General features: G+C 51.2%; 47 protein-coding genes (2 of these 47 cut by a window edge). 26 read left to right on the top strand and 21 right to left on the bottom strand.

Features of this window, described 5'->3' with window-relative positions; all coding sequences use genetic code 11:
• The 3 genes from ACYVJM_RS23890 to argH form a co-directional block, all read left to right on the top strand.
• Window positions 1-551, top strand: partial view of a hypothetical protein gene (locus tag ACYVJM_RS23890; RefSeq protein ID WP_461150757.1) — the 3' portion only. Its footprint begins 70 nt before the window's first position; the window shows 551 of its 621 coding nt (coding positions 71-621); the start codon falls outside the window, past its left edge; it ends in the stop codon at window positions 549-551.
• A 46-nt stretch (window positions 552-597) separates the two neighbouring features.
• Entirely contained in the window at window positions 598-1,860 is a 1,263-nt protein-coding gene (locus tag ACYVJM_RS23885; RefSeq protein WP_461150756.1) for an MFS transporter, read from the top strand.
• Between the two features lie 156 nt (window positions 1,861-2,016).
• Window positions 2,017-3,354: an argininosuccinate lyase gene (gene argH, locus ACYVJM_RS23880; RefSeq protein ID WP_461150755.1), complete on the top strand. Its 1,338-nt coding sequence runs from the start codon at window positions 2,017-2,019 to the stop codon at window positions 3,352-3,354.
• Between the two features lie 88 nt (window positions 3,355-3,442).
• On the opposite strand, the gene ACYVJM_RS23875 is transcribed toward argH, so the two are convergent.
• Entirely contained in the window at window positions 3,443-4,309 is an 867-nt protein-coding gene (locus tag ACYVJM_RS23875) for an SMP-30/gluconolactonase/LRE family protein (protein ID WP_461150754.1), read from the bottom strand.
• A gap of 197 nt (window positions 4,310-4,506) precedes the next feature.
• On the opposite strand from ACYVJM_RS23875, the gene ACYVJM_RS23870 reads away from it, so the two are divergent.
• Window positions 4,507-4,716 carry a hypothetical protein gene (locus tag ACYVJM_RS23870; protein ID WP_461150753.1) on the top strand — a complete coding sequence of 70 codons (210 nt, stop codon included), beginning with the start codon at window positions 4,507-4,509 and terminating at the stop codon, window positions 4,714-4,716.
• Between the two features lie 73 nt (window positions 4,717-4,789).
• Here ACYVJM_RS23870 and ACYVJM_RS23865 read toward each other — a convergent pair whose 3' ends face one another.
• Window positions 4,790-6,040 (bottom strand): MFS transporter, encoded by a 1,251-nt coding sequence (locus ACYVJM_RS23865; protein WP_461150752.1) that lies wholly within the window; start codon window positions 6,038-6,040, stop codon window positions 4,790-4,792.
• Window positions 6,041-6,099: 59 nt separating this feature from the next.
• Between ACYVJM_RS23865 and ACYVJM_RS23860 the strand changes: the two genes are divergently transcribed.
• On the top strand, window positions 6,100-6,762 hold the full coding sequence (locus tag ACYVJM_RS23860; protein WP_461150751.1) for a phosphoribosylanthranilate isomerase: 663 nt from the start codon (window positions 6,100-6,102) through the stop codon (window positions 6,760-6,762).
• A gap of 103 nt (window positions 6,763-6,865) precedes the next feature.
• On the opposite strand, the gene ACYVJM_RS23855 is transcribed toward ACYVJM_RS23860, so the two are convergent.
• A complete protein-coding gene (locus tag ACYVJM_RS23855) occupies window positions 6,866-7,288 on the bottom strand; it encodes an Hsp20/alpha crystallin family protein (RefSeq protein ID WP_461150750.1) in 423 nt (140 codons plus the stop codon).
• 331 nt (window positions 7,289-7,619) lie between these two features.
• Between ACYVJM_RS23855 and ACYVJM_RS23850 the strand changes: the two genes are divergently transcribed.
• Window positions 7,620-8,858 (top strand): tetratricopeptide repeat protein, encoded by a 1,239-nt coding sequence (locus ACYVJM_RS23850; RefSeq protein WP_461150749.1) that lies wholly within the window; start codon window positions 7,620-7,622, stop codon window positions 8,856-8,858.
• An 85-nt stretch (window positions 8,859-8,943) separates the two neighbouring features.
• Here ACYVJM_RS23850 and ACYVJM_RS23845 read toward each other — a convergent pair whose 3' ends face one another.
• The gene (locus tag ACYVJM_RS23845; RefSeq protein ID WP_461150748.1) at window positions 8,944-9,714 is read right to left on the bottom strand and encodes an AMP nucleosidase; all 771 of its coding nucleotides are present in this window, start codon (window positions 9,712-9,714) and stop codon (window positions 8,944-8,946) included.
• A 155-nt stretch (window positions 9,715-9,869) separates the two neighbouring features.
• Between ACYVJM_RS23845 and ACYVJM_RS23840 the strand changes: the two genes are divergently transcribed.
• Window positions 9,870-10,313: a type I restriction enzyme HsdR N-terminal domain-containing protein gene (locus tag ACYVJM_RS23840; RefSeq protein WP_461150747.1), complete on the top strand. Its 444-nt coding sequence runs from the start codon at window positions 9,870-9,872 to the stop codon at window positions 10,311-10,313.
• A 102-nt stretch (window positions 10,314-10,415) separates the two neighbouring features.
• On the opposite strand, the gene ACYVJM_RS23835 is transcribed toward ACYVJM_RS23840, so the two are convergent.
• The 4 genes from ACYVJM_RS23835 to ACYVJM_RS23820 form a co-directional block, all read right to left on the bottom strand.
• Entirely contained in the window at window positions 10,416-10,985 is a 570-nt protein-coding gene (locus tag ACYVJM_RS23835) for a YceI family protein (protein WP_461150746.1), read from the bottom strand.
• Window positions 10,986-11,043: 58 nt separating this feature from the next.
• Window positions 11,044-11,499, bottom strand: a complete 456-nt coding sequence (locus ACYVJM_RS23830) for a MarR family winged helix-turn-helix transcriptional regulator (protein ID WP_461150745.1) — start codon at window positions 11,497-11,499, stop codon at window positions 11,044-11,046.
• 54 nt (window positions 11,500-11,553) lie between these two features.
• Window positions 11,554-13,605, bottom strand: a complete 2,052-nt coding sequence (locus ACYVJM_RS23825; RefSeq protein WP_461150744.1) for a hypothetical protein — start codon at window positions 13,603-13,605, stop codon at window positions 11,554-11,556.
• A gap of 117 nt (window positions 13,606-13,722) precedes the next feature.
• The gene (locus tag ACYVJM_RS23820) at window positions 13,723-14,244 is read right to left on the bottom strand and encodes a GNAT family N-acetyltransferase (protein WP_461150743.1); all 522 of its coding nucleotides are present in this window, start codon (window positions 14,242-14,244) and stop codon (window positions 13,723-13,725) included.
• Between the two features lie 177 nt (window positions 14,245-14,421).
• On the opposite strand from ACYVJM_RS23820, the gene ACYVJM_RS23815 reads away from it, so the two are divergent.
• Window positions 14,422-15,018 (top strand): Maf family protein, encoded by a 597-nt coding sequence (locus ACYVJM_RS23815; protein ID WP_461150742.1) that lies wholly within the window; start codon window positions 14,422-14,424, stop codon window positions 15,016-15,018.
• A 42-nt stretch (window positions 15,019-15,060) separates the two neighbouring features.
• Window positions 15,061-17,907 (top strand): alpha-amylase family glycosyl hydrolase, encoded by a 2,847-nt coding sequence (locus ACYVJM_RS23810; RefSeq protein WP_461150741.1) that lies wholly within the window; start codon window positions 15,061-15,063, stop codon window positions 17,905-17,907.
• 180 nt (window positions 17,908-18,087) lie between these two features.
• On the opposite strand, the gene ACYVJM_RS23805 is transcribed toward ACYVJM_RS23810, so the two are convergent.
• The 5 genes from ACYVJM_RS23805 to ACYVJM_RS23785 form a co-directional block, all read right to left on the bottom strand.
• Window positions 18,088-19,131, bottom strand: coding sequence for an NAD(P)-dependent alcohol dehydrogenase (locus ACYVJM_RS23805; RefSeq protein ID WP_461150740.1), 1,044 nt, complete (start codon window positions 19,129-19,131; stop codon window positions 18,088-18,090).
• Between the two features lie 29 nt (window positions 19,132-19,160).
• Window positions 19,161-20,267 (bottom strand): SDR family oxidoreductase, encoded by a 1,107-nt coding sequence (locus ACYVJM_RS23800; RefSeq protein WP_461150739.1) that lies wholly within the window; start codon window positions 20,265-20,267, stop codon window positions 19,161-19,163.
• Window positions 20,268-20,439: 172 nt separating this feature from the next.
• Window positions 20,440-22,047, bottom strand: a complete 1,608-nt coding sequence (locus ACYVJM_RS23795) for a Na+/H+ antiporter (protein ID WP_461150738.1) — start codon at window positions 22,045-22,047, stop codon at window positions 20,440-20,442.
• A 188-nt stretch (window positions 22,048-22,235) separates the two neighbouring features.
• Window positions 22,236-25,586: a glycosyl hydrolase gene (locus ACYVJM_RS23790; RefSeq protein WP_461150737.1), complete on the bottom strand. Its 3,351-nt coding sequence runs from the start codon at window positions 25,584-25,586 to the stop codon at window positions 22,236-22,238.
• 83 nt (window positions 25,587-25,669) lie between these two features.
• Window positions 25,670-26,638, bottom strand: coding sequence for an AraC family transcriptional regulator ligand-binding domain-containing protein (locus tag ACYVJM_RS23785; protein ID WP_461150736.1), 969 nt, complete (start codon window positions 26,636-26,638; stop codon window positions 25,670-25,672).
• 132 nt (window positions 26,639-26,770) lie between these two features.
• Between ACYVJM_RS23785 and ACYVJM_RS23780 the strand changes: the two genes are divergently transcribed.
• Window positions 26,771-27,148, top strand: a complete 378-nt coding sequence (locus ACYVJM_RS23780) for a hypothetical protein (RefSeq protein WP_461150735.1) — start codon at window positions 26,771-26,773, stop codon at window positions 27,146-27,148.
• Window positions 27,149-27,202: 54 nt separating this feature from the next.
• On the opposite strand, the gene ACYVJM_RS23775 is transcribed toward ACYVJM_RS23780, so the two are convergent.
• From ACYVJM_RS23775 to ACYVJM_RS23765, 3 genes are read right to left on the bottom strand one after another with little or no spacing between them, the layout of a single operon-like run.
• Window positions 27,203-29,329, bottom strand: coding sequence for a xanthine dehydrogenase family protein molybdopterin-binding subunit (locus ACYVJM_RS23775; protein ID WP_461150734.1), 2,127 nt, complete (start codon window positions 29,327-29,329; stop codon window positions 27,203-27,205).
• 19 nt (window positions 29,330-29,348) lie between these two features.
• Window positions 29,349-30,371, bottom strand: a complete 1,023-nt coding sequence (locus ACYVJM_RS23770; protein ID WP_461150733.1) for an FAD binding domain-containing protein — start codon at window positions 30,369-30,371, stop codon at window positions 29,349-29,351.
• 14 nt (window positions 30,372-30,385) lie between these two features.
• On the bottom strand, window positions 30,386-31,171 hold the full coding sequence (locus tag ACYVJM_RS23765; RefSeq protein WP_461150732.1) for a 2Fe-2S iron-sulfur cluster-binding protein: 786 nt from the start codon (window positions 31,169-31,171) through the stop codon (window positions 30,386-30,388).
• A gap of 228 nt (window positions 31,172-31,399) precedes the next feature.
• Between ACYVJM_RS23765 and ACYVJM_RS23760 the strand changes: the two genes are divergently transcribed.
• Window positions 31,400-31,702: a DUF1330 domain-containing protein gene (locus ACYVJM_RS23760; protein ID WP_461150731.1), complete on the top strand. Its 303-nt coding sequence runs from the start codon at window positions 31,400-31,402 to the stop codon at window positions 31,700-31,702.
• Between the two features lie 420 nt (window positions 31,703-32,122).
• On the opposite strand, the gene ACYVJM_RS23755 is transcribed toward ACYVJM_RS23760, so the two are convergent.
• Complete coding sequence (locus ACYVJM_RS23755; RefSeq protein ID WP_461150730.1) at window positions 32,123-32,905, bottom strand: NUDIX hydrolase; 783 nt, start codon at window positions 32,903-32,905, stop codon at window positions 32,123-32,125.
• A gap of 215 nt (window positions 32,906-33,120) precedes the next feature.
• Here ACYVJM_RS23755 and ACYVJM_RS23750 point away from each other — a divergent pair, with 215 nt between their 5' ends.
• The 6 genes from ACYVJM_RS23750 to ACYVJM_RS23725 all read left to right on the top strand — a co-directional run bounded on the left by ACYVJM_RS23750 (window position 33,121) and on the right by ACYVJM_RS23725 (window position 42,229).
• A complete protein-coding gene (locus ACYVJM_RS23750; RefSeq protein ID WP_461150729.1) occupies window positions 33,121-33,501 on the top strand; it encodes a hypothetical protein in 381 nt (126 codons plus the stop codon).
• A gap of 159 nt (window positions 33,502-33,660) precedes the next feature.
• Complete coding sequence (locus ACYVJM_RS23745; protein WP_461150728.1) at window positions 33,661-33,825, top strand: hypothetical protein; 165 nt, start codon at window positions 33,661-33,663, stop codon at window positions 33,823-33,825.
• A 583-nt stretch (window positions 33,826-34,408) separates the two neighbouring features.
• Window positions 34,409-37,540: a SusC/RagA family TonB-linked outer membrane protein gene (locus ACYVJM_RS23740; RefSeq protein WP_461150727.1), complete on the top strand. Its 3,132-nt coding sequence runs from the start codon at window positions 34,409-34,411 to the stop codon at window positions 37,538-37,540.
• 35 nt (window positions 37,541-37,575) lie between these two features.
• A complete protein-coding gene (locus tag ACYVJM_RS23735; RefSeq protein WP_461150726.1) occupies window positions 37,576-39,117 on the top strand; it encodes a RagB/SusD family nutrient uptake outer membrane protein in 1,542 nt (513 codons plus the stop codon).
• A gap of 128 nt (window positions 39,118-39,245) precedes the next feature.
• Window positions 39,246-40,043, top strand: a complete 798-nt coding sequence (locus ACYVJM_RS23730) for a polysaccharide deacetylase family protein (RefSeq protein ID WP_461150725.1) — start codon at window positions 39,246-39,248, stop codon at window positions 40,041-40,043.
• Window positions 40,044-40,051: 8 nt separating this feature from the next.
• Window positions 40,052-42,229 carry a glycoside hydrolase family 20 zincin-like fold domain-containing protein gene (locus ACYVJM_RS23725; protein WP_461150724.1) on the top strand — a complete coding sequence of 726 codons (2,178 nt, stop codon included), beginning with the start codon at window positions 40,052-40,054 and terminating at the stop codon, window positions 42,227-42,229.
• A gap of 294 nt (window positions 42,230-42,523) precedes the next feature.
• Here ACYVJM_RS23725 and ACYVJM_RS23720 read toward each other — a convergent pair whose 3' ends face one another.
• Window positions 42,524-43,576: a glycoside hydrolase family 43 protein gene (locus tag ACYVJM_RS23720; RefSeq protein ID WP_461150723.1), complete on the bottom strand. Its 1,053-nt coding sequence runs from the start codon at window positions 43,574-43,576 to the stop codon at window positions 42,524-42,526.
• 36 nt (window positions 43,577-43,612) lie between these two features.
• Window positions 43,613-44,632 (bottom strand): LacI family DNA-binding transcriptional regulator, encoded by a 1,020-nt coding sequence (locus ACYVJM_RS23715; RefSeq protein WP_461150722.1) that lies wholly within the window; start codon window positions 44,630-44,632, stop codon window positions 43,613-43,615.
• A gap of 601 nt (window positions 44,633-45,233) precedes the next feature.
• Between ACYVJM_RS23715 and ACYVJM_RS23710 the strand changes: the two genes are divergently transcribed.
• From ACYVJM_RS23710 to ACYVJM_RS23670, 9 genes are all read left to right on the top strand, one after another.
• Window positions 45,234-46,277, top strand: a complete 1,044-nt coding sequence (locus ACYVJM_RS23710; RefSeq protein WP_461150799.1) for an endo-1,4-beta-xylanase — start codon at window positions 45,234-45,236, stop codon at window positions 46,275-46,277.
• A gap of 415 nt (window positions 46,278-46,692) precedes the next feature.
• Window positions 46,693-47,394 carry an NUDIX hydrolase gene (locus tag ACYVJM_RS23705; RefSeq protein ID WP_461150721.1) on the top strand — a complete coding sequence of 234 codons (702 nt, stop codon included), beginning with the start codon at window positions 46,693-46,695 and terminating at the stop codon, window positions 47,392-47,394.
• A gap of 283 nt (window positions 47,395-47,677) precedes the next feature.
• Window positions 47,678-49,009 (top strand): xylose isomerase, encoded by a 1,332-nt coding sequence (gene xylA, locus ACYVJM_RS23700; protein ID WP_461150720.1) that lies wholly within the window; start codon window positions 47,678-47,680, stop codon window positions 49,007-49,009.
• A gap of 95 nt (window positions 49,010-49,104) precedes the next feature.
• Window positions 49,105-49,764, top strand: a complete 660-nt coding sequence (gene fsa / locus ACYVJM_RS23695; RefSeq protein ID WP_461150719.1) for a fructose-6-phosphate aldolase — start codon at window positions 49,105-49,107, stop codon at window positions 49,762-49,764.
• 115 nt (window positions 49,765-49,879) lie between these two features.
• Window positions 49,880-51,448 (top strand): alpha-amylase family glycosyl hydrolase, encoded by a 1,569-nt coding sequence (locus tag ACYVJM_RS23690; RefSeq protein ID WP_461150718.1) that lies wholly within the window; start codon window positions 49,880-49,882, stop codon window positions 51,446-51,448.
• A gap of 243 nt (window positions 51,449-51,691) precedes the next feature.
• Window positions 51,692-53,116, top strand: a complete 1,425-nt coding sequence (locus tag ACYVJM_RS23685; protein ID WP_461150717.1) for an arylsulfatase — start codon at window positions 51,692-51,694, stop codon at window positions 53,114-53,116.
• A 137-nt stretch (window positions 53,117-53,253) separates the two neighbouring features.
• Window positions 53,254-54,192: an aspartate carbamoyltransferase catalytic subunit gene (locus ACYVJM_RS23680; protein WP_461150716.1), complete on the top strand. Its 939-nt coding sequence runs from the start codon at window positions 53,254-53,256 to the stop codon at window positions 54,190-54,192.
• A 279-nt stretch (window positions 54,193-54,471) separates the two neighbouring features.
• Window positions 54,472-55,575, top strand: a complete 1,104-nt coding sequence (locus ACYVJM_RS23675) for a vWA domain-containing protein (protein WP_461150715.1) — start codon at window positions 54,472-54,474, stop codon at window positions 55,573-55,575.
• 107 nt (window positions 55,576-55,682) lie between these two features.
• Window positions 55,683-56,375: a uracil-DNA glycosylase family protein gene (locus ACYVJM_RS23670; RefSeq protein WP_461150714.1), complete on the top strand. Its 693-nt coding sequence runs from the start codon at window positions 55,683-55,685 to the stop codon at window positions 56,373-56,375.
• 82 nt (window positions 56,376-56,457) lie between these two features.
• On the opposite strand, the gene ACYVJM_RS23665 is transcribed toward ACYVJM_RS23670, so the two are convergent.
• Both ACYVJM_RS23665 and ACYVJM_RS23660 read right to left on the bottom strand, forming a co-directional pair.
• A complete protein-coding gene (locus tag ACYVJM_RS23665; protein WP_461150713.1) occupies window positions 56,458-56,919 on the bottom strand; it encodes a lipocalin family protein in 462 nt (153 codons plus the stop codon).
• Between the two features lie 274 nt (window positions 56,920-57,193).
• Window positions 57,194-57,671 carry the 3' portion of a lipocalin family protein gene (locus ACYVJM_RS23660; protein ID WP_461150712.1) on the bottom strand. 32 nt of this gene lie beyond the right edge of the window, so only the last 478 of its 510 coding nucleotides appear in the window; its start codon lies beyond the right edge, outside the window; its stop codon occupies window positions 57,194-57,196.

Here is a 57,671-nt window from a genome sequence, read left to right as displayed (position 1 = left end):
CGGCGCAGGAACTCATTGACTCCATAAACCGGGTACCTACGCCAACTACAGCCGCTCAGGAGCGCGGGGTTTCGTTTGAAGAAGCCGTCGTGAAGGGGACCAACGAAGATCGATTCGACCCGGAGATTATCAAAAAGGTTCGCAAGCTGCTGCCCCGTCCCATTGTCGATACGCAGGTCTATTGCCAGTGGCAAATCGACGATGTGCTGTTTTACGGTTATGTCGACCTGATCGGCAAGTTCAAAGCAGTAGACTTAAAGACAACCGCTTCGTATCAGGCAGGGCGGTTTACGCACAACCACCAGAACCTCTACCTGCACGCCCTCAAACGCAAAGGCATCAAACTGATGGAATACGTCATTGCCGAATTTCAGCCCGACGGCCACTCGGAGGTTTACGTGGAGAGTTATTCACTTACTCATCCCATTGATAAGCAGTTGGAAGAAATCGAGTTGCTGAAGGCATTCCTGGAGGAGCACCGTTCCCTGATAACGGACAAAAAAATCTTTGTAGCACCCGGCGAAGATGCCGATGCGCGTCGCAAAGCGTAACCCCTCATTCAGCAACCTTCATTGGGTTTGGTTGTACCTTCGCGCTATGATTCAGCGCACCGTTCATCTTTATCAGCAGGCCTACCGCGGACTTTCGCCATCGGTCTGGCTCCTGGCGGGTGTCATGCTCATCAACCGATGCGGTACCATGGTGTTGCCGTTTATGACGCTTTACCTAACGCAGCATTTGCACTACTCCGTTGAACGAGCTGGTGTTGTGATGGCCATTTACGGCCTGGGCGCGTTTGTAGGTACTTTCCTTGGCGGACGACTCACCGACCGATTCGGGTTCTATTACATCCAGCTGTTTAGTTTACTGTTCGGCGGTGTCGCCTTGCTGGGCTTGCAGTTCGTCACTAACTTCTACATGCTCTGTGGCAGTGTATTTGTTTTCACGCTGCTTAGCGATGCGTTTCGGCCCGCTAATCAGGCAGCTATCGCCTATTATTCGGAAGTTGGGAACCGCACCCGCGCCTTCTCGCTCAATCGGCTAGCTATCAATCTGGGCTGGGCGGTTGGCGGTGGCCTGGGCGGCTGGATAGCGGGAATCAGCTACAATCTCCTCTTCTGGACTGACGGACTTACGTGTCTGGCCGCCGGGGTTGTCCTGTGGATCAACCTGCCGGTACCAGAACAAATCCCCGCCCCGAAGATCAGTCCGGACGACATGCAGCCGGCGGCTGTTGGCATGACGTCTCCCTATCGCGACGGCTGGTTTGTTGCCTTTGTCGTTTGCTCCTGCCTGTACCTGATCACGTTTATGCAGTTATTTTCCATTGTCCCGCTATTTTTCAAGGAGGTGATGCACATGACCGAAAGCACCATTGGCAGCCTGATGGCGCTGAACGGCCTGATTATCGTGTGCCTGGAAATGGCGCTGGTCTATAGTATTGAGCAGAAGAAGCGAGCCAAAACCAGTCTCATCGTTACCGGTGTTCTCCTCACAACTTTCTCGTATCTGCTACTGGCATCGACCAACAAGCTTGCCCTGCCCGCTATGACCATCGCACTGATTTTTATCGTGGTCGGCACCTTCAGCGAAATGCTGGCTATTCCGTTTATTCAATCCTTCACCGTCGAACGCGCCAGTCCGGCCACGCGCGGGCAGTACCTGGCACTGGCGGGTATGAGCGGGGCGCTGGCACAAACCCTCTCCCCGGCAATCGGATCACAAGTCGTAGCGCATTTCGGCTTCTCTATCCATTGGCTGGTTATTGCCGGAATCAGCCTGCTATCGGCAAGCGGGTTTTGGTGGCTGGGGCGTAGGTTGGCAGCCATCCCCCTGCCCGACGCAGATACCCGTGCCTAACAAATTGTCTCCCCAACTTTCTTTACGACCTTTGCAGAAAGGAAAGAGTGAACGAATAAACAAGCGAAAGAGCGCAGGGATGAGTCGTTCACCCTTCCACTCTGCTGCTTCCACTCTTTCACTCTTTCACTCTTTCACTCTTTTACTCCGTAAGCCTTGAAACTCTGGCAAAAAGAAGGCGTCAGCACCGCCGAACAAATTGAACGCTTTACCGTGGGTCGGGACCGTGAAATGGACCTCTACCTAGCTCCTTTCGATGTACTGGGCAATTTAGCCCACGCCCACATGCTCGAAACCATCGGCCTGCTTTCGGGTGATGAATTGACAATGCTGAACAAGGAGCTAAAAATCATTTATCAGACAATTCAGGCTGGAAAGTTCGAGATTGAAGAAGGCGTTGAAGATGTACACTCGCAGGTTGAACTGATGCTGACCCGCGTACTGGGCGACGTTGGCAAGAAAATCCATTCCGGCCGTTCGCGCAATGACCAGGTGCTGGTCGATTTAAAGCTCTTCACCCGCGACCGGCTCTGGCGCGTTGCCGAAGCCGTCCGAACGGTATTCGACCGGTTGGTAAGCCGCTCGGAGCAGCACAAAGATGACCTGCTGCCGGGCTATACACACTTGCAGATCGCCATGCCCTCCTCGTTTGGTCTATGGTTTGGCGCCTACGCCGAAGCCCTTGCCGATGATATGCTGACACTGCAAACCGCTTACCGGCTGGCGAACCGCAATCCGCTTGGCTCTGGAGCGGGCTATGGCTCGTCCTTTCCGCTGAACCGTACCCTAACGACCGAATTACTGGGCTTTGAGGGTATGCACGTCAATGTAGTGTACGCGCAGATGAGCCGGGGCAAAACCGAACAAACCGCCCTAACAGCACTGGCAGCGGTGGCCGCTACCCTGTCCAGAATGGCAATGGACATTTGCCTGTACAACAGCCAGAACTTTAGCTTTCTGGTTCTTCCTGATGCACTCACAACGGGCAGCAGCATCATGCCACACAAGAAAAATCCCGATGTTGCCGAGTTGCTGCGCGCCAAAACCAACCGGCTGAAAGCCCTGCCCATGGAAGTAACGCTGGTGATGAGCAACCTCCCCTCCGGCTACCACCGCGACATGCAGTTGCTGAAAGAAATCCTGATGCCCGCCTTCGACGAAATTCTCGACTGCCTGGAAATCACCGATTTCATGCTGGAACACCTTCAGGTAAAGGCAAATTTGCTGGACGAGCCCAAATATGACCTGCTCTTTAGCGTTGAGCGCGTCAATGAACTGGTATTACAGGGTGTGCCCTTTCGGGAAGCTTACCGGACTGTTGGGAAGGAGATAGCGGAACATACGTACGTACCCCCCCGTAACCTGCACCACACGCACGAAGGCAGCATCGGAAATTTGGAAAACAACCTCATCACCAAGGCTATGGATCAGGCAATGACTGGTTTCGGGGCCAGTAAGGCACAAGCCGCTGTTCAGCAATTGCTATCCAAATAAAAAATCCGGGCTGTAAACGTGAGGTGTTTACAGCCCGGATTGTGCTTCCGGCCGACGCGACTGAACCGCAAGGTAGTGCGGCTCTACGCTATTGCTCTACCCGATACGCAACCAGGGTATTCCGGTAAAAGGTCGGGACAACCAGTAATTTCTTTTTGGCCACATAGTCGATATCCGCCGAATTGATTTTCTGCTCGCGGGTATCCATAAGTTGTTTTTTGGTACCATCGGCGTTGACATGGAATAATTGCCCATTCCAGTCCGAAACGAAATAGTTACCTTTTCCCTCCGGCACAATGCCATCCGTAGCCGCCATGCCATCGGCCAGCGTAGTAATTTCTTTGGTGTCTACATCTACCGTGCGCAAAGCACCAATCTTGGTGCTGCCGATCATCAATTTGTTTTTACCGACGGCCAGTACACCATTCGGTTTGTTAAGCTGCTCGCTTTCCAGCCATACCTCCCACTTGTCGTCTTTTAACCGATAAATTTTATCGTTCCGGTTGTCCGATACATATACGGTTCCATCTTTGGCAACGGTCACGTCGTTTAGAAAAGCATCTTTACCTACAGCATCCCAGGTTTTTTCGGCCTGACCGGTTGCGGTATTGATGCACACCAGCCGATAAATATCGGTTACGTACAGCCGGTCCTTATGCAAACCCATGCCTTTTGGCGCATTCAGACCCGAGGTCCAGTGCAGGTTCTCAATCTTACCGTCCAGCGTCACTTTCGAAATAAATCCGCTGCCATCGAGTCCATCGGGCTTACCGTCAATATTGGCAACATACAGCGTATTTTTTCCATCATACAGCACCGATTCGGGTGTCCGCAACGTGCTGTCGGTTTCCCACGCTTTAACTAGTTTTAATGGCTTAGGACGAACGGGTGGCGTTAGCGCAGTGAAGCTGGCGCCGGTAATGGCCAGAAGCAGGTACATGTTAAATTTCTTCATATCTTGATTGATTATCAGTTGATTAAAAAAAAGTTTTATTTTTTTGTTGGATGATACCGGGTTCATTATTGCTTTCGGGTGCACAGACAAAAGACAGAATATAATTTTTCTAACCAGCCTTTCTTAACCCCTTTATTTTTCAAAACAATAGAAAAACCAAGGTGTTTAAAAAACTCGCACGCTAACTAACAACCGCTATGGAAAACTCCCAATTCCACTCGTACGAAGCGCAAACACCTGTGAATCAATTAAAAGAAAGCATCCGGGATATGATTCGGCTGCAACGTGATTACCAGATCTCGGATGAATTATTCTGGGAAATTTTTAACGCCCGCGTTCTGCTCAATGAGCAGATAGACATCGACGATTTTATCTGTAACCTGTACCTGGCACCAGCCTACGCCTAACAGAATTTCTGTTAACGCCAACAACCGCCCGACTACCCACTAACCGATGGCAGCCGGGCGGTTGTTTGTTGGTTTAGCTTAATCGCACGGCCAGCAGTGCCTTCGATTTGGCGTATACATACGTAACCACTATCAGCGTGACAACGCCACCCAGCATAACGGAGGGAACTGTACCCAGCAGACGGGCCAGCAGGCCGGATTCAAACGCGCCAATCTCGTTCGATGAGCTGACAAAGATTCCGTTTACAGCTGCTACCCGTCCCCGCATATGGTCGGGCGGGAAAATTTGCAGGATTGTCTGACGGATGATAACGCTTACACTATCGAAAGCACCCGTCAGCCCAAGCATGATGAGGGATAAATAGAAATTGGTTGACAGCGAGAAGATGATCGTGGCTATACCAAATCCGGCTACCGACAATAACATATTGCGCCAGGCATTATGAGTAGGCGGGTGTTTGGTCATATAAGCCATCGTTAGCAAGGCCCCTACCGAGGGCGCAGCCCGAAGAAAACCTAACCCTTCGGCCCCTACTTTTAAAATGTCTTCGGCGAAGACCGGCAAAATGGCCACCACGCCCCCAAACAGTACCGAAAACAAGTCGAGGGATATCGCGTAGAGGACAATCTGCGTTTTAAAGACAAACCGAAACCCTTCTTTCAAACTGTCGCGAAGGCCAAGCACCGGCGAATCGCTGACTGGCGTTGGCTTCCGCTCAATGAGCGAGATCAGGACAAAGCAAACAGCCAGAAGACCAATGACCACAATCAGCGAATTGTCGAAACCTACCCAGCTATACAGAAATCCAGCCAGACCCGGTCCAACAATGGCCCCGGCCTGCCAAAACGCACTACTCCAGGTGGCCGAGTTGGCGTACAACTCACGGGGAACCAGAAAGGGCTTTAATGAAGAACTAGCTGGCGAGTAAAACCCTTTGGCAGTACCAATTAACATAAGGACGCCGTAAATCGTAGCCAGACGCGCCGTTTGTGACAAGCCATCGGCAACCGACGGTTGAAAAACAAGGTATAGTATGACCGAGCCAAGGAGAATAACCAGTAAGCTCCACTGCAAAATCTTTTTCTTATCCTGGCGGTCGGCGAGGTGACCTCCAAAGAGCGACAGGGCAATGAAGGGTATGGCTTCGGCCAATCCAACCAGGCCCAGCATCAGCGGGTCGTGCGTGATTTTATACAGTTCATAACCCAGAGTAACCTCCTGAATCAGCAGCGTAGCTGTGATCAAAAAGCTGTTCATGACGAAATAGCGGAATTCGGGAATCCGAAGGGATGCGTACGTATCGACTGGAGGTTGTTGAACCATAAATTTGTCGGCCTAACCTATCTTTGCCGCTCAAGTGTTTCATTAATCAACCTAAAATCATGCAATCTCCGTTCCGAACGAGGGTTAAAATTTGCTGCATCAGTAGTGTAACCGAAGCAAAAACGGCTATTCAACTGGGAGCCGATGCCCTTGGTCTGGTGGGTCGGATGCCCAGCGGTCCCGGTGTGGTAGCCGATGAACTGGCGGCCCAGGTGGTTCAGGCTACGCCCCCGCCCATGGCTACGTTTATGCTCACCAGTGAAACGACCGTAGCTGCTATCGTGGCTCATCAGCGTCGGGTGGGCGCTAACACCATTCAACTTGTCGACGCCGTTCCGGCCGGAACGTATGCGGAACTCAAAGTGCTGCTCCCGGCAGTAAAGCTGGTGCAGGTGATTCATGTCATTGACGAACGAACGATTGACGAGGCCCTTCTGGCCGTTCAACTGGGTGCCGATGCCTTACTGCTAGACTCAGGAAACCCTAATCTGGCTATTAAAGAGCTGGGAGGCACTGGACGGGTTCACAACTGGAGTGTGAGCAGACGAATAGTGGAGCAGTCGTCGGTGCCGGTATTTCTGGCGGGTGGATTGAACGCGACCAACGTCCGGGAAGCACTTGAGACTGTTCGGCCATTTGGGCTGGACATTTGTAGTGGTGTACGAACGGACGGGCAACTGGACGCGCAGAAACTGGAAGCGTTTATGAAATTAGTCCGGTAAGGAATAAACCGGATACGCTAACCGACTAATCGGGGCATAAAAAAAGTGGTGACATCGTATGTCACCACTTTTTTTATGCCCCGATTAGTCGGCCAGTTGTCCATTAGGCAACGGCGATCTCTTTCACTAATTTCTCTTCTTTAACTTCAACTTTGGGTAATTCAACCGTCAGGATACCGTCGGTATAAGCCGCTTTGATGGCATCGGCATTTACTGATTTTGGAAGGCGGAAGCTACGTTCAAACGAGGTGAACCCAAATTCATGCCGGGTAAATTTATCAGCGGCTTCTTCGGTTTTCGTTTCCGACTGATATCCGATCGTCAGTTTGTTGTTTTCTACGTTAATTTTCAGATTTTCTTTTTTCAAACCGGGTGCGGCCAGTTCAAGCAGGAATCCAGCTTCATTTTCTTTAACGTTTACAGCAGGAACGTTCGGAGTTGTGTTTTGGTACCGGTTGATAACGGGACGGCTGTAGAATGGATTGAAGAACGTGGGAAAGTTATTATATCGAACTAAAGTTGCCATTGTCTTATGTAGTTTATTGTGTTGTTCACTTTCAGTTACATCCTTTCTAAATCAAATCTTATACCAAAGCAAATTTTTAACTCATTCAGGACATTTTGTCGCTTTTCCATACTAATCCACGCTAAATACAGACGTTTTGTCGTGTTTTCTTTGTAAGATTAGCCCATAATAAGATACCTCATCCTCTCCTTTGACAGTTTTTCGTAACTATAACTGCGCCAGAACACTGTAATTTTCTCGATTACACACACTTTGAAGTACTTAGGTTACAAAAACCAAAAACATATTACTGCTCATTCAGTAAAAACTTACTATAACTTTTACTACAAGAATGAAGCGACTTTTATTGCCGATTGTCTCCCTGTTTTTGGGAGTCACCTTTTCTGTTCCCGTTACCGCTCAACAGACTGCGGTTGAGTTCTTCGAAAATGGAATTAACCGCAGCAAATCAAGTGATTTTACGGGTGCTCTTCAGGCCTTCAGCATGGCCATCTCCATGAACCCCGAAAACGCACCCAGCTATTACAACCGGGGCCTGGCCAAAGCCAACTTAAAAGACCATCGGGGTGCCATTCTCGATTATGACAAGGCCATCGAACTCAATGGCAAAGATGCGATGGCCTATCTCAGCCGGGGTGTGAGTAAAAGCCGGCAGGAAGATCACCGGGGCGCTCTGCTCGACTTTAGCCGTTCCATTGAACTTAACCCGGATGATCCCCAGGCGTATTATAACCGCGGAATCAGCCGCAGCCGCATTGACCAATACCAGAGTGCGCTGACCGACTTCTCTAAGTCCATCGAACTTGAGCCAACAAATGCCCATTCCTATTATGCCCGCGCGGTCACGAAGCAGAAATTAAATGACTTCGCCGGCAGCATACCTGACTTTGTAAAAGTTATTGACATTACCCCAAAACGGGCACAGGCCTACGCTGGTCGGGGTCTGTCTAAAGTGGAGCTGAAAGACTTTGCCGGTGCTATCACCGACCTTAATAAAGCGATCGAGCTAAGTCCGGAGGATAGTGAATCTTATTTTCACCGGGCCTACGCCAAAGGAAAGCTCGACGATTATAAGAGTGCGTTGCCTGATTACGAACGGGCACTGGCGTTAAAGCCGGATCATTACCGGGCTTATTACGGGCGAGGCTTTTGTCGAAGTAAATTAGGTGATCAAAAAGGAGCCGTTCAGGATTTTAACCAGGCTATTGAGATTAATAATGTGAATGTCGACGCGAAAGTTGTTTATAACGGCCGGATCACCCATGCGATTCTCGACAATCTGCGCAACCTGGTTCAGGAGCGCGACAAAATCAACGACTTAAGTCTCGAACGCGCCGAAGCGTATTTCAGCCGGGCTTTGATCAAGTCGGCTCAGGGTGACCAGAAGGCAGCCCTCACCGATTGCAATAGCGCGATCAAACTTAAGCCCGGTTATGCCGAAGTGTTCTACGTGCGGGGTCTCATTAAACACAGTCTCGGCGATGAAAATAGTGGCTGTCTCGACCTGTCCAAATCGGGCGAACTAGGCTATACGCCAGCGTATAAGGTGATTAGTGAGTATTGTAATTAGTATTAGGAGTGAGGAGGCTGACGCGTCAGCAAAATACATGCGTCAGCCTCCTCACTCCTGATACTAATACTCATTACAATACTAATCATTCAAACTTCAGGTGCTTTACGGAGTCGCCGGAGGATTCCAGTTCCAGCAGGGCGTCGATACCGATTTCCAGGTGGACGTTCACAAACTGACCCGTTACGCGTTTGTCGCTTTCTTCCGTTTTGACGCCTTCCGGCACGAGCGGGTTATCCGATACGAGTAACAAAGCACCGTGTGGAATGGAATTGACAAAGCCAACCGTGAAAATGGTAGCCGTTTCCATGTCGATGGCCATTGCCCGGAGTTCACGCAGGTAATCTTTGAATACCTCGTCGTGCTCCCATATACGTCGGTTCGTTGTGTATACGGTGCCGGTCCAATAGTCCAGCTCGTAGCGTTTGATGGTCGACGATACGGCCCGCTGCAGCCGGAATGACGGCAAGGCTGGAATTTCGGGACGCATGTAATCGTTGCTGGTACCCTCCCCCCGAATGGCCGCAATAGGTAATATAAGGTCGCCAACCTGCGTCTTTTTCAGCCCGCCACATTTACCTAAAAACAAGACAGCTTTAGGGTTGACTGCCGAGAGCAGATCCATAACCGTAGCCGCCATGGCACTGCCCATACCAAAGTTTATGATGGTGATGTTATTAGCCGTTGCAGTCTGCATGGCCCGTCCCATTCCGAAAATCTCGACATCGAATTTTTTGGCGAAGAGCTCGACATAGTTGATAAAATTGGTCAGCAAAATGTATTCGCCGAATACCTCAATAGGGGTGCCGGTGTAGCGGGGCAGCCAGTTCTGAACGATTTCTTCTTTTGTCTTCATGTTTTTTGTGGGAGGAGTTAGTGAGGAGAAACGAGGAGTGAGGAGGACTGACGCCTGTATTGCTTTCGCCGGTCTGCCGACCAGCATCAACAAAAAGGGATGTATCCACCCTCCTCACTCCTCGCTCCTAACTACTAATTTCTTATCTTCGAGGTATGGTTGCGCTGAACCTCCCTGTTTTCGATTGTAAAATTAAGCAAGTCGAAGGGAAACCTTACATTTTCGATTCATTACGCCGGAAGTACGTGCGGCTGTCGCCAGAAGAGTGGGTGCGGCAGCATATTGTCAATTTACTATTAACCCATTACGCTTACCCGAAAGCACTCATTCGAACAGAGGGCGGGTTAATCTTGAACCAAACCCAAAAACGTACGGATGTAGTCGTGTTTGACCGGCAGGGCAATCCTTTTCTGGTTGTAGAATGCAAAGCCCCGCATATTCCGCTTACCCAATCGGTATTTGATCAGATAGCCCGTTATAATTCCGTTCATAAGGCACCGTATGTGGTCATCTCCAACGGCCTGACCCACTACTGCTGCGGCATTGATCATGAGACTGCCGACGTCCGGTTTCTGGATGACTTTCCGGCCTTCGTTTAGAAAACGGCTTCTACGGAACTGCCCTCCCACCGGGCTCGGGCTGCGGAAAAAAAAATCCCTGCCACCGTTGGGTAGCAGGGATTTGTGTAGGGCAATGATACTTTAGTTCGCTTTCACAAGCTCACCAGCGGCCCGAATAGCAATTTCATCGCTAACAACGGCAGCAGGAATCGTCCCTAAAGTGAAGTCAGCACGTTTCACTTCACCCGTTACTTTAAAACCAGCCAGCGTTTTCTTGTTCTGTGGGTTTGTAACAGGACCTGTGATAACAGCGTCGAGCGTTACAGGCTTGGTTACACCGTGCATCGTCAGGTCGCCCATCAGTTTGTATTTGTTACCCGATACTTTGGTAATCGACTTGCTCTTGAACTCAAGCGTTGGGTATTTGGCGGCATCGAAAAAGTCAGGGCTTTTCAGGTGGCCATCACGCTTCTCCTGGTTCGTGTTGATGCTGCTGACATCGGCGGTCAGGTCGATCTGAGCATCGGTGAAATCAGGTTTCGACGAGGTCATTTTCACATCGAAGTTCTGGAATTTACCGTCCACTTCAGATAGCATCATGTGCGTTACGGTGAACCCTAAGTTAGAGTGCGACTTGTCGAGCGTCCAGTTTTGAGCGAAAGCGCCTACTGTAGAGAACAACAGGGCAGCGATCATCGTAGCTTTTTTCATTGGTTTGTAATAGATAAATGGTTAGTAAATGCGTATAAAAATTAAAATCGTAACTCGTTCAGGCCCGCAGTCTGTCGAGCAGGTGGCTCAATGCTTCAGCTTCCTCAGCGGTTAATTTATCTTCAAACGACTTGTTTAAGGCATCCTGATGCGTATCCAGTTGTTTGAGCAGTGCCAGACCTTTTTCGGTAATGATCACATCGACAGCCCGGCGGTCGCTGGGGCATTCGGTACGCAGCACCAGTTTCTTGGCAACCAGTTTGTCCACCAACCGCGATGCATTCGACATTTTATCGAGCATTCGCTCCGTAATATCCGATACCTTGATCGGGTTTGGATGCTGACCACGCAAAATCCGCAACACATTGTACTGCTGCAAGGTGAGTTTGAACGGTTTCAGCAAATGTGTCTGGCTGCCAGCTATCCAGTTACTGGTGTACATCAAATTAACGATCACTCGCTGGTACGGCGATCGGAACGGTGTGCTTTGCTTGATGTCAGTTTCTATAGACATGCAACAAAGATAGTGCAATTGTATTTAATGTTCCTACATTTAATTCAACTATTTTTATCGATATGGAATAATTTGTGGAGCGGATAGATCAAAGTCCCGTAACCGCAGCGTAGAGATGCCTTCAAACGCCTGCCGGAACGGCATTGTGTTGCCCGGAATGTTCGGGTAATACGCCAGCCGAATCTGGAAACTATTGAACGTGAGGTTCTCATTGCGGAGCCGGAAGCCAATGCCATAGCCCTGATACAGCGGACCACTTAAGAGCGGTCGGTCGGGAAAACTAGCCAGACCCAAGTTGGCGAATGTGACAAACGCAACCCGAAACCCGATCAGGTTGAGTTTGGAGAACAGCACATTCTCGTAATTGATAAACCAGCGCTTGGTACCAATCAGCGCATCGCTGGTAATCCCAATGCCGTCTGTATTAATCCCGCTTCCATTGCTGCTCAGGGTAACGTATTCATTGTCGAACCGATTGATGCCGGTCGTGAACCGGGTGTTGAAAAAATGACGCATGTTGCCCCATTTGGTTTTCATGAGCCGACTGAAATAGTTGGATTCCAGCGAGAAAACGCCCTGTTCGATCCGGTTATTCCGTACATATCCACCCACGCTGAGCAGTCCGTAGAGGTAGCCAAGGTGGCGAACGTATTTACCCTGCGAAAAATTAAAACCGGTATACAGCCGTTGGCCCAGTTCAGCGTTATCGAATCCGGCAATGGCAGCTATCGTCTCTCCGATGGGCACGTCTTCGGTGCGTCCAAAGCCATAAATCAGCACATCCCGAACGTACTTCCGGCGGGAGAACCCCACACTAAACAGGGTCGTGTGGCTATCCTGGTAAATCTGGTTGGTATCGGCCGTTACGTTGGGACGTGTGTTGTAGGCGTAGCTGGTGTAGCGAAGCGCAACCACCAGCCGGGAACGTCCCTTTTCCTCGGTATCGTTCTGCTTGTAGAATAGCCGAAACGAGCGGCCAATCCAGATATCGGAGTAATTGTAGCTGAGCGGCACCAGCAAAATGCTGTCATTTCGGGTGATCAGCCGGTTATTAATTTGGGTATGGTTCAACTCGATGGCCCCGGCATACTTCATGTCAGGCGTCAGAAAAGGGCGGTATAACCGAATGGATGCCTGTTTCAGATCGCGCAGGTACAGCATCGAAGCTTCGGCAGTCATGAAGGTTTTACCAATGAACGGAACCGTATACCGGGCCTGATATTCCAGCTTTTGCCGGGGGTCATTGGCCGCATAAGCTACCTGTGCAAACAAGTGATGACCCAGTCCTCTGAAATTGACCTGGTCGAAACCAACACTAAAGTTATTGAAGCCGCCGAAGCCGCCATTGGGCAAGAGCGACCATACATCCTGCGTGATCACGTAAACGTCCACAAACTGCTTGCTGCCCGGCCTGGGCAAAACCAGAATCCGGGCATCGTGAAAGATCGACGTGGTGCGCAGTAAGCGCTCATTGTCGCGCAGTACGTTCGGCTCAAGGGCATCCCCCTGCTGAAACAACAGGTATGAGTTACGAATTACGTGCTCTCGGGTGTTAAAATGTATCCGGTTGCCGGTACGCTCGAACCAGTTGCCCGGCTTACGCAGCGTATCGTAAACAGTCTGCCCAAAAACGCCCAGTCGCCGGATATAAATGTCGCCGATGATTTTTCCCTCGTACATCTTGAACGGATTGGCTTCGAGCTGACTGATTTCACCCGTTCGATCCCGGCTGTTGTACACATCCTGAAACACCGCATCATAAAACTGCCGGGTGAGCCGATGCTTATACATTTTTGTTTTCAGACGGCTGTAGAATACGCTATCCCGCTGTTGCAGTACACTATCGGGCAGCGAATTTTCCTTGATCGTATTCAACGAGTTTATCAGCGCCATCGAATCCACACTCATGGGCTTAATGACTTTATCCCGGAGGGTATCGATCTGGTACAGGGTTGGCGGGGGCAACTCAGTCGTTTTCTGCTCTGTTTTTGGTGGCTGGAGGCCAGGCTGGGCCGAAACTTTACCTGCACATCCGGCAACGACCACGAGCCACACCAGAACATGGTGCAGAACAAACCGATACAATGCCGGATAAACTTTTTTCATTTCTATATAAACGACAATTAGAATACTGCCGATGCAAATAGTTTAATCGGTCATGGTGATTGCCTCAGTAGTCAAGATCATTAACCCATTAACTAATCACCAATAACGATAAACAGGTCAATCAATTAACTGCTTTTGAAGCCAATAGTCCCGCTGTCGTTCTGAACCGAATTGAAAATAATGAAAGCCGAACCGCTCGAAGCCCATCGTTTTATAAAAAGCCTGGGCCCGTTCATTACGCTCCCAAACTCCAAGCCACACCGCCCGATACCCCTGTTCTTTAGCCCAGTCGAGGCAATGCGTCAGTAACGCCCGGCCCTGTCCCTTACCTATTTGCGAGGCCAGCAGATAAATACGCTGGATTTCTATGGCAGTACGTAATTTCATGCGTCTGGGTGGCGTGTGCCTCCTTAATTTTGCGAAACCAATCGGCACACCGTCCGACGAAACCATCAAAAAGAAAGTGGAACGGGGATCGGCCAGTTCAGCTTCCAGTATGGGCTGCGTAATGGCCGACTGAATGTATTCTTCGACAAGGTCAGCCGAATTGTGCGGTGGCCCGAAAGCTTCGCGCATCGTCACCGCCGACAATTCGGTCAACAAAGCTGCGTCGGCAGGGGTAGCAGGTCGGATAGTCACAAGATGTAAACTGTATGATATAAGCTGTATGATAGCTAAAATAGCCCTGTAAGGTGATGATTTACGAATATAAGTCGAAATTTACCAGCACCATTAGAAGACAAGCCCATTGATTTACCAGGCAGCCTAACGATCTACCTCACACATCATATACCATACATCTTATATCTTTTCCTCGTGTTATCATTACGTTATCCTTTATTACTGGCCTCCGGCTCGCCCCGCCGAAAACAGCTTATGACCGATGCGGGCTTTTCGTTCACCATCGAAACACGCCCCACCGATGAGCTTTTTCCCGACACCATGCCCGTCGATGAGGTGGCCGAATACCTCGCCCGTCAGAAAGCCGAGCAGTTTCTGAACGATCCCGAAGCCCCAAACCGCATTGTCCTGTGTGCGGATACGGTTGTCATTCTGGATAACCAGATCATGAATAAACCGCAGGACGAAGCCGATGCCCGCCGTATGCTCCGACTGCTCTCCGGCCGAACGCACCGGGTGCGCACAGGTGTGGCTATTCTGGCACCCTCAATGGAAGGTAAACCTGAAATGAATTCGTTTACCGACGAAACTATCGTTCAGTTTGCACCCCTGACCGACGATGAGATCAGCTATTACATCCGGGAATGCAAACCGTTCGACAAAGCCGGGTCATATGGCGCACAGGACTTCATCGGTCTGGTAGGTATCGAGCGGCTGGAAGGCTCGTTCTATACCGTCATGGGCCTGCCCACGCACCGGGTCTACCAGGCCCTGAAAGCCTACATAAAATAGGAATAAACCTGTATGTTTGTGGCCTATTTCATCAACAACGCTATGAGGTCACATTACTACACATTTTTTCTTTTCATTATTCTGCTGGTTCCGGCCTTTGGCCAGGTCGTTACTACCCAGCCAACATTTCCCACGGCCGACGCCGAAATCACCCTTATTTTCGACCTGACGAAGTCAACCGATAGTCGGGCAAAGAGCCTGCTGGGCAAACAGGATGACGTTTATTTATGGTCGGGTGCCGGGTCGACGGCAAGCGGGAACGCGTTTGAGTACCAACCCACCGGACAAAGTGATTTTAGTAAACCCTTTGCACCGGGTAAAATGACCGCTCTGGGCGGGGATAAATGGCAGATCAAGCTCGTACCACGCACTTACTACGGTGTGCCGACCGGTACGCCCATTCGAAAACTTGGCCTATTGCTGAAAAGTGGGGACGGAAAAGCACAAACGGAAGACTTGTTCATCACCATTTACGATGCGAGTTTTAACCTGAGCCGGTTAGCACCGAGCCAAAAACAGTTTTATGTCGATGCCGATACGCCTTTGCCGGTACGCTACAAAAGCTCACAGTCGGCAACATTCAGCCTGACGCTGGATGGACAACCGACGGCCAATGCTTCCGGTACCGATTCACTAAATACCACGCTGAACACCGGCCGACAATCAGGTCTACTACGAACAGTTATTGTCCGGGCAACTTCATTAAGCGCAACGACCGGCATTACCGCCCTTGCCGACACGTTCTACTTTACCGTGAAGCCCTTGCCCGCCACAGCTGCGTTACCCGCAGGCTTACAGGATGGGATCAATTACACTGGTCCCAACAAGGCAACGCTGGTGTTATACGCACCGAAGAAAAGCTTTGTGTACCTGCTCGGCGAGTTCAACAACTGGACCCTGGACCCGGCCTACCTGATGAACCGGACACCCGACGGTACCCGCTACTGGCTCGAACTCCCCAACCTGCCCACCGGCGAAACGGCCTTCCAGTACCTAGTCGATGGAACTATCGGCGTGGCCGATCCCTACGCAGACAAGATTCTCGACCGGAACAACGATAAATTTATTCCGGCAACAACCTACCCTAATCTGAAAGCTTTTCCCGAAAAAGCACAGGGTAACACGGTTTCTGTCCTTCAGCCCGGCCAAACGCCTTACGTGTTTCAGACAACCGGTTTCCAGCGGCCCGCCGTCAACACGATGGTCATATACGAGTTGCTGGTTCGTGATTTTGTCCAGAATCGCAGCTACCAGACCCTCACCGATAGTCTGGCGTACCTGAAACGGCTCGGCATTAACACCATTGAGCTGATGCCCGTTACGGAGTTTTCGGGTAATGATTCGTGGGGATATAACCCGACGTTCTATTTCGCCCCCGACAAAGCCTACGGGACCAAGACGGCTCTCCGGCAATTTATCGACGCGGCTCACAAGCAGGGAATTGCCGTAGTACTGGACATGGTGCTGAACCAGGCCGACTACGAGTTTCCGTACGTAAAAATGTACTGGGCAGGCGATCGCCCCTCGACAGACAGCCCCTATTTTAACCAGCAGGCTACGCACCCGTACAGCGTCTTTTTCGACTTCAACCACGAGAGCCCGGATACCAAAGCCTTTGTGGATCGCGTCTGTAAATACTGGTTGCAGGAATATAGGGTAGATGGCTTTCGATTTGACCTCTCGAAGGGATTTACCCAGAAAATTTCGGGAAATGATGTAGCCGCCTGGGGAAACTACGATGCCAGCCGGATTGCGATCTGGAAACGCATTTACGACCAGATCCGCACGGTCGATCCAACGGCCTACGTCATTCTCGAACACTTCGCCGATAATGCCGAAGAAACGGAGCTGGCGAATTATGGTATGCTGCTCTGGGGAAATCATAACGGCGATTTCCGGGGGGCTGCCCGCTCCGCTCAGGGCGATTTCTCGGGCATATCGTACCAGAAACGCAACTTCCAAAAGCCAAATCTGATCGGTTACGCCGAAAGTCACGATGAAGAACGGCTCGTTTTTGATTTCCGCCAGAATGGGGCCGCCACGGGTTCGTACAGCATTAAGTCCTTGCCAACAGCCCTTGATCGGGCCAAACTAACGGCGGCTTTCCTGCTGGCAGTGCCCGGGCCAAAAATGATCTGGCAATTCGGCGAACTGGGGTACGACCTCTCCATAAACACCTGCTCCGATGGCACGACCATCAAAGACGACTGCCGAACGGCGGCTAAACCCATCCGGTGGACGTATTATCAGGACGCCGACCGGCAGAAATTGTATAAAGTATACAGTGCCCTGATTAACCTCAAAACAACGGTGCCGGCTTTTGCCACCACGGATTTTACGACCGATTTTACCGGTGTGGTGAAACGGCTAACCTTGCGCAGTGCATCAGGAACCGTTTTCCTGATTGGCAATTTCGACACCAAGGCCCAGACAGTATCGGCGGGCTTCCCATCGAACGGCAAATTGTATCATTTCTTTACCGGGCAGGAGGTGCAGCTTACCGACGCCAACCAATCGGTTACGCTGGAGCCGGGCGCGTTTCACCTGTATTCGACCACCAAACTCCCAACACCCGAAGCGGGCCTTGTCCCCTTCGCGCTGGTACCGGGTGTCGTAACGGCGGTTGAACAGGAAGCCGACAGCCAGTTGCTCATTTCGCCAAATCCCGCAGGGGAGCAGACGGTTGTGGAGATCAACAGCCGTTACCGGGGTGGCGTAGCATTCAACCTGCGCGAATCGGGTGGTCGGTCGGTCCGGTCCTGGAACGCACCCAAAACCAGCGACCGATTCCACCAGCCAATCGATCTGCAACAGCTGCCAACCGGGATTTACTACCTTCAAATTCAGCAGGGAGATCAGCACAGCATCTTGAAGGTATTGAAGCGGTAGCCGCCGTTTAGCACACGATTAAAAACGGATAACAGGTAGTAACAACCATCCTGTATACCGTGAAGCCGGGTTGAAGAACCCGGCTTCAAATAGGTTTTGAGAAACCTACCTGAGTCAGGGTTGAGAACCTGACTTCACGATTACATCAGGATGACTCCTATTTTACCTGACAGACGTATTTTACAGCGTAGCCATATCGATCACAAACCGATACCGCACATCGCCTTTCAGCATCCGTTCGTAAGCTGGTTGAATGTCCTTGATGTCGATCATCTCAATATCCGAAACAATGTTGTGTTCGGCGCAGAAATCCAGCATTTCCTGCGTTTCGGCAATACCGCCAATCGTAGAACCGGCAATGCTTTTACGGCCGGGAATCAGACTAAACGCCAGCAGGGCCGAAGGTGTTGGAGGTGCGCCCACGCAGATATGCACGCCATCCGTTTTCAACAGACTCAGGTACTGGTTGTAATCATGCTCGGCGGAAACTGTATCCAGAATAAAATCAAAATAACCGGCAATTGACTCAAGCTGGGCCGGGTCGCTGGTAACGACGAACTTGTGCGCACCGAGCTTCCGGGCGTCTTCTTCTTTCTTCGGCGACGTGCTTAAAACGGTTACCTCCGCACCAAATGCCACACCGAATTTAACGCCCATATGGCCAAGGCCACCCAGTCCCAGAACGGCCATTTTATGGCCTTTGCCTACCTTCCAGTGTTTAAGGGGCGAATAGGTCGTAATGCCCGCACAAAGCAACGGGGCCGTAGCAGCCAGATCGAGCGTTTCGGGAATATGGAGTACGAAATCTTCATTCACCACAATGGTATTGGAGTAGCCGCCGTAAGTAGGCGTTTTCCTGTCCTGTTCCAGACTGTTGTAGGTAAGTGTGTTGCCGTTGGTGCAATACTGCTCCAGACCATGCTGGCAGTTCTCACACACGCGGCACGAATCGACCATGCATCCGGTTCCGGCCAGATCACCGACTTTAAAATTCTTAACCTCACTACCGACGGCGACAACCCGACCAACGATCTCGTGTCCGGGCACCATGGGAAAAATACCCCCACCCCATTCGTCTCTGATCTGGTGAAGGTCGGAGTGGCAAACGCCACAAAAGGTAATATCGAATTGCACATCGTGCGGGCCAACATCGCGTCGGTCAAAATTCCAGGGTGCCAGTGCAGATTCTTTGGTCTGAGCGGCATAACTTTTTGTGTTAATCATACGATTTCAGTTTGCTAAGTGTGTTTTTTCTAAACGGGTTCAGCCCGCCGGGTTTCGCCATTGGCGGGAATTACGCGGTCGGCCTGTAGTTGCTTGAAAAGGTCGAAGAACGACTCATCAGTTGGCTGAAAAACCAGAAAACCAAGTTTACGACTCTTCGACATGTCGGTCATTACCTCAATAGGCCTTCCCAAATCAAGATCCGTATGCCAGGGAGACGCCACGCGGTTTAGCTTAGGCTCGACCAAGTGCTGCTTTTCGGCAATTTCCTGCCAAAGTGGGCCATCATTTGCCAGTTCGTCTTCCAATGGATGAACGGTGCCGTCGAAACCAACGGCTTCAATACCGAACCAGTCGGCAATTCGCTGCCACAGCCAGCTCCACCGGAACACATCTCCATTCACGACGTTGAACGCTTCATTCTGCGCGGCTTCGGTGGTGGAGGCCCAAATGAGGTGTTTGGCCAGCACGCGGGCGTCGGTCACATCCGACAGGCCTTGCCACTGGGCTTTGGACCCCGGCCACCGAAAAGGTCGCCCGCTGGCCTGGCACAGGGTAGCATAAGCGGCCAGGGTGCTTCCCATATTCATCATATTCCCCACGGCTTTCCCGATAACGGTATGCGGCCGGTGGATACTCCAGGTGAATCCATCCCGGGCGGCAGCAGCATACACTTCATCCTCCTGGGCGTAGTAAAAGTTCTCGATGTCAAGGCGCGGGTGCTCTTCCCGTAAGGGAGTTTCCGGCAAAAAACCATCCTTGGCGTAGGCATCGAATGGCCCGAGATAGTGTTTAAGCCCCGTCACCAGCGCAACATGTTGGACCGATTTTTTGGGGGCCAGAACATTAAGCAGATTGCGGACCATGGCCCCATTTACCCGGATATTTTCGGCTTCTGTCTCGTTCCGCATCCAGCTCGTAAAGAACACGTGAGTGGGCTCGATTGTCGACAGCGCCGTTTGCAGGCTATCCGGACTCATCAGATCGGCAGCTACGGGCTGCAAATTGGCTAGTTCGGCATTGGGATTACGGGCCAATCCGTAGGTTAGCCACCCCTGGTTAATTAATTCGTGAGCAAGATTGCTGCCGGTAATTCCACTGGCACCAACAACTAAGGCAATTTTACGTGTACGCATACATTTGTCTGGTCTTGTCAACGCGTAGGTAGTGCTATCCGGCGTGATTGACTACAGACTAAACGGTGCTCACGCAGACAAGTTTTTTTCAGGCCGGTCTTTGTGTGAACCGATGTGCGATTTCTTAGCCGTACACTTACCCAAACCAGACCGCTTATGCCTTTGTACTCCGTTAGTTACCAGCAGCCTCCTGAACCAGCTTTTCCCGAACTTTAAATTCTTCCAGATCAACAAAAGAGAGGTATTTCCGGATTAGTTCTTCGTCAAACTCCATGCTGTGATTCATCTCGATCAGCGTATTTCGCTGCTGCTGCAACAGGTTCAGGTAGGTGCGTTGGTAGTCTATCATAGCGTTGGCACGGGTGTTATTCGTTTCGTTTAACTCCTTGTTGAGCAGGCGCAGATCAATGTTTAGCCGTTCGCGCAGGTTGGCGATGTGTTCATTGGTCAACTGGTTTTTTTCCAGAAAAGCAAGGGAGGTTTGGGTAATGGCTTTTTGGATGAGCAACTCCTGCTGTTGTTCCGGAATAGCGTTTACCATGCCCTTGAACTCCACTTTTTTAATTAACAAAGGCAATGTTAACCCCTGAAAAACCAGCGTGACCAGTATGACAATGAAGGTGATGAACAAAATCAGGTTACGATACGGGAAAGGCTGACCGGCTCCAATCAGCAAAGGAATTGACAGGGCCGCGGCCAGCGAAACCACACCGCGCATACCCGCCCAGCCTAAAATGAGGGGGCCGCGCCAGTCGGGATTCGGGTCGGCCACCGTGATGAACCGGCTGGCGAAGCGGGTGAAAAGGGCCGCGCCATACGTACAGAGCAACCGGCTTATCATCAGCACTCCCGAGATCGCCAGCCCATACCCAATGGCGCTGCTGATACTAACCGAGCCAAGCTGCGCAACAACGGGCGGCAGTTGAAGACCAATGAGCAGAAAGACCAGCCCATTCATGACGAACACAATGTTAGTCCACACATTTACGCCCTGTATCCGGCTCTGATAGGTCAGCATACTTTGCCGCTTGTTGGACAGGAGCAGCCCCCCACTCACGACCGCCAGTACACCCGAATAGTGAAGATGCTCGGCCCCGTAATACATGCAATAAGGCGTTACCAGCGTAAGTACGATTTCGATACTGGGCGTAGTTGGTAACCAACGGATGATGGCGTAGAAGATGACGCCGATCAGCAGTCCAACGCCTATGCCCATAAACACCACCAGACCAAAGCTGGTGGCGGCTTCCTGAAAGCGAAAATGCCCCGTTATAACGGCCGCCAGTGCAAACCGAAACACGATCAGGGACGACGCGTCGTTCAGTAAACTTTCGCCCTCGGCAATGCTCACCAGCGACTTGGGTACGTTGACCTGCCGCATAATGGTTGTTGCCGAAATGGCATCGGGTGGCGAGATGATGCCGCCCAGCAGGAACCCCAGCGCCAGCGTAAAGCCCGGAATAAGGGCTTGCGATACCAGGGCAATGACGCAGGAGGTGAGGATAACGATGGGAAAGGCAAAGCTGGTGATGACCCGTCGCCATTTCCAGAATTCTTTCCAGGACGTTTGCCAGGATGCTTCGAACAACAGAGGAGGCAGGAAAATAAAGAAAACCAGGTCCGGATCGATGATGATCGAAGAGAACTCATCCGTAAAGCTGAGCGCCAGCCCACCCAGCACCAGCACAATCGGATAGGCCAGCCGGAGCTTATTGGCCAGCATGACCAACCCCAGAATAATCAGGATAAGAAAGATGTATTCTATAAACAATCCTTGCATAGTGAAGATACCTGATAAAGAACGAAAGCCCGGAAGTGGGCTTTCGAAAGGTCGCATTACCGTATGTACTATCCAAGGATAAACGCCTTATCATATCCAGAGGTCGTTTAAAACGTACTGAGCTGGAAACGCAGCAGGGTTTCGGAATGCTGGCACGAGCAAATGCTCGCGCCAGCCTAGGCATTAGTTTAGTTCGACGTAGCCGCCAGCACCCGAACGGGGCCCATCAGGCCCGACGGCAGCAAGGGCGAATTGGCGCGGTAGAACGGGATGGTCGTAAACGTAATTTTGTTGGTCACGCCCGGCTGTGCATCGCCCACCAACCGATTTACCCAGAGGTTCGTTACCTTGATCTGCACCGTGTTGGCACCGGCTTTCAGTGCGTCGGTGATGGGCAGGCGGAAGGGTTTCTTCCAGACAATTCCCATGTTTTTGCCGTTCACAATCACTTCGGCCAGGTTCTTTACGTCGCCCAGATCGAGGATGTACGAAGCTCCTTTAGTTACCATTGGTAGCTCAATTGAATTGACGTAGGTAGCCGTACCCGAGAAGTACTTGATCCCGGCATCGGTATTGTCAGTCCACGACGCCAGCTTAGCCAACGTAGTGCCCCCTTGCGGAGCGCCACGACCTTCCTGAAAGCTTACCGTCCAGGCACCATCCAGCCGCGCCACCGCCGACTCCGTAACGGATGGTTTTGTGTAAGCCATTACAGGAGCCTTATCGCCGAACACAATGAAATAGGCATCCCACGACTCGAACCGAAGCGGAATGATCGTTCGTCCATCTTTTATCTGATACGAAACCGTTTCCGTTTTGCCCGTTTGCGGATTCCACAACTGGGGCACTTTACCCGTTACCCGGAAGCTGATCTGCGCTTCGTTCGTCTTGTCGCTCCGGTTATTGAGCCAGTAGATGTCCTGCCCGGCCGTTTGGCGATGGACGTAGAGGATTTCGGCAGAAGCCCCCGATATGGCCACATCTCTGGCAACACCCATCTCGCTCAATACGGCGTCAATCGGTTTGGTCGACACGGTTGGCTGGCTCCATATCTGATTGACCAGGGTGGTAAACTCGGCAGGGTTATCGCTCAGGCTTGGCGACCGCTCAGGTTTGGCACCCGTAACATGCATACCGGCTTTCACCAGTTCGCCCAGTTTTTTCAGCGTCGGCAGGGTCATGTAACGCGCCGATGCATCCAGTACCAGCAGGTGGTACGGCTGGCCGCTCTTCGCCACGATCTTCCCGCCCGCTACATGTATGGCCGTTTTGAGTGCCGTTGCATTCACAAAATCATATTCATAGCCCGCCGGGAAGTCAGGCAGTTTGGTAGCGCAAAGCTGGGTGATGTTGTTATTCTCTCCGTAATAGTACAACACATCGACAACCGGTTTGCCCTGCTGCAGCAGGTAGCAGCTCCGGGCCAGGTAGCCGGTCCAGGCTTTGGCCTGTTCGGCCCAGGTTTCATGACGGGTAAAATACTGGCCGAATGGCCCCAGCGAAAAACCGGGTATTTTATCGTCCAGCGGCTGGTGAACGGACGTATGCACGACAAAACGGTTCAGGCCCGAGGCCATTTCCAGATCGGCGGTGCGCTTCAGTTTCTCGGGGTGGAAACTGAACGCGTTGCCCACCGATGTCATCGACTCGGCCGCCACCAGATTCTGCCCGTAAATATGCGCCACCGACGCCGACTCGCGAATATCGGCCTGGCTACGGGGTTCTTCGTTGCTGCCCTGACCCAGACTTCCGGGGGTCCACATAGCCGACATCGGAATATCGGCGTTCCGCTTCACATCCATGCCATCGGCCAGATAGATCCGTTTGTTTTCGTGCGACTCTGTGTAGCGTTTCATACCCCGTTGGTGCAGGGCGTCGCCAATGACATCGTAATGGTTATCGGAAATCAGTTCGCCAATGGTCCGGCGGTAGTCCCACAGAAATCTCTCACTTGCTTCGGCGCTTTTCACCACGCGACCTGCCAGCACCGGAAGCCAGGGGGTAAGGCTGTAGCCGCGCCGTTTGGCAAACTCGTCGGGCATGGCTTTGGTCCAGGTCATGGCGCCGGCTTCGTAGCTGTCGAGCACCATGTATTCCAGTCCCTGCTTACCCAGCAGGCCACCCGTTGCATCCTTGTACATATCGAGGTAGGTATCGATATATTTCCGAACGGCCACCTTATCCAGTTTGTCAACTTCCAGCCCCGTTGCTTCGGGCGATGCGGGGTGATTTTGCCGACCCGTGAGTGAATAACCCATTCGCATAACGACCCAGGTACCGGCCGGAGCGGTCCAGTTCAGGCTGCCATCGGGATTCATTTTACCCGTCAAATCCACCACGTCCTCCATTGGAATGGCATCCGCAGACGTTGATGCGGCAGGTAGTTTATCTTCCCACCAAGGGCTGAACCCGGCTTTTTCTTCAACCTTGTCGATACGGTCGGTGTTGTGCAATATCAGTTCAGCCACATTGACTCCCTCCGGTTTCCCCGGCTTGTCCTCTCCGCCCATCAAAGCAGCAAAACGATTTCCGGCGGGGGGTAAGGTTTTGAAGGTAACCCGGAAATATCTAGCCGTTGTAGGTGAAAAACTGAGCGTAGTCTGCGCTACGGTACTGCCCGGAATGACGCTAACCTCCCGGAAATTAACGCCGTCGTCGCTCACTTTTAACGCCCGGTTGTTAGGGGAACCCTCAAATTCGGCCAAGACTCCCCCACTGGCCGCTCCCACAATGGAGAGTGCTTTGAACATCTGCGGCCGGTCGAACTCGTACTGAATCCACATCTCCTGACCAACCTCCATAGGTGGCAGGGTTTTGGCATTGGTCAGGTCGCCATCGGTCAGGTCGCTTAGACTAAAGGAGCCTCCGCTGGACGTAACTTTAGGGTTAAGCGCCGACAGAAGTGTTTCACTTTCAGGGACACGATAGGCAATTACGGCCGCATCCTGATAGAAGGTGGGCAATACCCCGACTGTCCCGCCGAACCCTCCACCTCCGGCGGGCAGGGGTATGTGCTGAAAATTACCCGTTGTAGCTGCTGGCTGGGGTAGTTTCCCGACAAATGCGTTGCCGCCCGCTACCCGCGTTTCTGTCCAGACGTATTTCTTCATGGCATCGCCGGGGGGCACCCACGGACCACCCGTCACGCTCCAACCCGGCGAACCGGCAATGGCCATTTCGAGCTGCAGTTTCCTGGCCAGTTCGGTTGTGAACTTAAAGGCATCTTTCCACTCGGGCGTCATGAACACCAGCTTTTTAGGCACCACGTTGGGCGTCATCAGGCTGGCGTCGAAGTTCTGAAACCCGCCAATACCCACGCGCTTCATCCATTCGAGATCTTTCTGAATACCTTCTTTGGTGATATTGCCATTCATCCAGTGCCACCAGACACGCGGTTTAGCGGCAGCGGGGGGCGTAATAAACTGCTGCTGGAGTGCGGCATCGCCACCTGTTGCCGGTAGATTTTGTTTTTTCGTCTGACCAAAACTGGTCTGAATAATAAGCGGTAAGGTTAGGCAAAGAGAGGCAAGGTGCTTCATGAACAGAGCGGTTTATAGGATAATTTATAGCAAATTTAGCACAATAATCACACTGCACTTTCCTACACATACCCACCACTTCCCTAACCCGCCAATTGCTGACGCCATTTTCGAGCGGCATGGAGGTAAGCACTCGAAGCCGAATAACCCAGCAAATAAGCAATGTCCTGCGTTCCTAATGTTCGGCCCCGTTCCAGATGAGTCGCCATCTGGCGTTTGATGTCGTCCGCAATGGACCGGAACGAAGTGCCCTCCTCAGTCAGCTTGCGCTGAAAGGTTCGGTGACTCATGGCAAACTGACTCACCACCTCATCCAGACACGGTAACTCGGGCGAACAGAGATTGAGGATCATGGTGCGGACCTGATCGGCAAACGGGCTGCGCCGGATCGGAGACTGACCCAGCAATTGCAGAAAAACAGGCAATAACACGTCCAGATTCTTAAGCCGCCGACGATTGATCGAACCACCAACCAACCGCAGTTCTACCAACAGTCGGTGAGCATCAGATGATGTAACAGCGCTTGCACAGAGCCGTCGGTACTCATCCAACTGGCGATACGGCAACTCTACGCCAGCAATGTCGCCTTCGATCATCAGACCGATTTCCCGATACATGAGGAACAGTACCGAGTCGAGTACCTGATTTTTCACAGGATTCTGGAGTTGGGGACTTTGCAGCTCAATGATCAGGTGGTCCTGATGCTGCGTCGTTACCAGATTAACCACGGGAAAGGTGCTTGCCAGATAGTCGGCCAGTAAACCTAAGGCCTGCTCAATGCTGGAAGCCGCCAGCGAGATTTGATAGACCAGCCCCAGCGCCCGTAAATTCAGGTAGTAACCATAATGCAGACCCAGGAATGGGTCCCGGCCATGATCGAGCATACACGCCCAAAGCCTGGTATAATCTGCCAGACTTACCCAGCCCTGTTCATCCGTCAAATCAGCTTCAGGAACATCCAGTTGGCTCAGGAGAAGCCGCCTGTCTAAACCTTTGCAGACGGCATAGTCAAGAAGGTTGATGAGGTGCTGGCTGGAGAGGGTATTACGCATCGGGGCGGGGTCGTTGAGTTGACGCAAAATAGCCAAAATTTGGCGCAAAATATCAATTCAACCTCGTTTCGGAACCCGATTTTTGTCCTGTTCAATATTAAAAAAATCAGTTCATCAAAAACCATTTCCGTCATGAAATCGCTGCAAACTGTTTTGATCATCAATGCTGTTAGTTCGGGAGCAACCGGCCTTTTGTTATTGGCATTCACTAACCCAATCGCCCAGCTTTTCGGGCAATCCTCGACGGGTGTTTTCACCGAAGTGGGCATTTTTCTGGTCGCCTTCGCCGGGTTTGTCTTTTATCAGAGCCGCCGGAATAGCCTGTCGGTGAGTGCCGTTCGATCCATCGTTGCTCTGGATTTGCTGTGGGTGGTGGCCAGTGTTATTCTGTTGGTATGGCCCTCGGTGGAGTTGACCGGATTGGGACAGGCCGCCATTGCCGCTGTTGCCCTATGGGTAGCCCTGATGGCGTATCTTCAGACGAATGGATTGAAGAAGCTAACGACTTAGAAAATCCGGAGTACCGACCGACCGTCGATGCGTCAGGCCGGTCGGTACTCCATCTTATAACAGCTTGTCGGGTGTAATCGGCAACTCCCGAACCCGCTTTCCGGTGGCATTGAAGATAGCGTTGGCAACAGCGGCTGCTACGCCAACAATGCCTACTTCGCCAATCCCTTTTACGCCGAGTGTGTTGGCTTTCTGATCGTCTTCACGAATAAAAATAGCTTCCATATCGCCAATGTCGAGGTTGGCCGGGACGTGGTAATCGGCGAAGGAGCGGGTAACGAAGTTGCCCCAGCGGGGATCGAGAACAGATTCCTCTGTCAGCGCCATACCGATGCCCCAGATGTTGCCGCCAATGATCTGCGAACGGGCTGTTTTGGGGTTCAGGATGGTGCCGGCACCCGTCACCGCCAGAAACCGGTTTACCCGCACCATGCCCGTAAACCGGTTCACAGCTACCTCCGCAAAATTGGCATTGAAGCTGTGCGCAGAATAGTCCTCGGCGCTCTCCAGCGGTTTGGCATCGATACGGGTCTGAAAATCGGTTAATTTTTCGGACAGCATCAGTTGTGAGGCCGTTGGGCGGGCGAAAAACTGCTTGCCGGAACGCGTTAGTAGTTCATCCGTAATTTTCTGGCAGGCGTCGTTCACGGCGTTGGCATAGCTGGACGCACCTACCGAACCCACCGACCCGGCGGCTGGCGGGAGGTCAGAATCGCCAATGACCACCTTGACGTTACGAAGGGGCAGACCGAGGGCATCGGCGGCCGTTTGCGTCAGGATCGTGTAGGTACCGGTCCCGAGGTCGGCAGCGGCCAGCTCAACCGTGGCCATCACGTCGTTAGCGGTGCGTTTCAGCTTCACGATAGCCGACGTAGGGCGTTGATGGGCGGGGTACGTGCCGGATGCAACACCGTAGCCAATCAGGTAATTGCCCTGTTGATTCTGGCGCGGTTCGGCTTTTCGTTTTTCCCAGCCGAAGGCCTTGGCCCCCACTTGTAAACAGTCGACCGCTTTCCGCGACGACCAGGGTTTACCGTTGGACGGATCGCGTTCCGGCTCGTTTTTGATGCGCAGCTCTATCGGGTCCATCTTCAGCGCGTAGGCCAGTTCATCCATCGCCGATTCGAGGGCGAAACTGCCGGTCGATTTGCCAGGGCCACGTGTGTAGGTCGGCAAAATCACGTTCATGGGCACCGCCCGATACGTTATGAGCGAGTTCGGTACGGCGTACATGACTTTCGAGCAATCGCCACAGGGCTCGACGAACTCTTCTTTTATGGCACCATGCGTCGTGATTTCGTGCGCCAGAGCCGTCAGCTTCCCGTCTTTGGTAGCGGCCAGACTCACTTTCTGGTGATTACGCTGGCGTAATCCCACTGAGTTCACCATCTGCTGACGGGTCAGTGCCAGCTTTACGGGGCGGTTCACCGCCTTAGCGGCCACCGCCGTTAATACCAGATTAGCCCACTGGCCACCTTTCGAGCCAAACCCTCCCCCAATGTAAGGCGTAATGATACGCACCTGCTCCGGTTTGATATTCAACGTATTGGCCGCAGCACTTTGCGCCCCGTTAACGATCTGCGAACTGTTATAGAGCGTTACACGATCCCCGTTCCATTCGGCAATGGTGGCGTGGGGTTCCAGCGGATGGTGGTGCTCGATGGGCGTTTCGTACACTTCCTCGACTTTGTACTCGGCATCACGAAGCGCGGCTTTGGCATCGCCCCGTTTGGCATCCGCTTTTTCTTTATCCTTGGGAAGTGTTGCCCCTTTGGCCAGTTTCTCGAAATCGACTTTCGGCTCCTTCTTATCGTAGGTAACGTTGATCAGGTGCGTGGCATGGCGGGCCTGCTCGAAGGTTTCAGCTACGACCAGACCAATATGCTGTCCGTAAAACTCGATCTCGGGGCTTTGCAGCAACGCACCTCCGCGAATTCCCCCGTTTACATTGAGCTTTGGGGCATTGGTATGGGTGATAACCGCCAGCACACCGGGCGCTTTTTCGGCCGCAGTGGTGTCGATGGTTCGAATCGTTCCGGCGGCAATTGTGCTTTTGAACAGCACGGCATAGGCCAGGTTCTTGACCGGAAAATCGGTCGAGTAAGTCGCTTTGCCCGTCACCTTGGCGATCCCGTCGATACGGCTGATGGGTGTGCCGGTCAGTTTGTTTTTGTCTTGCATGGAAGTAGTGACGTTGAGATCAGGCTTTACCACCGTTCATGGCCATTTGCAGTGCCAGCACAATGCTGCGGCTGCCCAGTTCTACTTTGAATTTATTATGCTCCAGCGGTTTTGCATCGGCCATTTCAGCGTCGGCGGCCCGCTTAAAATTCTCGGCTGTCGCTTCTTTACCGGCCAAAAACTGCTCTGCTTTTAGTGCCCGCCAAGGTTTGTGCGCTACGCCACCCATCGCAATTCGTGCCTGTATGATTTTATTGCCCGACCCGCCGGACCGATCCATCTCCAGACCAGCAGCTACGGAAATGAGCGCAAAAGCGTACGACGCCCGATCGCGCACTTTGAGATAGTACGATTTGTCGGCAAACTTGTTGGGGGGCAGCTCAATGGCCGTAATTAGTTCGCCATGCGCCAGGTTCGTGTCCCGTTCGGGGGTATCGCCGGGTAGCCGGTGAAATTCCGCAAAGGGTATGCTCCGTTCCTGACCACCGGCGTTTTTAATTTTTACGACGGCGTCCAGTGCTGCCAGCGCAATCGCCATATCGGATGGGTACACCGCTACGCATTTCTCGGACCATCCGAAGATGGCGTGCAGCCGATTGACGCCTTCCAGTGCCCCACACCCACTGCCCGGCTCGCGTTTGTTGCAGGGCATCGATACCTCGTAAAAGTACGGGCAGCGCGTGCGTTGCAGCAGGTTACCGCCATTGGTTGCCATGTTCCGAATCTGGCCCGACGCGCCCGCCAGAATAGCCTGGGCCAGGAGCGGGTAGTTTTGGCGGATCATTGGGTGATTGGCGGCATCGGTGTTTTTGCCCAGCCCCCCAATAGACAGGCCTCCTTTGGCAGACCCGGCGGCAATGGGTTTGATCTCCGTCAGGCGCAGGCCCGAAATATCAACAATAGCACTGGGGCGCTCAACATCTTCCTTCATCAGGTCGATCAGGTTGGTGCCCCCCGCCAGGAATTTTGCACTCGGGTTTCCTGCCAGTTCCTTCGTGGCTGACGCAGGATCGTTGGCCCGGCTGTAGGTGAATGGTCTCATGATGTAGTAACTGGTTAGGCAGAGAACCGAAACGTCTGTTCAACGGGCTTTCCGCTGTGAACCTCCTGAATGGCAGCGACAATATTAGGATAGGCACCGCATCGGCACAGGTTCCCGGACATCCGCTCCCTAATTTCCTCGGTCGACAGTTGAACCGGGCTTGTTTTTTTGCGTACGTTCTCGGTGACGTAGCTGGCATCGCCCCGCTTCGCTTCATCCATCAAAGCCACCGCCGAACATATCTGGCCGGGTGTACAGAAGCCGCATTGAAAGCCATCGTGTTTTAAAAACGCTTCCTGCATCGGATGTAACACAGTGCCCTTCGCGAGACCTTCAATCGTTTTCACGCTTTTTCCTTCGCAGCTGGCCGCCAGGGTCAGGCAGGACAACACCCGCTGTCCATCGACAATAACCGTACAGGCACCGCACTGGCCGTGGTCGCAGCCTTTTTTGGAGCCTGTCAGCTCCAGCCGCTCGCGCAGTGTATCCAGCAGGGTCATTCGGGAATCGACCAGCAGTTTACGAGCCGCTCCGTTTACATTTAGCGATACGTTAACGCCATTTTCGATCGTTGCCGACGATAGTTCCGCAGCCGCCGGTACGTTGAGTGGCCGGGTAAACAGTTGCTCGGCAACGGCAGACTGAGCCGCCAGGATGCCCCCGCCAGCCAGGGTTACGAGCTTCAAAAAATGACGCCGGTTGACGCCCGTATCAAGAATCTCGTCCAGATCTTCCGGCATTAGATCTTCGAACAGTTTCTTTTCGTCGTCCGACAGGTCGGGGATTTCGTTCACGTCCATTGTGCAGTTCGTTGTGGCTCTATTCGCTTAGCGCTGTTTAGCCAGGAAGGGTGCTTTTCACGGTTCAGTTTCACGTAAACGTTCTGTACCCTTTATTGTTATGATTATCGTCTGGCTCCTTCAGCCCGCCCGGTACCGTCCTATTGTCTTTGCTTCTGGATTAGCTCCATCAGTAAAAGTAGCTTAACCTCTTCAAGCAAATCTTCTTCTAACTTTGGCTTATCTAGTATGCTCTATTACACACAAATCGTTTTTATAAAGGAAGGCCAGGAAGCCGTCTTTCATGCGTTTGAAGATCAGGTGTTACCCCTGCTCGAACGGCACAAGGGCACATTACTTTACCGGGTCCGCCCCGAGGCCGCTTCTGTTCTGACAACAACATTGGGCCATCCTTATGAAATCCACCTGGTCAGCTTTCAGGACCGAACTGACTTTGAGTCCTATCGGGATGATCCGGAGCGACAACAACACATGACGTTGAAGGACAAATCGGTTGAGCGTATTATGCTCATAGAGGGCAAGCTGCTGTAGCCTGACCCATAACCTCATGGCTATCGCTTTGCCATGTTGCTATTTATTTACGCAGAGTTGGGTAAAAGCCGGGGTCTGTTCACACGAAGTTGGGTAAAATAATCCCGCCTTTCTTGAAAGCATACCGATAGCAGTACCGCTAAGAATCTGTCTACCAACTACCTATAAGACCGACCCATTTCTGGCACGATTTAGGCAGTATTAAACTCGAACGGACGCCTATCTTCAGGTATTCGCTGCTCTTCGTAGTGGCCCGGCTATAGATCGCCTTCCGTTTCGCTCAACGTTACGACAAACTGAAAAATATTGAAAGCCCGGTATTGAACCGGGCTTTCGCTTTATACAAACAACGCAGTTATTTAAAGATATCGTTAGATACGAAATGGGGCTGCCCGTTTGGGGTCAATTGAACTTTATTACCTAATAGGTATGCACAATCCCCTGCCTGAGCGCAACGTCGTAGGCTTCCTTCTCGAATTGATATAAATACGGAGATCGGTGAGGACCAATAGACCGCTGTTCGTCCAGCTTTCTGATTAATCCGAGGGTCAGGAGCTTTTTGGAGAAGTTGCGCGGATCCAGTTCTTTCCCCAAAATAGTCTCGTACAGCCGGTGTATTTCGGGGAGCGTGAATTTTTCGGGAAGCAGATTGTAGCCAATCGGCTGGTGATAAATCTGCTGCCGAAGCGTTGTCAGCGCCTTTTCTACCACATCATTATGGTCGAATAACAGGTCGGGAATGTTACTTACATCACACCACTGGTGGGCGTCGGTAAAAAAGTCGCTCGTTACGGTAACTTTCGAGTAGTCGACCAGGGCAAAATAACCGATCGACAAGGTTCGTTCGAAGAGCCAGTTACCTTCCTCAACGTCGGCGGCAAGGTCAAACTTTTCGGTAAACTCGCGAATACTGCGCTCGGTGAGCCGATACGGAGAATCACCAAAGACGTAAAACTGCTGAAGGAATAAATCGTCAAGGCCCGTACGCTCCCGAACAATACGATTGGCTGCCTGACCCAGCGGCTCTCTCCGCTGAATAAAACCACCCGGTAATCCCCAGCCATTGTAGCCTACCCAGTTCAGAAGTAAAATTTTCAGTTGCTGATCGTGATACCCAAAAATAACCGAGTCGATGCTAATGTGTGGCAAATAGTGCTGGTGGCCGTTTTTGACAAAGTCTGTTACTTCTTCTCGCGAAATCATACGGCAAAGATAAAAAAATCTATTCTGTATATTTTACAGAATAAAATAATTGGCTTACCTTTAATCCGTAAATCTTACATTTTTGAGAAAAGGTAAGATTTTACCTCGAATAATACAATACAAAGTTGACTCAATTTTTTGAATCAGTAGTCAACGACCAAGCTTTTGATGAAAAGTACAAACCCTAAAATTTCACGTTTAAATCAAGTTCAACAATGAAAAAAGTAAGTCTATTTCTGTTCGTTTTTCTCCTCGGCATTTGCGTAAAAGGGTATTCTCAGGCCGCTGCACCCGCAGACTTTTTCGCGGGTAAGTGGGAGATCACAATCACGGGTACGCCGGACGGTGATGCTAAAATGGTCACGGAGCTGGTTCGCAAAGACGGTAAGCTAACGGGTGAAATGAAAGACCCGACGGGAAAGCGAACGGAGGTCACGCCAATTACGAAAGTTGAGGAAGGAACCGACAAAATGACGATCTACATTGATACGGCACAGGCGGGCGAAATCCCCATTGAATTGAAAAAGGTAGACGACGACCATTTGAAAGGGCAACTCATGAGTATGTTCGACACCACGGCATTGCGCATCAAATAGGAATTTGTTAAGTCAGTCATGAACACAAGGTCGCGGCCGGGGAAAATCGCCGGCATACCTTCACTTGCCTGATTCCGAAATAATACACAGTCTTCAAAGACAGGTTAAATAGATTTGTAGCGCGGCTTCCCGGCCGCGCTACACGTTTATTAGGAGGCTATGGGCTTCTCCCCTTTTTCCATTGGATCGACGGCAAACTTACCGGCAAGCCCATTGTCGATTGCCCATAGCTACTCGATCCTGAGCCAGCTTACAGCCCTGCTGGTGGCACACCGGGGCGTCATATCCGTATACCAACAGGAGAGTATGGTAGTCAAAAGTTAACGCTATATCGCTACCAGCGGCCATTCGGAGCAGGTAGTCCGGGTCATGGATCCGGGTAACGTAACAGGTGTTCGTATGGCAGCTAAATCAGCTATGGAACGAACTTGTTACCCTATCCGGATTTTACTTTCACTATTCGCTTATCTAATTTACATAAAAATTATGCAACCGATTGCAAATTAAAATGTTATTATCATATTTGCACTAAGATAAGTATTTTTAGTATCAATCAGAGATGGGACTATAGAGGTCCTAATCAATCTTCCTATCGTTTACAGCCACCGTTTCTAACTTCCGCTGATTCTGGTACGAGGGATGAATCAAGAATATATAAGCCCAATTTATTGGTGAACCGGCTGTGTTTACTCGCTTAATCAACATACTATCAACACATAAACCAACCTTTTTTCCACCCTCTATCGTCGCACCAAGCCTATGCCCAAAAACGTATCCTTATAAAAAAAGTCAGTGATGGGCCAACATCACTGACTTACAAACACATCCCTATTTCTCCTGCGAAAAACATCCGAAATCGGATGAGGGGATTCTTTTGCCGTTTTCAAACCGACAAACAGTCAAAATTATGTCAAAACAACTACAGTTGCGTAGCTTACTACGTACTTTTTTGCGCCATGGGTTCTACCAATTTGTGCTCATTGCGGCCTTTACAACAATAGCTTTTACGCATAGCGCACTGGCCGACCAGCCAGTTTCGGGTACCGTTCTTGACGAGCGAGGAACGCCACTGGTTGGGGTTAACGTTCAAATCAGAGGAACAACGAGAGGCACTGCCAGTGATGCAGGTGGCAACTACCGGATTGACGTACCCAACGGAAATACGATCCTGGTTTTCAGCTACATCGGCTATAAAAAGCAAGAGATAACAGTCAATAACAAGTCGATCATCAACGTATCGATGGAGGCCGATGCCGGTGCGCTGGAAGAGGTCGTTGTGGTTGGTTATGGTACGCAAAAGCGCTCTTCTCTAACAGGAGCCGTTTCGACCGTAACGCCCAAAGAACTTACGGCTTTACCTGTACCAAACGTAGCGGCTGCCTTACAAGGTCGGGTGCCGGGCGTATCCGTTGTTAATAACGGTGGACCGGGTGCCGCTCCTATCGTACAGATCCGGGGGATTGGCTCAATCAACTACGCATCCGGCCCCCTGTATGTTATCGACGGTGTACCCACCGGCGACCTTAACAGCTTCAATACCAATGACATCGAATCGTTGGAAGTCCTGAAAGACGCCAGCTCGGCCGCTATTTATGGATCAAGAGCCTCGAACGGTGTTATCCTGATTACGACAAAAAAGGGCGGACGGGACAGCAAAATTCGCGTTACACTGGATTCGTACGTGGGTACGCAAAGTGCCTGGCGTAAAGTGGATGTGCTCGATCGGGACCAATATGTCCAATACGCCAGAGCCCTCACAACCAATGCCGGTATTCCCGTTCCAGGTCGGCTAAATGACCTGAACCAGCCTGTGTATGCCGGTGCCACACAAACGTTTGCCCAGACCCAGACCAACTGGCAGAACGAGCTTTTCCGCAATGCGCCTATTGCGCAGCACCAGATTTCCCTGTCCGGCGGTAATAGTGCTTCCCGCTTCTTTGCATCGGGCAGCTATTTCAAACAGGATGGTATCATGCGGGGTACCGATTTTGAGCGGGGTTCCTTACGGCTTAACTCCGACCATCAGGTGTACAAGTTTTTATCTATTGGCCAGACCCTGACGGCCGCGTATAGCAACCAGCGTTCCGAGCCATCGGCAGATCGTTCGCAGTTGATGCACGCCATTCGGATGATGCCTTACTGGCCTACCTCGGACCCAACCAAAGTGGGTGGCTTCAGTGCTCCTACGGCGTTGGACGGTTCTGACCCGGAAAACCCGCTCCGTGCCCTGACAATGGACATAAGCCGGACCAAATTCCTGAAGGCGTTTGCTACCGTTTATGCGGATATTAAATTGACCAGCTACCTGAAATACCGCTTTAACTATGGTGTCGATCTAGGCTTCAGTAACGGCAGTACTTTCAACCCTATTTATAATGACGGATACGGTCAGCGGGCTTCGGCTACGGTTTCGCAGTCACGTAATACGAACATCTCTCAGGTAATCACCAATCAGTTGTCGTTCGATAAAACGTTTGGCAAACATAACCTGAGTGCCCTGGCCGTTGCCGAAACCCAAAAAATACTGGGCACCGGCCTGAATGGCTCCGGTAACCGACCCAATAACGACCTCGACGTCATTCAGGGCGTTAGCAACCCGGCTATTACCAGCACCCGCAGTGAAATCAACCTGATTTCGTATGTAGGCCGTATCAACTACGACTATGCCGGCAAATACCTGCTGAGCGCGTCGATTCGCCGGGATGGCTCTTCGTTGTTCGCTCCCGGCAACAAATGGGGTAACTTCCCTTCGGCTTCTGTCGGCTGGCGGATTAATCAGGAGAATTTCATGAAAGACATGAACCAACTCTCCGAATTGAAACTACGGGCCAGCTACGGTCGTACCGGCTTCAATGGCATTAACAACTACGCCTGGCAGTCGCTGGTACAGGCCGATGCAACGGCTTATCCTTTTGGCAGTGCCAACAGCTTAGGTTCGTATTTCAATGCCCTGGGCAATACCGAGCTGAAGTGGGAAACGACCGACATGGTTAACGTAGGCGTTGATGTGGGTCTGTTCAATAACAAGGTCACGTTTACGGGCGAAGTTTACAACCGGTTTACCGACGGCCTTATTCTGGGCGTCCCCATCCCAAACTCAATTGGTTACTCGGCTGCGCCCGTTGCCAATATCGGCAGTATGAAAAACTGGGGCTATGAATTCCAGGCAGGCTATAACATCGCCAAAGGTGATTTCCGGGGGAATGTATCGGCCAACGTCGGTATTACCCGCAACCGGGTGCTTAGCCTGGCTACTCCAACGGCTTCGATCTATGCCGGACAGAATGCCGATTACGGTGGATTTGACATTACCAAGACCGAAGTCGGTCAGCCAATTCAGTCGTTCTACGGCTGGCAGGTGGATGGCATTTTCCAGAATCAATCGGAGATCAATACGGCCAACGCCATCGATGGCAATGACAAGACGCTTTACCAGGACAAAGCGGCTCCCGGCGATATCCGGTTCAAAGACCTTAACGGCGATGGTAAAATTGACGCCAACGACCGGACTTATCTGGGAAGCTACCTGCCGAAATTCAACTACGGGGCCAATTTCACGGGTACGTACAAGAATTTTGACTTTACGCTGTATATCCAGGGCGTTCAGGGCAACAAGATTTATAACGGTACGAAAGTCGTTACACAGGGGATGCTGCGCCTGTTCAATGCGGGCACCGACGTGCTAAACGCCTGGACACCAACGAATACCAACACCAACATTCCGCGCGCCGTGAGTGGTGACCCCAACAACAACAGCCGGACTTCAGACCGCTTCATTGAAGATGGTTCTTATCTGCGGCTCAAAAACCTGACCATCGGGTATTCTATTCCGGGTACAGCACTCAGCAGCCTCACGAAGGGTACGGTCAGCAAAGTTCGGGTGTACATCTCGACGCAGAACCTGTTGACATTCACCAAATACACCGGCTATGATCCCGAGGTAGGTTCTCGCAATGGTACACTGCTGCGCAATGGTATTGACTACGCCATTTATCCGCAGTCGCGTACGTTAATGGCTGGTCTTCAGCTTACGTTCTAATTAGTTTTTCACAAGCTAAAAACCTTATTCTTACCATGAAAAAACAGTATCTCATAATTGGTGCCCTGGTTATTGGTGTCGCCATTGGGTGTGATGATAAGCGATTGGATCAGCTGAACCCCAACGCCGTTACAACCGATAGTTACTTTAAAACGGATGTTCAGATACGCAGTGCCACCAATGGTGTTTATGGAGCCCTTCAATCGACCAACCTGGTGTCGCGAGAGTGGTTTTTCACCCACGATGTACGTTCCGACGATGTGTCGGCGGGTGGTGGTCAGCTCGAAACACCTCGTAACCAGTTGCTGAACGGTGTCCATGATACGGGCAACTCGCTGGTGAGTTCCGTCTGGACCGGCGCTTATCGGGTCATTCACCGGGCCAATGTTGTTATCGACAAGGCGGCTGCCTCCACAGCCACGCTTACTGCCAGCGTAGCCAACCAGGCGGTTGGTGAGTCGAAGTTCCTGCGTGCCTGGTCTTACTTTGAACTGGTTAGCCTGTGGGGTGGTGTACCCTTGTACAAAAACTACGTTACCTCGCTGGCGGCTTCAGCGCCCCGTTCGTCGGAAGCGGAAGTATATACGTTTATCATCGCTGATCTGAAAGCGGCTCAGGAGGCACTTCCCGTATCCTACGATGCGGCCAACCAGGGCCGGGCAACGAAAGGGGCTGCCCAGATGCTGCTGGCGCGGGTCTATCTGCAACAGGGCGATTATGCCAATGCCAAAACTGAACTTCAAAAGATAATCAGCTCAGGCACCTATCAGTTGGTTGATGAGTATTCCGACAATTTTATTGAAGAAACGGAATTTAACAAAGAGTCGATCTGGGAGGTCAACTTCCTGCCGTCGGGTGGTTCTTTTAACTGGAATGGCGATGCTGACGGCGCATCGGCCGGTGAGGAAACCGTTCGTACACAGGAGTATTCGGGCATTGGCTGGCGCAACATCATTCCATCCAACAGTTTACTGGCCGAATTTGAAAAAACCAGCAAGGGCGATGCGAAAACCGATCCGCGGTATGCCAAATCGGTGTATACTACGGGCGACAAATACAACAACGGTCAGAGTGTATTGACCGATGGTCAACAGAACGGCTTTAGCTCCATTGTTGATGGCAAGGAGCAAAAGATCAGCTGGCGGAAGTTTACCCTGATGTACAAAAATGGGGTTTCGACAACGGGCGGTATCAACCAGCGTATCATGCGCTATGCTGAAACACTGCTGGCGATGGCTGAGTGCGAAAACGAGTTAGGCAATACAGCGAGTGCGATCAATTACCTGAACATGGTCCGGGCCCGCCCCAGTGTAGCCATGCCTCCGTACCCAACGGCTAACTACCCCGTTTCGACGAAAGATCAGGTGTTTGCGGCTATTGTACACGAACGGCGAATTGAACTGAACGGCGAAGAGATCCGTAACCGGGACATTCTGCGCTGGCGTAAGCTGGGCAAGCTAAAAACCGAGCCCCTTGCTTATTTCCAGAAAGGCAAACACGAATTGCTGCCTATTCCACAACAGGAAATTGACAACAACCCCAACGTTGGCCTGAAAGGTCAGAACCCGGGTTACTAAGCAAATCAGATTACTAGTTAATGAACAATGACACCGGAGTATTCCGGTGTCATTGTTGTAATAGGGTTATTGGTTGATCGTTATTTTTGACAGTCAACCTTTCAATAGCTCAATAACCATCAACCCGCATGAAAAAGGCAGTCTTACTCAGCTTATTCCTCTTAACCTACACCCTAACGCTCGCGCAGAACGCTACCATCTGGAATGGTAAAAAATGCGCGGTTGTTCTCACCTACGATGATGCACTGGATGTGCATCTAAACAATGTTATCCCGGTCCTGGATTCGGCAGGATTGAAAGGAACATTCTATCTGTCGGGCTACTTTCCCGGCTTTGTCAATAACATTACCCGCTGGAAATCAGCCGCTGTTAACGGGCACGAGCTGGCCAATCATACGTTATTCCACCCCTGCACCGGTAATACACCAGGGCGCGAATGGGTAAAACCAGAAATGGATTTGAGCAAGTATACCGTTCAGCGGATGACGGACGAAATGAGGATGACCAATGTTCTGCTCAAAACCCTCGATGGCCAGTCGGCCCGTACATTTGCCTATCCCTGTGGCGATACTAAAATCGGTGGTGTTGACTACTACAGAACGGCGGATGGCGATTTTGTAGCCGCCCGTGGCACCAAAAGCGAAATGAAGAAAATTACCGACCTCAACTTTGCCGAGATTGGTTCATACGCCATTAACGGAGAATCGGGCGAGCAACTGATTGCCCTGGTCAAGCAGGCACAGGCAAGTAATTCGGTACTGGTCTTTCTATTCCACGGCGTAGGTGGCGGCCACTCGCTGAATGTTGCGCTGCCGGAACATAATAAGCTGATTCGGTATCTGAAGCAGAACCAATCCGATATCTGGGTAGCGCCGTTTATCGAGGTAGTTCAATACGCAAAGGCTCACCAACCGAAACAAAAATAGGTTTACCGATGAAACGGAAGCTCCTTATTCTCCCCGCTGTCTTCTTCGGCCTGGCGTCCGGTCTCAACGCCCAGCGCGTGGTTGTTGAGCAGGTCAAGCCTACCCCACAAACCAGTTACGCAGCCAAACAGCTGGCAAGAGCGCTTACCGCCCGGCATTACACCCTGAGCGCCGGCAAGGGCAAGCCTGATTTCCTCATCCGGCTATCTCCTGATAATCAGCAAGTAGGAAGCGAAGCCTATACCATTGACCGACAGGGTAACCAACTGACCATTACGGGGGGCGATGCCCGGGGGCTTATTTATGGCTGTCTTTCGGTAGTAGAGGCTCTACAGAACGGCGCTTCCCTGCAAAGCCTCACAGCCCGGAGCGAAAAGCCCCATTTGCCGCTGCGTGCCATTAAGTTCGATTTGCCCTGGGACACGTACCGGCACAGTGACGCCCTCGATCTGCATTACGAAACCTGCCGGGATACCCTCTACTGGAAAGCATTTCTGGATATGATGGTGGCAAATCGGTTCAATGCGTTGAGTCTGTGGAACCTGCACCCGTATACGTACATGATCCGGCCGGTTAACTTCCCCGCAGCTACGCCCTTTAACAATAAGCAGCTGGCCGAATGGCAGTCGTTGTTCCATGCTATTTTCCGAATGGCTAAGGAGCGGGCAATTGACACCTATCTGGTGCCTTTCAATATTTTCACCAGCCCGGAATTTTCGAAAGCCTATAACGTTAACCCGAAACTGAACAACCTGGAGCATTTCCACTTTATAGACGGCGACACATCGGCCATTGTGAAACGCTACACGCGGGAATGCGTTACGCAGGTGCTTCAGGAATACCCCGAACTCACCGGCTTCGGTCTTACCCTGGGCGAGGCTATGGGCGGTATGAGTCCCCAGCAACGCGAAGACTGGATGAAAGCCACCATTATTGATGGGATGCGGCAGGCCGGACGAAAAACGAAACTCATTCACCGAATCCCGTTTTCCAGCACAACCGGCTCGTTGGGCGTTACCAGCATTGAAACCGAGAAGCTGACCCGGAAGTCGATCGAAAGCGAAGGGGCGTTGGACTTCATAGAAGGGCCAATCTGGGCCGATCTAAAATACAACTGGTCGCACGCACACTCCACGCCTACGCTGGTTAAAGTACACGGTGGTAAATTGTACGACACGTATTTTAAGCCAGACCCAACGGCCTATAAAATCACCTGGACGGTTCGCAACGAAGATTTCTTTTGCCTGCGGTGGGGCGTCCCCGATTTTGTCCGCGCGCATATCGCGGCTAACAATCAGTCGTATGTAGGAGGGTATTTTCTGGGTTCGGAGACCTATATTCCCGCAAAAGACTACTTTACGAAACCCGGCAGACCGGTCGACTGGCACTATGCCTTTGAGCGGCAGTGGCTATTTTACAAACTCTGGGGTCGTTTGCTATACAATCCCGCCACACCCGATGCGGTGTTCACGGCCGAATTTGTTCGTCGGTACGGCGCCCCGGCGGCTCCGTTGCTGGAGGCTTACGCACTGGCATCGGCCACACCCCTGCGGCTGGCATCGGCATTTGACTTCACCTGGGATTTTTCATTGTACAGTGAAGGAATGATGGCCTTCGATGCCCGGAAGAATGTCGCCTACATATCAGTCAACCAGCAGATCACACAGCCAACGCTGGACCCTAACTACGTGTCGGTCACGGACTATGTAAAGGCAATAGCCGCCGGGGGTTCGTTTGGCACCGAGAAAGTTACACCCCCGGTATTGGCTCGTATGCTGGAAACCGATTGCCGAAAAGCCCTGCAACTCGTGCAGCCGATCCATGTGAAAGCCAGTCGCTCCCTGCTTTATGAGGTCTCCGATATACAGGTCTGGGCCAATTTGGGGCTGCATCTGGCCGAAAAGCTAAAGGCGGCTGTTTCGTTGCAAACGTACCGTACTACCGGGGAGGAAGCGCAGAAGCAGCTGGCTATTCAGCATCTGAAAGCAGCTCTCCGGTATTGGGACAACGTTATATCAATCACCCGGCCCCTTTATAACGACATGCCCCTGGTGCATCTGACAGAGCAGAAAGAACATACCTGGGCAGAAAACAACAAACTCCGCTTCCACTGGGAAAAGCTTCGCCCTGAGGTAGTAAAGGACATTGAAGTGGCCGAAAATTCCCGACCAACACTGAACAAGTAATGAATTTCAGGTTTCTCATTGCACTATTTTCGTGGTGACGGGTCCGTTCCCGTGGCGTCAGGTCCTTTCCCGCGTTTCCCGTGATGTCAGGTCCTCAGACCTGACACGACAGGTTTCTCAAAACCTAAAGGGTATCATGCCAATATGAGTAGGTTTTGAGAAACCTACTCGTGTCGGGTCTAAGGATCCGACATCACAATCGGCTCGATACCATAAAACTTGATAGACCCGTTATTAAACAAAAAGCTCCCTCAGTTCTGAAGGAGCTTTTTGTTTAATAAAGAATATTAGCCTTTACGGCGTGATCAATTCTATTGACCCATCGGGTTTGCGCATCAATTCGCGCACTTTAATGTTGCGCAGGTGCGTTTTGCCCGTCAACTCAACATCATGGTAAAATATGTACCATTTCCCTTTGAATTCAACAATGGAGTGGTGCGTTGTCCAGCCGGTAACGGGCTTCATGAATGTGCCCTGATAGGTAAAAGGGCCATAGGGCGAGTTACTGGTGGCATAGGCCAGAAAATGCGTATCGCCGGTTGAATAAGAAAAATAATATTTCCCTTTGTACTTGTGCATCCAGGCACCTTCAAAGAAGCGCCGATCGTGGTCACCCGCCAACAGTGGTTTACCGTCTTTGTCGACAATTTGCACATCCTTGACCGGCTCGTCGAAGGTGAGCATATTCTTGTTCATCCGAACGACTTTAGCACTTAACGCAGGCTCATTGTCTTTGCCTAAATCCGTCTTCAGTGTTTTATCATACGTACCAGTTGCCCAACGCTGAAGCTGTCCGCCCCAGATTCCGCCAAAATACATGTACGTTGTACCGTCCGTATCCGTAAAAACCGCCGGATCTATGCTGTAGCTGCCCGGTATGGGGGCTGGTTCGGCTTTAAAGGGACCGGTCGGCGATTTGCTGGTGGCGACGCCCATACGGAAAACATCTTCTTTATCCTTCACGGGGAAGTACAGATAGTACGTTCCATTCTTATAAGCCGCATCGGGGGCCCACATTTGCCGACCCGCCCAGGGAACATCCTTAATATCCAGCGCCACGCCGTGATCCGTTACCTTGCCATTGATGTTATCCATCGAATAAACGTGGTAGTCGCGCATGTTGAAGTGCCCGCCCTCGTCATCTTCCGGCACGTTGGCTTCAATATCGTGGGATGGGTAGATGTAAATCTTCCCGTTAAATACGTGCGCCGACGGGTCAGCCGTGTACAGATCGGTAACCAGGGGTTTGGGGCTGGCGGGAGTTTTTGCACGCTGGCAAAAACCAGCCTGGAGACCAATACCAGCCAGCGCTACGACAACAAGGGTAATTTTAGTTGAGATAAACATAAAAAACAGGTTATTTAAATTCTTCTTACCTGAAAATCAGTTTCGTTGGGAAGATTCCCGAACGATCAGTTCATAGTTTAGGAGGATGGTATTTGTGGTACTTATGCGCAGAAGGCCGTTGAGGTGGTTGATCAGGCTCTGGGCAGCAATTTCTCCCATTTCCTGACCGGGATAATGAATGGTTGTCAGGTTAGGCTCTACCAACTGCGCAATCGGGTCATCGTTGAACCCAACGACGGCGATATCGTTTGGCACCGAAAAGCCGTTTCTTCTTAATCTGCCGATACAACTGGCGGCACATAAATCACTGGCAACAAACAGACCGTCGGGTGGTGAGGCCATCCGGGAAATCTCATCGGCTACCTCAAGACCATCCTGCCGGGTAAAATTTGTTAACCGAATCAGGTCATCCTCAACCGGGAGCCCATGTTCCAGCAAGGCCATTTTATACCCTTTAAGTCGATCCAGATAAACGTTTCGCTTAATACTGCCGGTTACGTGCATAATTCGTCGGCAACCCTGATCCAGTAAGTGGGCAGTGGCTTCATAACCTGCCTTCAGGTTATCAATCACGATGTTGGTACAGTTTTTCTGCGGCATCACCCGATCGAACAGAATCATGGGAATACCCTTGCGAAAAAATGTACTGAAATGCTCCAGATTATCGGTATCGGCCGCCAGCGAGACGAGCAAACCGTCTACCCGACTGTTAAACATGGTTTTTGCATTAGCCATCTCCTTCCGGCTCGACTCCAGCGACTGGCTAATAATCAGGTTATAATTGGCCTCGTTGGCCACTTTCTCCATGCCCGAAAGCACAGTCGACATAAAGGAACTATCCAGTCTTGGTACAATAACACCAATCGTTTTGGTTTGCTGCCGTCGCAGGTTACTCGCAAACGTATTTGATCGATAGCCCATCTCCAGCGCTTTATTGCTGATCAACTGCTTTGTATTACTGTTAATGGCCGGGTGGTCATTAAGCGCTCTACTTACGGTTGCAGGAGACAGATTCAGTAACCTGGCTATGTCATAAATAGTCGTTTCTTTCTCCATAAGATCGTTACAATGGGTATAAGCCGACTACAGTACAAACCTGTGTGTATACCACACGACTTTTAATGCAATCGGTTGAAGTCAAAAATAAACAAACCAATAAAAATAAAACAACCAGCTAAAAGACAACAGATTAGACAGTAAGTTTTCTGATTCTTTTCGTAGATGCGCTTCAAATCAACTTAGTGAGACTATCAATTAACAAGTTTTTCACCTAACCCCACGCTCCACAATCAATCCGCCAGTCTCCGTATGAAGCGAAATGGCTAACAGAGGCTGTCAATCCGAATGTAAATCTATATTTTTTTCTCAAAAAATTAGTGCAATCGGTTGCAATTATAAAAATTAGCAGGAACTTTATACTGAAAATAAGACAATAAAAGGACACCAGGCTAGGTAACCTTTTATAAGTAGCACTTCTCTTTCTCATCATAGGTATAGGCCTACAGCCTCCTGTCTCTTGATAGGAGGTCTGTTTTTTGACCCGATGCCCCAAAAAAAAGGAAGATCACTTACACGAATTACATACTCTGCAAATGCTCGTATGAAAAAACTACGTTACGTTAAAAATCAGCTTGGCGTTACATTGCTGCTGGGCGGCATGGGGTTGCTCGCAATGGGGCTTAATCCCGGGCCAACCGCCGAACCTACGTTAAAAGAAGTCTATAAAAAATACTTCCCAATCGGTGTGGCCGTAGCACCGCGCAACCTGACAGGACCGGAAGCGGATCTGATTATCCAGCAGTTCAACAGTGTTACGCCCGAAAATGCTATGAAAATGGGGCCTATCCACCCCGAAGAAAATCGCTATGCCTGGCGGGATGCCGATGCTATTGTTGAGTTTGCGCAGAAAAATGGCATCAAAGTCCGTGGGCACAATCTATGCTGGCACAGCCAGGCGCCCCGCTGGTTTTTCACGGATTCGCTCGGTAAGCAAGTGAGCAAAGAGCTGCTCTTAAGTCGGATGAAACGACACATCACGGATGTGGTAACCCGGTACAAAGGAAAGATATACGCCTGGGATGTGGTTAACGAAGCCGTACCCGACACGGGTACCGGTGTATATCGTAAATCCAAATTCTATGAAATTCTAGGGGATGAGTACATCGAGAAAGCCTTCGAATACGCGCACCAGGCCGACCCGGAGGCCCGTTTGTACTACAACGACTATAATACTGAGAATGCGGCAAAGCGAGCCAAAATCTACCAGTTGGTCAAAAAGCTGACCAGCAAAGGGGTTCCCATTCACGGCGTTGGCTTACAAGGGCACTGGTCTATATACGAGCCTACTATTCAGGAACTGGAAACATCCATTAAGCAGTTTGCCAGCCTGGGACTAGCCGTACAGATAACCGAATTAGACGTATCGGTTTATCCGAAAGAGCACGAACGCCGGGAAAAAAGACCGACGGATACCAGTGAGTTTACGCCCGAAATGAACGAAAAGCAGGCAGCTCACTATAAAATGCTGTTCGATGTGTTCCGGAAACATAAGAAGACAATTACGAACGTTACCTTCTGGAATGTATCCGACAAAACTTCCTGGCTCGATAATTTTCCCGTTCCGGGCCGCAAAGATTACCCTCTTCTGTTCGACCAGAATTACCAGCCTAAGAAAGCATTTTGGAGCGTCGTTAAATTCTAGACTATCTGCTGACGTTGCGTTCAGGAGTAGGGGAAACCAGCCACTCTCCGGAGCCCTGAACATCAAACCGGAGTCCAGCCGACGCGAACAACGGGCATTTGAATTTGATTACCAACCGGTTAAGTATCGTAAGTAAGAACTATTTGCAGCAACCGAAGTGGGCTTTTGATTTACCGGGCGTTCCATAGGCACGCAACCATTGGTACGGGTTGCGTACCTACGGAACGCCTATCGAGTTCACAACAACCCAGCGCTGCAAACATTCGTCTGCTACGCGGCCATTCATCTTGTTCACCTGGCTAATCGGTCGGATTGCCGGTACAGAACGAAAATCCGCTCCCCGATTAACGGACAAAGAACCTGAATTATGTAGCTTGCAGACGATTGTATCATCGTATCTTGCAGGTAGTTGTCAATGGTTGAACAGTACAAACAACAGCAGCCGTATTTGCTGGCTTTGGATTCCATCATTTTTGGTTTCGATGGAGAGAGTTTAAAAGTGTTGCTGGTTAAACGGGGTCTTGAAGAACAGACCTGGTCGTTAATGGGCGGGTGGCTCCAACCCAATGAAAGTCTGGAGCAGGCAGCCGCCCGGATTCTGTTTGACCTGACCGGCCTCACCAATGTATACCTGGAACAGCTCTATGCATTCGGAGAACCCCACCGCGATCCCATTGTCCGAACCATCTCCGTGGCTTACTTTTCGCTGGTCAAAGTAGCGGATTATGAGTCGAAGATTTCCGAGCGTTTCCAGGCTCGCTGGTTCTCCATTTACGATTTACCGCCTTTGCTGTTCGACCACGGCGACATGGTTGACCTGGCCATCAAACGATTACGCTACAAAGCTGCCCAGCACCCCATCGGCTTTGAACTACTGCCCGAAAAGTTTACCCTCCCCCAGCTTAAGAAGTTGTATGATGCGATCTACAACACCGACTTCGATAAGCGCAACTTTAGCCGGAAGATCCTGTCTACGAATCTGCTCATCAAACTAGACGAGAAACAGAAAGGGTTTTCCAGAAAAGGAGCCTATTATTACCAGGTCGATCTGGCTAAATACCAGCAGCTTACCTCCTCCTTCCTGAACTTCATACCTAACTCGGAAGCCATTGGGTAACTAATTATGGGTCAACAAGTTACAGATCATTGCATCATTTACTTACCGCCATCGTATTGCTCTTAGCTGTGGTATTGGGTTCTTAGAACTGCTATAACTAACTAACGCGAGCGTGTCGGGTTTGAGGACCCACACGCTCGGAAAACCACAAACACGACACACACGACACGGCGCCGGCCATCAAGCTATTATTTTGAAAAAAATAGTAGGTGTCAATTTGACATTTAAATAATAAGTGTCAACTTTACACTACTAAACAGAAGTGGTAAAACTCTTTCAACTCATGTCAACGATCACGCTGGGCAACCAGGAATTCTTCCCCGGTATTGATGCCATCGCTTACGAAGGCCGTGCCTCTAAAAATCCACTTGCGTTCAAATGGTACAATCCGGATTTAATCGTTGGTGGAAAAACCCTGCGCGAGCAGCTACGGTTTGCCATTAGCTACTGGCATACATTCACCGGAACCGGTGGTGACCCATTTGGACCCGGTACACGCGTTTTTGCCTGGGATCAGGATAACGACGCCGTTGTTCGGGCTAAGTTGAAGATGGATGCCGCCTTCGAATTCATCACCAAAATAGGTGCACCTTACTATTGTTTCCACGATGTCGACCTGGTCGATGAAGCGCCTACAGCAACCGAATACGAGAAACGCCTGCAGGCTATTGTCGAGTACGGGCAGCAGAAGCAAAAAGAAAGTGGTGTAAAGCTGCTTTGGGGTACGGCCAACGTATTTTCCAATCCCCGTTACATGAACGGCGCATCGACCAACCCCGACTTTGCGGTGCTGGCCTACGCGGGTACACAAGTGAAGAACTCCATTGACGCAACGATTGCACTGGGTGGCGAAAACTACGTATTCTGGGGTGGTCGCGAAGGCTATATGTCGCTGCTCAATACCAACATGAAGCGCGAAGTGGAGCACCTGGCGAAGTTCCTGACCATGGCGCGCGATTATGCACGTAAGCAAGGCTTTAAAGGCACGTTTTTCATTGAGCCAAAGCCTATGGAGCCTACCAAGCACCAGTATGACTATGATGCCGCTACCGTTATCGGCTTCCTGCGCCAGTACGGTCTGGACAAAGATTTTCAACTGAATATCGAGGTGAACCACGCCACCCTGGCGGGCCATACCTTCGATCATGAACTACAGGTAGCCGCTGACGCGGGTATGCTGGGCAGCATCGACGCCAACCGGGGCGACAACCAGAATGGCTGGGATACCGACCAGTTTCCGATCAATCTGTACGAACTGGTCGAAGCGGCCCTTGTCATTCACCAGGCAGGCGGCATCAAGCCCGGCGGCATCAACTTCGACGCCAAAGTACGTCGCAATTCGACCGATCTGGAAGATATGTTCGTAGCACACATCAGCGGTATGGATGCCTTTGCCCGCTCGTTCATTGTAGCCGATACGATCCTGAAAGAGTCGGATTACCTCAAATTCCGCAGTGAGCGTTATGCCTCGTTTGATGGCGGCCACGGTAAAGCGTTTGAGGAAGGCAAACTAACGCTCGAAGACCTCCGCAGCTATACCATGGAAAATGGCGAACCACAACTCCGCAGCGGTAAGCAGGAATGGCTCGAAAGCATTATCAATCAGTACATCTAAGTATCGTTCCGCTTAATTCTGACTGCTACCTATCCGCGGATAGGTAGCAGTCAGATCAGTTTACTCTTCCACCCTGACTCTTACCGGTATTAGCCATGAAATTTTTCATCGATACAGCCAATCTGGCTGAAATTCAGGAAGCCGTTGAACTGGGTATCCTCGACGGTGTAACGACGAATCCATCCTTGATGGCTAAAGAAGGCATCATGGGGCAGGATCGTGTCCTGAAACATTACGTAGACATCTGTAAACTGGTGGACGGCCCTATCTCGGCCGAAGTGATTGCTACTGACTTTGCGGGAATGGTGCGCGAAGGTGAAGCACTAGCCGACCTACACCCTAACATTATTGTAAAAATTCCGATGATTGAAGAAGGCATCAAAGCCATCAAATACTTCAGTCAAAGAGATATACGAACCAACTGCACATTAGTCTTTTCGGCCGGGCAGGCGCTGCTGGCGGCCAAAGCAGGCGCTACGTACGTTTCCCCCTTTGTCGGTCGTCTGGACGATATATCGACGGATGGACTGGCGCTCATTGCCCAGATCCGGACTATTTACAGGAACTATTACAGCTTCGATACGCAGATTCTGGCGGCCTCCGTCCGGCATCCGATGCACATTGTCAAATGCGCCGAGATTGGAGCCGATGTCATTACCGGGCCGCTAAGCGCCATCAAAGCCCTGCTGAAACACCCGCTGACCGATAGTGGTCTTGAGAAATTCCTCAGCGACTACAAAAAGGTTAATAGCTGAATCAGCTGACAATTTACCTCTGCTTCCGGACTGACCGCAATGGTAGTTGACCGGTTGCTTTTTAAACTCATCGGCGTTTTTCTCGGTTTGCTACTACATAGCAATTTCCCATTGAATGCACGCTGATCGTACCGAAGTAATAAAAATGCAGGCCGGCACGCTGGCTAATCAACTACCCGTCAGCCAGATACGCACAGGCGTTTCGGGTGTCCATTATGAAATTTTCGTTCGTTCCTTCGCCGATTCCAACGGTGATGGCATCGGCGACCTGAACGGTGTAACCGGTAAACTCGATTACCTGAAAGACCTGGGTGTCTCGGCCATTTGGCTCATGCCCGTCAGTCCATCGCCAACCTATCACAAATACGACGTTACGGACTATTACGGCATCGACCCTGAATACGGTACCCTCGACGATTTTAAACGACTCATTGCCGAAGCCCACCAACGCGGCATTGCGGTTATTATCGACCTCGTTCTGCACCATACCAGCCTCCGGCATACGTGGTTTCAGGAAGCGGCCAAAGGCCCCGACAACCCCTATTGGCAGTATTATAAATGGCTGCGGCCGGAGGAGATCAAACGGCGCAGACTGGCCACCCGCGACATTACAGCCGATTCGGGCGAGAAAAACCCATGGCATGCAGTAGCTGGGGCCACCTATCCGGAAAGATATTACGGTATGTTCTGGAGCGGTATGCCCGACCTTAATTTCGACTACCGGCCCGTTCGGGAAGAGGTCTTTACCATTGCCCGTTACTGGCTCAACGAGATCGGAGTCGATGGATTCCGGCTTGATGCCGCCCGGCATTTGTACCGGGAAGCAGAAGAGCCTAAAAACCATGAATTCTGGCAGGAGTTCGGGCGCATTGTAGAAGCCGCCAAACCCGGTGCCTACACCGTCGGCGAAGTCTGGACCCGACCGGAACACATTGCACCGTATTTCCGGGGGTTGAAAGCCAACTTCAACTTCGACCTGCAGCTGATGATTGCCGAAATCGTTCGGCGGGAGAACGATACAGAGGACCTGGTCGAGTACCTGACGTATGTTCACAATACTTTCGCGACGGTCAATCCGGAGTTTATCGATGCACTGCTCCTGTCGAATCACGATCAAAATCGCATTGGCAGTTTGCTCAAAGGCAACCTGACACACCTGAAAGTGGCGGCTAACCTGTTACTCACGCTTCCGGGCCTCCCCTATCTTTATTACGGGGAAGAAATTGGTATGCTGGGCATGAAACCCGACGAAAGTATCCGGGAACCCTTTTTATGGGATGTTCGGGCCAATGACACGCAGCGCACCCGCTGGCGTCGGGGCAAGTACAGCACCAGCCAGACCGTGCGGCCACTGGCCCAACAGCAGAGCGACCCCGACTCGCTGTTTAATCACTACAAACGACTGATTCACTTTCGAAATAGTCACCCGATTTTGAATGACAACCTAAGTCGGCTGGTAGCAACGGGTATTCGTCAGAAGGGCATCATTGCCTTCAGTCGGCAGCGACCGGGTGGTGGTCCCTGCGTTCTGGTTATCCATAACCTGACGCGTAAACCCATTGAGGTCGTCTTCTCGCCCAATGAGGACTGGTGCCGATGTGTAGTTTTTGAAACGATTCCCGGTAGTTCGTTCGTTGGCGACCGCGTAACCATTCCGGGTTATGGCTGTACCATTATCGAGTAAACCCGCTGGCATTTAGGTTAGTAGACTCAGTTGTTCGACCCGGATCGGCAGCTACTGTGACGGTATGCCCGAAACAGACGCATCGATTTTTTTAAAAAAAGGCAAAAAAAGCCGTATAACTTCCTGTTTGCAGCCTTTATTACCTGGGAAGCCGTTTTGCCGAACCGGCTCTTGACGGATTATTGACACACCATACATCAAGTCAGCGTATTGTTTACGCTGGTCCAATAACACCACTTCATAATGACTAAATTTTTAATAGGGCTGCTGCTAATCGTGTCGGGCGGGTTGCAGGCACAAACCCAGAAAGCCAGTCGACCCAATATTGTTTTTATTCTGGCCGATGACCTGGGCTTTGGCGATGTAGGTATAAATGGGCAGAACTTAATCAAGACCCCCAATATCGACCGGATGGCAGCAGAAGGTGTTCAGTTCCGTCAGTTTTATGCAGGCACTACGGTCTGTGCTCCTTCACGTTCTGCGCTGATGACGGGCCAGCATACGGGGCACACTTACATTCGGGGCAATCGGGAAGTTCAGCCCGAAGGCCAGCAGCCTATTGCCGACTCGGTGCTGACAATGGCCGAAATTCTGAAGCGGGCAGGCTACACGACTGCGGCTTTTGGCAAGTGGGGCCTTGGACCGGTGGGCTCCGAAGGCGACCCGTTAAAGCAGGGATTCGATCGGTTTTATGGGTACAATTGTCAGGGGCTAGCGCACCGCTACTACCCGAATCACCTCTGGGACAATGATAAGAAAGTGGTCTTGGCAGCCAACAAGAACCTCAATCAGACCAATGAATTTGCTCCCGATCTTATCCAGAAACAGGCCCTGCGTTTCCTGGACAAACGCACCGGAAGGCAGCCCTTTTTCCTGTTCCTGCCCTATACCCTGCCCCATGCCGAACTTGTTCCGCCGGATGACAGCCTGTTTGCCAGTTACAAAGGAAAGTTCACCGAAAAACCCTATACCGGAGCCGATTACGGGCCGAATGCCAAAACGGGCGGCTATGCTTCACAGGCCTACCCGCACGCAGCTTATGCCGCCATGGTGGCCCGACTCGATCTCTATGTAGGGCAGGTGCTCGCCAAACTGAAAGCAAAAGGACTCGACAAAAATACACTCGTCATCTTCACCAGCGACAACGGGCCGCACGTTGAAGGCGGTGGCGACCCTACGTTTTTCAATAGCAATGGCGGGTTTCGTGGTGTAAAGCGGGATTTGTACGAAGGCGGCATCCGAGAGCCGTTTGTCGCTCGTTGGCCCGGTATGATCAAACCCAAGACCCAAAGTGATTTTGTGGGTGCCTTCTGGGATTTGCTACCCACCTTTGCCGAACTGGCCGGGGCTAAACTACCGACCCGAATCGATGGTATTTCGTTTGTACCGGCCTTAACCGGTAAAGGTGTTCAGCGAAAACACGATTACCTCTATTGGGAATTTCACGAAGGTGGCGGCAAACAGGCCATCCGCCAGGGTGACTGGAAAGCTGTTCGGTTGCAGGCCGCGGGTAATCCAAATGGCCCCATTGAACTGTACGATCTCGCCAAAGATCCGTTCGAGAGCCACAATCTGGCGAATAAATTTCCTGACAAAGCCCGCTACCTCATCAAGCTGATGAACGAATCGCATATGGAATCCACCATTTTTCCCTTTGCCAAGCGGTAATTAACCGTACCTCCTCCCTGACTAAACAGCCAGAATTCACCTGCCGGGAGCCCTCATTCCATAGCGAACCCTCCAGAGCCGTTTTTCTTTAACGGGTTCCGGTCTATCTTTGCCCAATTTATAGTTATACTGCTCTCATGGCCCAATCGACCCATCGAACTTCCCTCAGTGTCCGACACTTGGTGGGTATCAAAGACCTGACCGAGTCCGACATTCAACTTATTCTGGACACGGCCAGTCAATTTAAAGAAGTCATCAATCGTCCCATAAAGAAGGTTCCTTCCCTGCGTGACGTGACCATTGCCAACGTTTTTTTCGAAAATTCGACCCGAACCCGGCTCTCGTTCGAATTGGCGGAGAAACGTTTGTCGGCCGATGTTGTCAATTTTTCGGCCTCGGGCAGTTCGGTCAAGAAAGGGGAAACACTGCTGGATACGGTCAATAATATTCTGGCCATGAAGGTCGATATGGTCGTGATGCGCCACAGCAGCCCCGGTGCTCCTCACTACCTGACCAAACACATAAAAGCCAATGTTGTCAACGCGGGCGACGGCACCCACGAACACCCAACCCAGGCCCTGCTCGACTCCTTCTCCATCCGTGAGAAGCTGGGGGATGTGGCGGGAAAACGCATTGCGATCATTGGCGATATTACGCACTCACGGGTGGCGCTGTCCAACATTTTCTGCCTGCAGAAACAGGGCGCCGAAGTGATGGTTTGCGGCCCCAAAACACTGATTCCGAAACACATTGAAGCCCTGGGTGTGAAAGTAGGGCACGACGTTCGGGCCGCTTTGGCCTGGTGCGATGTCGCCAACGTACTCCGCATCCAGCTGGAGCGGCAGCAGATCAAATATTTCCCTTCACTTCGGGAATATTCACTGTATTTCGGCATTTCGAAACAGATGCTCGATGAGCTGGACCGGCCCATTGTGCTGATGCACCCCGGCCCCATCAACCGGGGCGTCGAACTAACCTCCGACGCGGCCGATTCATCGCATTCCATTATTCTCGATCAGGTCGAAAACGGTGTGGCCGTTCGCATGGCAGTATTGTATCTGCTGGCGCAATTATAGGTAAACAAACGGTCGGTAAGGCTGTGAACAGAAGGGTGCTTTTAAACGTCATATCTCGCAGAGAAGGCGTTTGAAAGCACCTTTCTGCCAATAATCCCTGATCGCTATCACACATTTTATCGTTATATTTGATAAACACGATTGAGTTGTGGCAGACCGAACAAATCTGCTGACCACACTGTTCAGACAATACGTTGGTATCATCCTTTCTATGGGCAACTGTATTGCTGACACCTACCAAAGCCGCAAGGTATTGCGGCTCTACAAACGACGATTCTTATGAAAGGCTTTCAATTTTCTGATTACATACCGCCCGAACAAAAGGAAGGCAGCAAATTCGACCAGTTGCTGAATATCTTCCAGCAGTTGCTGCTCCTTACTTCCGGCGACGTAGAGCAGGCAATGTCCTGGATGAGCCAGCTCGACCGGCAGTATGGCCTTACCGATGACAAATACGGTATCGGCAACTTCTTCGACGACCTCAAAGAAAAAGGCTATTTGACCGAAGAGAACCAGGAAGGCAAGCTCGTGATGACGCCCAAAAGCGAACAGACGATTCGACGCAGCGCGCTGGAAGAGATTTTCGGCAAACTTAAACGGTCTAAATCGGGCGGGAACCATAACACCCCTTATACCGGAACGGGGGATGAGTTGAGCAGTGATCTCCGTACTTACCAGTTCGGTGATACACTGGAACAGATCTCCATGACCGAATCCATCAAAAACGCGCAGATCAACAGCGGTGTTGACGAGTTCAGACTTATGGAACGCGATCTGGAAGTGACGGAAAAGGAGCAGAAGACGCAAACATCGACGGTGCTGATGATCGACATTAGCCACTCGATGATCCTGTACGGCGAAGACCGGATTACGCCCGCTAAAAAGGTTGCTCTTGCGCTGGTAGAACTCATCAAGCAGAAGTACCCGAAAGACACCCTCGATATTGTGGTGTTCGGTAACGATGCCTGGCAAATTCAGGCCAAAGAGCTTCCCTATCTGGAAGTTGGTCCTTACCACACCAATACCGTAGCCGGGCTCGAACTGGCCATGGACCTGCTGCGTCGGCGGAAGAATAAGAACAAGCAGATCTTCATGATTACGGACGGGAAACCGACCTGTTTGAAAGAAGGCATCAAATACTACAAGAACTCATTCGGTCTCGACCGCAAAGTTGTTACTAAAACCCTGACACTGGCTGCTCAATGCCGTCGGCTGGAGATTCCCATCACGACGTTCATGATTGCTTCGGACCCCTACCTGAAACAGTTTGTGCAGGAATTTACCAAGGTTAACAATGGCCGGGCTTATTACAGCGGTTTGCAGGGATTAGGCAATATGATGTTCGAAGATTTCCAGCGCAACCGCCGGAAAAATATCAAGTAAGTACCTAATGCGTTTTTTGTCATGCTGACGAAGGAAGCATCTTCGGATACACAAGGTATTGTTTGCTAACCCCGAAGATGCTTCCTTCGTCAGCATGACAAAAAACAATGACAACTTTCGCCGACAAAGCCATTTCATATTACAACTCGCTGGCGGCTCCGACCAATCTGCCGCCCGACATAGGTGTCATGAATCCCTATCAACAGCCGAATGTAAAGGCAATCGTGGCGGAGTTTTACACGAAATTCTTTACCGATAACACCCCGCGTGTATTTGTAATGGGCATCAATCCGGGGCGATTTGGTGCGGGCGTAACGGGAATTTCCTTCACGACACCCCAAAACCTGCGCCGGTATTGTGGTATCGAAAACGACCTACCTGATACACCTGAGTTGTCGAGCCGGTTCATCTATCAGGTTGTCGATGCGTTTGGTGGTGCGAAGGCATTCTATGAACGCTTTTTCCTGACCTCTCTGTTTCCGCTGGCACTCACCAAAGCCGCGCCGGGCACCGGCCCCAAAAACTATAACTTTTACGATGACCGGGCCACCACCGAATCCCTTTGGCCAGCCATCACCGACACCGTTCGCACGCAACTCGAGTTCGGCGGCAACAGGCGCGTGGCCGTTTGTCTGGGGCGTAAAAACGAAACGTATTTACGTCGACTGAACGATCAGCAAGGCTTTTTCGAGCGGATCGTTACCCTCGACCATCCACGTTATATTCTTCAGTACAAAAGCAAGGCTATGCCTGCATACCTGGAGAGCTACATTGCTACCCTGCATGAATGTACCGACTAAGCAGCCAAAAGACCCGCACATCTGTGCGGGTCTTTTGGCTGCTTAGTCGGGGTGTGGAAATAGCGTGTACCTGATGGGTGGTTTATACCCGTTTGAATTCGACCGTGGTTGTGTAGGTTTCCTCAACACCATCGCCATCAATGTCATCCTTTTCCAGAATGCTCCAGGTCATTACGTTTCCATTTACGGTATAATCGTAGGTAGAAGGCCCATCCTCACCGGTGATCGTCAGCTTGTTTCCCGCTGTTTTCCAGGTAGCCTGCTTCCCAACGGGGTTGTAGTCGTCGGCGCCATTGGACTTGCACTTTGGCGAATCGGTACCCGTTACGGTACCATTGCCTTTCAGGGTGAACGTTATATCGGTCAGGCAGGCAACCACATCTTCACCGGCATAGGCTTTCATCAGGGCCAGATAGTCCTGCGTTGTCTTCCCGTCAGACAGCTTCATACCCGAAATCTTCCAACTTCCTTCTACTGAGTTTGGCGTCACCGGATCTCCGCCATTGCTCTCGCTCTTTTTGCAACTGCCAAACCATAATGGCATCGTTATAACGAATGCCCAAGCGAGTAAACGACTTACATGCATCATGTTCGTAAAGTATTTGTTTGAGTTTTATTTGGTTCTATACAAATGTAGAGAGCCAAAGAAGCCTCGTTAGGGGCAGTCTGCCTGACTTGTCGTTTAGACTGGATGAACTGGTGCAGGAAGTGAATGAAGCGTTTGTTGGCCGACACCTGCCACAACCAGATTCCGGCCAACAAACAAAAAACCGGCTCGTTAACGAGCCGGTTTGCCAAACGATAGTCTCTGCCGGGGATTACTGTTTTTTGAGATCCATTGTATAGGTATAGGCCGTTTTAGTACCCGTACCTAAAAAGTCCTGGCTGTCCTTCCACTGCAATTTGAGGATCGAGCCCGTACTCAATACCGTATAGGCCGTTTTGGTGCCATCGCTTTTTGTGAGCGTCAACACATTGGCGTCATATTTCCAGGTGCTCGTGGCATCGATACCTGTAATTGTACTGGGCGGTATGGCGCTTTTCTGACAGGTAACGGGATTGTCGTTGGCAATAGCCCCGCCTGACTTGAAAGTCAATGTAATATCGTTCAGGCAAGTGGTCGTTAACAGCAATGGCGCAGCGGCCAGCAAGTCTTCGTACACGCCGGCAACTTTTGGGCTCGCTGTAAGAGCACTGATTTTGTAGCTGCCTTCCACCGTTGATGAGACCGTGTCAGGAGTATCATTTTTTGAGCAGCTGCCAAACCACATCGGAAGCGCCAGTACTACAGCATAA

Source organism: Spirosoma pulveris, from assembly GCF_054781875.1.
The sequence above is the reverse complement of the archived record's forward strand: the minus strand, read 5'-3'. Positions and strand labels throughout refer to the sequence as shown.

Coding starts and splice junctions, on each gene's coding strand:
- ACYVJM_RS23825 (WP_461150744.1), bottom strand. CDS start 13,605: ATGAAAAAAGTTTATCCGGCATTGTATCGGTTTGTTCTGCACCATGTT.
- ACYVJM_RS23885 (WP_461150756.1), top strand. CDS start 598: ATGATTCAGCGCACCGTTCATCTTTATCAGCAGGCCTACCGCGGACTT.
- ACYVJM_RS23805 (WP_461150740.1), bottom strand. CDS start 19,131: ATGATTAACACAAAAAGTTATGCCGCTCAGACCAAAGAATCTGCACTG.
- ACYVJM_RS23780 (WP_461150735.1), top strand. CDS start 26,771: ATGAAATCGCTGCAAACTGTTTTGATCATCAATGCTGTTAGTTCGGGA.
- ACYVJM_RS23800 (WP_461150739.1), bottom strand. CDS start 20,267: ATGCGTACACGTAAAATTGCCTTAGTTGTTGGTGCCAGTGGAATTACC.
- ACYVJM_RS23720 (WP_461150723.1), bottom strand. CDS start 43,576: ATGTTTATCTCAACTAAAATTACCCTTGTTGTCGTAGCGCTGGCTGGT.
- ACYVJM_RS23690 (WP_461150718.1), top strand. CDS start 49,880: ATGCACGCTGATCGTACCGAAGTAATAAAAATGCAGGCCGGCACGCTG.
- ACYVJM_RS23730 (WP_461150725.1), top strand. CDS start 39,246: ATGAAAAAGGCAGTCTTACTCAGCTTATTCCTCTTAACCTACACCCTA.
- ACYVJM_RS23665 (WP_461150713.1), bottom strand. CDS start 56,919: ATGCCATTATGGTTTGGCAGTTGCAAAAAGAGCGAGAGCAATGGCGGA.
- ACYVJM_RS23845 (WP_461150748.1), bottom strand. CDS start 9,714: ATGAAGACAAAAGAAGAAATCGTTCAGAACTGGCTGCCCCGCTACACC.
- ACYVJM_RS23870 (WP_461150753.1), top strand. CDS start 4,507: ATGGAAAACTCCCAATTCCACTCGTACGAAGCGCAAACACCTGTGAAT.
- ACYVJM_RS23875 (WP_461150754.1), bottom strand. CDS start 4,309: ATGAAGAAATTTAACATGTACCTGCTTCTGGCCATTACCGGCGCCAGC.
- ACYVJM_RS23680 (WP_461150716.1), top strand. CDS start 53,254: ATGGCCCAATCGACCCATCGAACTTCCCTCAGTGTCCGACACTTGGTG.
- ACYVJM_RS23685 (WP_461150717.1), top strand. CDS start 51,692: ATGACTAAATTTTTAATAGGGCTGCTGCTAATCGTGTCGGGCGGGTTG.
- ACYVJM_RS23775 (WP_461150734.1), bottom strand. CDS start 29,329: ATGCAAGACAAAAACAAACTGACCGGCACACCCATCAGCCGTATCGAC.
- ACYVJM_RS23830 (WP_461150745.1), bottom strand. CDS start 11,499: ATGTCTATAGAAACTGACATCAAGCAAAGCACACCGTTCCGATCGCCG.
- ACYVJM_RS23755 (WP_461150730.1), bottom strand. CDS start 32,905: ATGATTTCGCGAGAAGAAGTAACAGACTTTGTCAAAAACGGCCACCAG.
- ACYVJM_RS23855 (WP_461150750.1), bottom strand. CDS start 7,288: ATGGCAACTTTAGTTCGATATAATAACTTTCCCACGTTCTTCAATCCA.
- ACYVJM_RS23670 (WP_461150714.1), top strand. CDS start 55,683: ATGACAACTTTCGCCGACAAAGCCATTTCATATTACAACTCGCTGGCG.
- ACYVJM_RS23790 (WP_461150737.1), bottom strand. CDS start 25,586: ATGAAGCACCTTGCCTCTCTTTGCCTAACCTTACCGCTTATTATTCAG.
- ACYVJM_RS23835 (WP_461150746.1), bottom strand. CDS start 10,985: ATGAAAAAAGCTACGATGATCGCTGCCCTGTTGTTCTCTACAGTAGGC.
- ACYVJM_RS23810 (WP_461150741.1), top strand. CDS start 15,061: ATGAGGTCACATTACTACACATTTTTTCTTTTCATTATTCTGCTGGTT.
- ACYVJM_RS23705 (WP_461150721.1), top strand. CDS start 46,693: ATGGTTGAACAGTACAAACAACAGCAGCCGTATTTGCTGGCTTTGGAT.
- xylA (WP_461150720.1), top strand. CDS start 47,678: ATGTCAACGATCACGCTGGGCAACCAGGAATTCTTCCCCGGTATTGAT.
- ACYVJM_RS23715 (WP_461150722.1), bottom strand. CDS start 44,632: ATGGAGAAAGAAACGACTATTTATGACATAGCCAGGTTACTGAATCTG.
- ACYVJM_RS23765 (WP_461150732.1), bottom strand. CDS start 31,171: ATGGACGTGAACGAAATCCCCGACCTGTCGGACGACGAAAAGAAACTG.
- ACYVJM_RS23735 (WP_461150726.1), top strand. CDS start 37,576: ATGAAAAAACAGTATCTCATAATTGGTGCCCTGGTTATTGGTGTCGCC.
- ACYVJM_RS23840 (WP_461150747.1), top strand. CDS start 9,870: ATGGTTGCGCTGAACCTCCCTGTTTTCGATTGTAAAATTAAGCAAGTC.
- ACYVJM_RS23850 (WP_461150749.1), top strand. CDS start 7,620: ATGAAGCGACTTTTATTGCCGATTGTCTCCCTGTTTTTGGGAGTCACC.
- ACYVJM_RS23740 (WP_461150727.1), top strand. CDS start 34,409: ATGTCAAAACAACTACAGTTGCGTAGCTTACTACGTACTTTTTTGCGC.
- ACYVJM_RS23760 (WP_461150731.1), top strand. CDS start 31,400: ATGCTCTATTACACACAAATCGTTTTTATAAAGGAAGGCCAGGAAGCC.
- ACYVJM_RS23865 (WP_461150752.1), bottom strand. CDS start 6,040: ATGGTTCAACAACCTCCAGTCGATACGTACGCATCCCTTCGGATTCCC.
- ACYVJM_RS23750 (WP_461150729.1), top strand. CDS start 33,121: ATGAAAAAAGTAAGTCTATTTCTGTTCGTTTTTCTCCTCGGCATTTGC.
- ACYVJM_RS23795 (WP_461150738.1), bottom strand. CDS start 22,047: ATGCAAGGATTGTTTATAGAATACATCTTTCTTATCCTGATTATTCTG.
- ACYVJM_RS23860 (WP_461150751.1), top strand. CDS start 6,100: ATGCAATCTCCGTTCCGAACGAGGGTTAAAATTTGCTGCATCAGTAGT.
- ACYVJM_RS23785 (WP_461150736.1), bottom strand. CDS start 26,638: ATGCGTAATACCCTCTCCAGCCAGCACCTCATCAACCTTCTTGACTAT.
- ACYVJM_RS23745 (WP_461150728.1), top strand. CDS start 33,661: ATGGGCTTCTCCCCTTTTTCCATTGGATCGACGGCAAACTTACCGGCA.
- ACYVJM_RS23710 (WP_461150799.1), top strand. CDS start 45,234: ATGGGGTTGCTCGCAATGGGGCTTAATCCCGGGCCAACCGCCGAACCT.
- ACYVJM_RS23770 (WP_461150733.1), bottom strand. CDS start 30,371: ATGAGACCATTCACCTACAGCCGGGCCAACGATCCTGCGTCAGCCACG.
- fsa (WP_461150719.1), top strand. CDS start 49,105: ATGAAATTTTTCATCGATACAGCCAATCTGGCTGAAATTCAGGAAGCC.
- ACYVJM_RS23675 (WP_461150715.1), top strand. CDS start 54,472: ATGAAAGGCTTTCAATTTTCTGATTACATACCGCCCGAACAAAAGGAA.
- ACYVJM_RS23725 (WP_461150724.1), top strand. CDS start 40,052: ATGAAACGGAAGCTCCTTATTCTCCCCGCTGTCTTCTTCGGCCTGGCG.